This is a genomic window from Rhizobium bangladeshense (assembly GCF_017357245.1).
GTDB lineage: Bacteria > Pseudomonadota > Alphaproteobacteria > Rhizobiales > Rhizobiaceae > Rhizobium > Rhizobium bangladeshense.
This window is the reverse complement of sequence record NZ_CP071612.1, coordinates 2,038,906-2,094,984: the sequence shown is the minus strand read 5'-3', so window position 1 is coordinate 2,094,984 and position 56,079 is coordinate 2,038,906. Positions and strand designations below refer to the sequence as shown.

The following is a 56,079-nucleotide window of genomic DNA, read 5'->3' as shown; positions in this document are numbered from 1 at the left end:
CAACGTGTTTCTGCCGCTGGTGCTGACTCAGGGCGTCGTCCAGAGATGGGTGCGCGAAGGCAAGAAAGGCAAGGTGGTCTTCACATCCTCGATGGGCGGCCTCTTCACCCCGGCCAACTGGGGCACCTATGTCTCAACCAAGCACGCGTTGGAATCGATCGCCGAAGCGCTGCAGCAGGAACTCGCCCCGCATGGCATCAAGATCCAGACGATCAATCCGGGGGCCTACTACACCGGCTACAACGAGACGATGGCGGACAATCCGTTCCGCTGGCTGGATGACGGCAAGAACTTCACCAAGCGCGCAGATCTGCGAAAGGGTTTCAACGATTTTTTCGCGACGCCCGAAGGTAAGATGGACCCGAAGGAAATGATCGACCGGATGATCGAAGTCGTTCCAGCGGACACCGGCAGGTTCCGTAACGTCGTTCCAAAGGTCATCGAAGATATGCTGAAGGAGCATCAGCTGAGAGCTTGGGAAAACCAGATCTGAGCAGATTTCCGACGGCGAGCCCGCAAGCGGCACCCGGCGAGCGGGTGCGGACCCACCAACTCGACCTTCCGGAGAAAACCATGTCCAACACCGCAACGGCAACCGCCTGCCGGCCGCAATCGCTGACCAGGCGCATCTTCAACGCAGTCCTCGGCATCGCCGCCACCATCCTTGCCCTGGTCGGGCTCGAAGCCCGCGCCGCAGCGCAGTCTCTGACCGAGACCGAACGCCGCAACAAGGCAGCCGTCGAGGCTGGCTTCAGCGCCTGGGCGGCCGGCACAGGCAGCCCTTATGACCTCCTCGCCGACGACGCCCGCTGGACAATCGAGGGCTACTCGTTGGCATCGAAGACCTATCCCAGCCGCGAGGCCTTCTTGCGCGAGGTGATCCGCCCGTTTAATGCCCGAATGAAGGCGCCGCTGAAGCCGACGATCCGCAACGTTTATGCCGACGGCGACACTGTGATCGTCTTTTTCGACGCCCGCGGTATCGCCCGCGACGGAGAGCCATACGCAAACACCTATGCCTGGTTTCTCGACATGCGCGACGGCCGGATCGTCCGAGCCTCGGCTTTCTTTGATTCGGTGGTGTTCAACGCGTTCTGGACCCGCGTGACGCCGGCCGACTAGAGTCTTCCCGGTCAGAACCACACTTGCCGTTCCAGCGGCGCGGCGCGCATCCTGCACCATATCGCCCAGATGCTCGTCGCCTTCTCTGCCCTTCCAGGAGAGCTATACCAGGAACGGCAGCCCGACGGATTAGCCGCCCTCCTGCGGCTCCTCGGCGCCATGACCGATATCGCCACCGATATCACGGCGAATTACGCCATGGCGGTCTACCGGCAGGCGACCGCGCGCCCGATGCGTGGCTCAGGGGCGCGGCCGGCCAGCCGGTGCGTCTGTTCGAACCTCATCAAGGGGCCGTATTGGACACTGGTCGATCATGAGGTGGAGCAAGCCGCCGTGCCGCCGCGCCCGGGCTGCACATCCACAGGATCGGGCCGGCGCAGCGACGTCATTGATGAAGGCGGGTATTTCCGCGGCGCCTATGCGCCAGAGCCTGGCGACTAGGTGCCCATGCGTTCGGACGGCTATGTCGGCGCCATCGTCACCTCCGGTGAGGCCTCAGCGCTAGAGGCCTACCTAGTAACCGTCGGCCTTCGAGTGGCTTTCGAAGAACAACCGTCTTGACGGCCGCGGTCGCGCCGATCGCCGCAGGCACGTTTCAAAGCGCGTCGCGCTCGTATCGCGGCGTCCAGCCGCGCGCCATTCCGCGGCTCATCACACGTTCGGCCAGCGCCAGTTGCCGGCGCAGATGCTGGCAGTCATCCAGCAGCGAGCGGATCGCCGCCTTGGCGTCATCGTCATGCCAGGCGAGCACGGCTTCCACTTCCCAGGCGTCATCGGATCCTAGCTGACCGGCCTTGGGGTGATGGGGTTTCAAACTCTTTGCCGGCAGCATCAGTTCAGCGCCAGCGGCAGTTGGACAGGGCGCGGCAAGGGCGGCAGCGGCCGGCTGAGTTCCACCTTTTTCTGCCAGGCGGCGCGGCGCTGTTGATCCCGCTCGCGAGCCGCGCGGGAGGCTTCGACAAGGGCTAGGGCGTTGGCAATCACCTGTTCCGTATGTGTCATGACCATCTCCAATGTTCATGTTTTGTTCTAATCTAGACCTTTGGCCGGAGAAGTCAAGCGCGGGGACGAGCTTCGTGGAACCATGCGGGATCGGGGGGGCGCGGGCGCTGTTCAGTCGGCGGCTTCTATGACGGCGATGCCCGCCTCCTGCGCAGCCCTGATGAAGGCGGCCCGCACATGGTCGGGCGGCAGGTCACCGATAATCGCATCCAGGCATGCTTTGACGGCTTCCAAATATTCTTCGCCGTCATCGACCGGCCAGTCATGGAGAAGCGTGCGCGCAGCATCCCACACAGAGTTAATAACGGCATAATGCCCGAGCCCCATCGAGGCTAGGCCGACCGGTCGAAAATTTGCCGTCTGTCTCACTTTGCTTCAGCTTTTCCCAATTTCGGCGAGCTAATCGACAATATGCAATTTGCATGCCGTGGCAGCGACCTTCCATCTTGGCCAATCATGGCCGTGACAGACGTGTCTCTCCATGCAGGCTCCGGCGGGGGGCGCTTGAGAACGGGGGACCGTCTGAAGCTGCTTGAGGGGTTCCGGAACCGGTCATCAGTCATTAAGCGACCGATTATGGTAAATATCAGACTTAGCGCAGCAATCCTACTCATTAAACCTGCCATTTCGTTGCATATTCTGTCGAAAGCGCAGCAACGCGTTGCGTTTGCGAAAGCAACACTTTGTAATGATCCGTGATTGTTGTGCCGAAGGTGGACGGGAAGGCATCCAGATCGTACAATGCCATCTCTTGCACGCGACGGACTTGGGAGGACGCGCGATGCCAATCTTCATGGACCGGCATTATCTCAAGGGAACCTCGCCCGCCGAGGTCGCCCAGGCACATCGCATGGATATCGATATTCAGGATCAATACGGCGTCAAATTCCTTACTTATTGGTTCGACGAGCGGCGCGGGACCGCCTTCTGCCTCGTGGATGCGCCCGACCGGGAAACCGTCCAATGCGTGCATCGCGAGGCGCACGGTTTTGTCGCCAATGAGATTGTCGAGGTGGCTCTGTCGGCGGTCGAGGCCTTTCTCGGTCGCATAAATGATCCCGATCCGGCCCCCGGCCAGTCGTCGGCGCAAGTGGATCCCGGCCACCGGGCGATCCTATTCACCGATATCGTCGGCTCGACCGAGATGACGGCACGCCTCGGCGATCGCATGGCGACCGAACTGGTGCGAGCCCACGACGCGATCGTGCGCCGATGCATTGGCAAGAATTCCGGCCGGGAGATCAAACATACAGGCGACGGCATCATGGCCGCCTTCGCGGCAACAACCGCGGCCGTCGCATGCGCCCGGGCGATCCAGCAGGAATTCCAGCATTATAATGGCGGCAATGCCGAGCCCATCCATATCCGCATCGGGCTCGATTGCGGCGAGCCGGTCGAGGACAGCAACGACCTGTTCGGCTCGACCGTGCAACTCGCGGCCCGCCTCTGCGCAGCCGCCGCCAGCGACCAGATCCTCGTGTCGGAGAATATCTTCCGGGAATATGGCGCCAGCGACCTGTTCGCCCATGCGACCCGACGGCGCCTCAAAGGATTTTCGAAGCCCATGCTGGTGTTTCGATGCGACTGGGCCAATGCCGGCCCAGGCTAAAGCCGTCGCGATCGGGCGACACGCAGAGATCCGGTGAAATCCGCCGAGACTGTTGGCGCCTCCCGAGGCTTGCCCTACTCGTTGCGACCACAAACAGGCGATCACCTGCCAGCTGGCAGCCGAGCCCAGGCGCGCCCGCGCGCATGACGTCGCGGCGCCAGGCCCCCAGATCGCACAAACCAGCCTGGTCCTTCAAGCATTGCCGATGTTTTGATCGCCCATCCGCTCGAATTTCGGGCCCCCTCCGAGCATGCCCGACATCTTCAGAAAGCGCCGGAAATTCTCGCGCGCGGCGCTGAGGGGAAAATGCCCCTTCGCCGTATCCCTGCACGCCTTCAGCAGCGTGTCATATGCCAGACCTCGCTTGTCCTGCGGCCACTCATCGAGAAAATCAAAGATTTCGTCGAGACACGTGATCTCGGCGACGAAATGCTGACGATGAAGAAAAACCGGCTCGAACCGAGCTTCCGACATAGTAACCTCCCATTTATATTACTTTTTTATGGGATTATATTACTGAAAATCGCCGTTTTGTTCAAGGCAAAATCGGGAATCACTGACCTACGGACACTGCGGACTTACTTCCATAATCGCAGAATAGTCCCGCCAGGTTATCCTGAATTTCCCGTGCGGCGAAGAACGGTCGCTCAATATCGAAGCCACTTCCAATCGGATGCGCGCTATCGATCCGGCGGCCTCGCATCTGCTTGTGCCGGCGTGATAGATTGCCAAAACCAACCTCAGGAGAAGCTCAGATGGTCCGATTCCTCACATTGATTACGACCGGCGCGATGATCGGCGTGTCCACGGTCACGGCTTCCTGCACCTCGTCCGCAAGGCAGGATCGGGAGGATTATCAATATCAGCTGGATACTTCCAGGAACCCCGCCTGCGCAGGAGGATTCAGACCCGGCAATGCTCGCTCCTGCAGCTATTGAAAAGCCAATTTGCGCAAACGAGAGGCGGCGCACCGGAAGCCGGCATTGCCGGGCGGTCGACCACCTGCATAGCCAGAGAACGAAACACTACGAATTCTACCTTATAGAGATTCCTTGATTTCCACTCTTTGCCGCTGAACACCATCACTGCGATTATCGATAAAGCCGACCAGCTTGCGAAGCATTGGGCTGACCGAACTATGCCGCGATCGCTGCATGGCAAGCGGCTCGGTATCGTCGTCGATGACACGGGATGGCGGTATACCGCTGCCTTCGATGTTGGTGTGAGGGCCATGGGCGGCATGTCCGTGCTACCAATCCTCGGCTGCACGACGAGGTTCCCCACTCCCCCAATTGTGTCGTTTTCGCATCACTTTCCTTGCGGTTGTAAATTCCCTCTTGGCAATGGCGAATTGCTTCGCTACAAAACGCTCACCGCATCAGATCCAACATTAGGGAGGCGTTGAATGACAGCATCAATCATCGAAACCTCCCCATATGGTATGTCCCGACGCTAGGTCATATCTCTTCGCGACCCGCCTTACGAGTGCGCGACATGCGGTTTTCTCTTCCTTCATAGCCCGATTGATCTGACAGCATTACTTCGTCTTCCGCGCGGGCTGTGCCTTTTTAACTCTCGATTTTGAGGACCGGTTTCCGCTAGGGCCGGACTGGCTAAAATGACTCGCAAGAAGCTCGATTTCCGCGCCGATGCCTATCGTCACGTGCTCGGCTTTGTTTTTCATCATTGGAGCCACCGGCCAGCGCTGGTGGGCGTTATCATTGTATTGGTTGCCGCCAGCACTCTGGCCGAGGTCATGGTTCCGGTGTTTTCCGGCCGGATCGTCGATGCCATTGCAGACGGCAATGCCGTCGATGATGCGCTCAGCGCCTTCGTCGTCGTCGTGGTGCTCGGCCTCACCAGCGTCGTGCTGCGCTGGTTCATCTTCAACGCCATCATCCGGCTAACGCTGCGCATCATGGCCGATGTGGTCAATAACGGTTTCCACAAGGTGCAGCGTTTCTCGACCGACTGGCACGCCAACAGCTTTGCCGGTTCGACGGTGCGCAAGATCACTCGCGGCATGTGGGCGCTCGACTTGCTCAACGACGTGCTATTGGTCGCTCTGCTGCCGTCCATCGTCATGCTTCTCGGCGCCAGCATCGTGCTCGGCAGCTACTGGCCGATCATGGGCCTGATCGTCAGTGCTGGGTCGCTGTTTTATATCGGCGTGACTGTAGCACTTTCCATGGGCTTCGTGTCGCCAGCGGCAAGACTTGCCAATGCCTGGGACACCAAGCTCGGCGGTGCGCTGGCGGATGCAATCAGCTGCAATTCGGTGGTCAAGGCCTTCGGCGCGGAAAACCGCGAAGAGGCCCGTTTGGGCCACGTGCTGGCCAAATGGGACAGCCGCACACGCAGAACATGGAAGCGCGGCACGTCGAGCGGCACGATCCAGGGCTTCATGATGGTGTCCATGCAGGCCGGCATTTTGGGAACGGGCCTGATCATGTGGCGTCAGGGGCTGGCGAGCCCCGGCGACATCACCTTCGTGCTGGCGATGTTCTTCGTTCTGCAAGGCTATCTGCGCAATGTCGGCCAGGACATCCGCAACCTGCAGCGGGCCGTCAACGACATGGAGGAACTGGTGCTGCTCGACAAGATGCCGCTCGGCATCGAGGACAAGCCGAACGCCAAGCCGATCGCGATCGGCGCGGGCGAGATCGTCTTCGATGGCGTCACCTTCCAGTATGGCGCCCATCCCAATCCGCTTTATGAGGACTTTTCAGTCACCATCATGCCGGGCGAGCGCGTCGGCCTTGTGGGTCATTCGGGCTCGGGCAAGACCACTTTCGTCAAGCTCATCCAGCGGCTCTATGACGTGAACTCGGGGTCGATCCGTATCGACGGGGAGGACATCGCCGAGATCAGGCAATCAAGCCTGCGCGGCCAGATCGCCATCGTGCAGCAGGAGCCGATCCTGTTCCACCGGACGCTGGCGGAAAACATCGCCTATGGCAGACCGAACGCCTCACGGCGCGAGATCGAGCAGGCGGCAAAACAGGCCAATGCGCACGACTTCATCATGAACCTGCCGAAGGGCTACGAGACGATGGTCGGTGAACGCGGCGTCAAGCTGTCGGGCGGCGAGCGCCAGCGTGTCGCCATCGCCCGCGCCTTCCTCGCTGATGCACCCATCCTGATCCTGGACGAGGCGACGTCGAGCCTCGACAGCGAGAGCGAAGTGCAGATCCAGCAGGCGATGGAACGCCTGATGGACGGCCGCACCACGCTGGTGATTGCCCATCGGCTGTCCACGGTGCGGGCGCTGGATCGGCTGCTGGTCTTCGACAAGGGCAAGATCGTCGAAGAGGGCGACCACCAGGCGCTAATCCGGCTCAACAACGGCATCTATCGCCGGCTGTTCGAACGGCAGGCACTGGAACTGACCAAGGGCCTGGTGGCCTAAACCGCAATGCCGGGGCCGACGCCCCGGCATTCAGACGGCTGACAAGGTTCACCCTCTCTTTGCGTCAGGCTCGGGCTTGTCCCCGGATGACGGCAATGGCGCTGCTGTCGAGCTTTTCCGGGCTGAGGCCGCCGGTGAGGCGTCGACGGCGCGATCCTGTCCTCCTACGGCAACCTTGGCGCCCTACTACTCGGCAGTCCGGTATATCTCGGCCAGGTCGAACAAGTCCCAGTTCCCGCCAGTCAAAACAGCACAGACATTTTCATCCGGCCTGACTTCTATCGAGCCGGCGAGTAAGGCTCCGATACCGATCGATGCGGCCGGTTCAGCGATGAGCTTCGCATCCTTAGCCAGGCTGCGCATGCCTGCGATGATATGGTCGTCATCAACAAGCACGATCTCGTCCACGTATTTTTCGATAATCGGATAGGGGTTCTGACCTGGTACACTTATTCGCAAGCCGTCGGCGATGGTATTTCGCAATGGGAACGATGTGCGTTCCTTATTGATCCGGCTGTGAAAATACTTCGGCGTCAGGGCCGGCTCGGCGCCGACGATGCGCACCGAAGGTTTCGTTTCCTTTATAGCGGTGGCGATCCCCGAGATAAGCCCCCCGCCACCGATGGGCACGATGACCGTATCCACATTGTCCAGATCCTCCAGTATCTCACATCCGATCGTGCCTTGCCCGGCCATGACAACGGGATCCTCAAACCCGTGAATGGTCGCGTAGTTGTTTTCCTCGGCGATTTCGTAGACCTTTTTCCATCTGGCGGCGGTATCACCGTCAAATAGAATGACTTCCGCGCCGAGCGCCCGCGTGTTGGCGATCTTGATTTTCGGCGTGGTGACCGGGAGCACCAGGATCACTTTCACGCCGAGCATCCTCGCAGCGTAGGAAAGCCCTTGGGCGTGGTTGCCGGACGAACTGGCGATGACGCCGTTTGCAATCTCTTCTCGCGGAAGCGAAAGCGCCTTGTTGAGAGCGCCGCGGATTTTGAACGCGCCAGTGATCTGCAGCGTCTCAGGCTTGAGATAGAGCTGGCAGCCAACAGCTTTCTCTATTTTCTCCGCACGCAGCAGCGGCGTGTGCCTGATGTGGGGCTTCAGCCTTTCCCGGGCTTCGCCAATGTCCTGAATGGTTGGGTAGTTGCGCATGATGCTCCTCGCCTCTCCGCGGTCAGGCCGACATTCTTCCGAACATGGCGCAAAGCGCTGATCGATGGTTGATTTGTGAGGCAAGGTCTTGGCTTTGCCTGCAAGGCGACCGGTAGAGCGCATGATCCCCATGTCAGGATCTGAAGAATTCGAAGAACGTTCCGACGCCCTTCTCTATTGCGTTCCGGTAAATCCTGCTTGCCGTAACATTGTCTTGGATAGCCATTCCCGTGGAGTCGAAAATGGTGACCTCGTCATCATCTTCTCTGCCCGGCTTTCTACCCAGCAAGATCTCCCCGATCTCTCCATGAATGTCGTCTTTGGCGATGATATTTCTGTTCAACGGATGCCAGGTCTCACCCTTCTCGGCGCACTGCGCCATTGAATCGACGACCACCTTGGCGTTCCTGAATATCTCAGGATCGAGTTCCTGTTTACCCCGCTGATCGGTGCCGATAGCAACGATGTGCGTGCCGGCCTTGATCCAATCCGCTTCCACAAGCGACCCTTTCCCACGAGTGGTCGTAACCAGGATATCGGCGTGCTCAACGGCTTCCCTTTTGGAATTCGCCGTGACGACGGAAATGCCGAACTCGCTCTCGATATCCTCCTTGTATCTGGCAAGCGTATCCGGATGGCTGTCCCAGGCATGGATCTTTTCAATCGTCATGATCTCACTGATCGCCCGGATCTGCATTCTCGCCTGGTTTCCAGTCCCGATTGAAGCGACTGTCCTGGCGTTTTGCCGCGCCAATGCTTTCACGGAGACAGCTCCGGCAGCTCCGGTTCGGAGGCCGGTGATCAGGCTCCCGTCCATGACGCAGGTCAGCGCGCAGCTTCTCGCATCGAACAGGAGGATCGTACCCATGCCGCTGGGCACCCCATGAGCCGTCGGGTTATCGACGAAACCTCCGGAAGATGCCTTCATGGAGATCACTTCACTGGCCTTGTTGTAGCCAAGCTTGAAGTCCATTTCCCCGCGAGGTGACGGGAGATGTATTCCGATATAATCGGGCTGCACCACCTGATCGCTGTTGAAGGCTTTGTAGGCGTCTTCGACTGCACCGATGACCTCGCGCATGCGGATCAGACTGCCGACGTCCTCTTTGTTAAGCAGCAGCGTTTGCATGAATGGCCTCTTTGTTCTCAAGCTTCAGCCACGGGCCTTTGGCTCCCCAAACCCGCCAGACAGGATCCGAAACGCTGCATGTTCGAACGTCGAGCGGCATATCCAACCAAGACAGCCGCTCTTGCTCATGCAAGTCTCCCGAGATCATTGTCTCGATCTGTTCAATCATCATTGCATCGGCGAGACGGCAGAAGATGTGGGATTTTGGGGAAAGTCAGATGTTCCGGCGGTCTCCGCCCCCAACTGCAAAACCACTCGCTGGCGGCCCGTGCTGGAATGATCCCGCTGTCATGTCGGCGGCCATGATCAGCACCCAATAAGAGACGAGGTGCGGCAATGCAAAGCCGCGTGTCGATCTTTGCCGCAACGCCAATGCGCGAACGCACTTCCGGCTGCATCCCTGCGTTAAGCGGAAATGCATCACGACAGGGCGAAGATCCTGACTTCCCTGCCGATGCCCTGAAGCTCCGCCATCCGCGAGGCCGATGTGATGCCGCTGTCGCGCAGGATCTCCGAGACATTGATATCTTCGACGATCGCCTCGGTCGTCATGATCACATTAGGGTCGGCAAGGCTTTGGACGCGGGAGGCGATATTGACCGTCTGGCCGAAGTAGTCCTGCCTGTCGTTCAAGTTGACGGCGAGGCACGGTCCCTCGTGGATGCCGATCTTCAGGAGGAGGTCGTCGCTGCCGTGTTCGGCATTCAGCCGGCGCATCGCCTCCCGCATCCTCAGCGCCGCCGCCACCGCCCGGTCCGGGCTCGGAAAAGTCGCCATCACGGCATCGCCGATCGTCTTGACGACAGCTCCGGCTTCGGTTGCAACGATCTCGTGAAGAACGCGGAAATGCGCCCGCACCAGATCGAACGCGGCAAGATCCCCGACACGTTCGTAAAGCGCCGTCGAGCCCCTGAGATCGGTGAAGAGGAACGTTAGGCTGGTGATCTTGAGGCGCTGGTCGACGTCGAGCGTATCGGTCCTGTAGATGTCGCGGAAGCTCTGGTTCGTCAGCAACCGCTTGGCTGTCAGAAATGCCCGCCTGCGACCCAGGAGGTGGTGCAGGTCATCCCCCGCCACGCAGACATTCGGCACCACCCGGCGATCGGTATGGTTCTCGAGAGTGAGCCGCAGCAAGCCGGGGCGCATCGTCACGGTTTCGTTCAGCGCATGTCCCCGGCTGATGACCATCGAGAGATTCTGGCGTTCATCAGTGTGTTCCCCCTGCACGTCGATGAACTGGGCCGAATGCGTCACCGCGTCGAAGATGATGACGAATTGCGCCGGCAACTGCAGCGACACGAACGCCTTCTCCCCCGGCGCGAGCTCGATCATCTCCAGCAGGATGCGGTCGAACTTCGCTTCCAGATCCTCCGGCAAGTCGACGCCGGAGCTGAAGAAAATCTGCCGGTAGTATTCGAGCGGAGGCAGCCGGTCGGGCTCGTGGGCGGCGATCCTGCGCACGCGCGGACTGACGGTGAAGGTGACCTCGACCATCTCGTCGAGGGTCGGTTCGTATCCGGCCGCACAGAGGGCACAATGATAGGTGTCCTGATTGACCCCCTTGAGGGTTGCCCCGCTGTCAAGGACGCCGCCGCATCCCGGGCAAAGCACATTCCAGGTCATCTCGAATGCGCCGATCCGGGCCGCATGCAGGAAGGCGGCGATGGTTTTTTCTTCATCGAGATGATGCTTATCGGCGAAGGCGAGCGCATTGATGCGGTTGAGATCGTGATCGGCGCCATGCCTGACGACGTTTTCGATGCACTCGACCGTCTGCGGGTCAGCCGCCTGTCGCAGGCTGGCAAAAAGAACGTCCATTTCGCTCATCGGACCAGTCTCTGTGCCGGCAACCCGGCTTATGACGTCGGTAGACGGATGATAACACGGGTCGTTCCCAATAGAAATCAACGGGTTTGGAGGTGCCACTCGTCTCCCGTTCGCTCGGGATCACCGCAACCGGAAATCTGGTATTCGGATCATCCGTTACTGCGTTGCATCACCACTGCGAAAATCGGTGGAAACCGCAAACAAAAAGTGAACATCACCCCCTCGACTTCCGCTACAACCAGTCGTTTCGGCCTCATGAGGCAGATCGCAAAGGAGAAACGATGGATCGTCTCGTCGGCGCGGATGAACAGTGTCGATCGGCAGGGCGGGCTGAGGAAGCCGGTCTTGCACGGGACATTACCGCGATCAAAATCGGCGATTGTCTCCTCGGTTACAAATCCGTGCAGCGCCGCATGCGGGGCGGCCGCTGGAACCATTTTCGCGGCCGGATGCGCGAGATCGAAAAATTGATCCGGCATCGTCATGGCGAGATCGTGCCGGAGGCGGATGACGCCCTGATCTATGTCGAGGTGATCGCCAGCCTCGCTTTTGTCGAATTCGGGGAAGGGTTTGTCGAGGTGGTACTCGGCTGGGCGGCGCGATGGTTGCCCTGGGCCGGGAAGGCCGCCATAGAGGAAGTCATTTACGAGAGGACAAAGCTGCGCTTTTCTCCCCTGTCCGCAGACGCGCTCGCCCACGCCCTGCATCTGAGTTATGCCGAACGCAGCACGCTCGGTATTCGCACCATCGGCGCCTTCGACGTGCCGAAGGCGAAAAGAGAAAAGCTGCAGAAGGCAAAGAGACGCCAGCGCGACCGATGCCGGAAAGAGGAGCAGCGGCGGGGCGCCGGCGCAATTTCCAGAGCCGACTATCTCGCCAACGCCTTCAGCCAGACCCGACCCTGGGAGGCGTTCGGCATCAGCCGCCGGACGTGGGAGCGCCGCGGCAAACCGATGCCGGACGGCGCGCCGATTTCGCTGGCCGCCTAGCTCAGCGGCTTTTTCGCCTGTCAGCGGGGCGGCCCGAACCAGGTGCTCATCGCTGCGTCCAGGCCATTCCGGTGCCCCTCGCCCAACCAGGCCACATATCCGTCCGGCCGGATCAACACCGCACTCGGCGCTGCGACCGCCCCCAGCGCCGGCAACTCCCATGGCCCGTCATAGCTCGCATGGACCAGAGGCACGCGATCTGACCATGGCCCGGTGTCGACGCTACCGCGCGACCCAAGGTTCAACAACACCGGTCTTGCATCTTTCAGCAGCGCAAAGACACGCAAGGGGCCGTCCGTCGTGACCAGGTCGAGGTCGGGCATGCGGCGGCCGAGCAGCGGGTGCCCCTCGCCGAGGTCGTAACGAATGGCAAGTCCGGACATCTCGGCGGCGATCGTCTTGCGCGCCTCCTCCAGGCCAAGCAGTTCCAACACGACGTCTCTGAGGGCTTCGGTGCGATCATCGGTCCGTTGCAACGCGACCTGCGCCATCGTCGTGCGCAGCACACGGGCGGCGACCGGATGGCGCTCGGCATGATAGGTGTCGAGCAGGGCCTCGGGCGATATGCCCTTCACCACCTGGGCCAGCTTCCAGCCGAGATTGACGGCATCCTGCACACCGGTATTGAGCCCCTGCCCGCCGACCGGAGAATGCACATGGGCGGCGTCACCTGCCAGCAGAACCCTGCCCTTGCGGTAGATCTCCGCCTGCCGCGACATGTCGGTGAACCTGGAGATCCACTTCGGGCCGTGGATTCCATAATCGGTTCCGCAGGCGGCAATGAGCGCTTGCCTGAGATCATCAAGCGTCGGCTCGCCTGTGCCGCCGGCCGTCTTTTCCGGGACCATGACGTTGATCGGACCTTCACTGGCGAAAATCACCTTGCCGTCGCGGATTTCATATTCCTCGCGGCCGAAGGCATGCATGCCGAGCGCTGTGCGATGGACACCGAGCGGCGGCTCCTCCTTCATCTCTGCCTCGGCGAGAATATTGCTGGTCGTCGCATCCGATCCCGGAAAGGCGATGCCGGCCATCTTGCGAACCAGACTGCGGCCGCCGTCGCAGCCGACGAGATAGCCCGCGCGCAGCGACGACCCATCGGAAAGTTCGAGGGTGACGCCGGTCTCATCCTGCACGAAACTGGTCAGTTCGCGGCCGCGGAGGACCGTCACCGGCAGCTCACCGACCCAGCCGGCCAGGATGCGCTCGATATGCTTCTGCCGCAGGGCCAACCCGTAATTGTGCCGCGTCGGGAAGTCGCTGATGTCAAGCCGCGTGACCGCAAATCCGGTGACCTGGGCGATTTGCCCCTCCGCCAGGAACCGATCGACGATGCCGCGCTGGTCGAGAACCTCGAGCGTGCGCGAACTCAGACCGCCGGCACGCGAACCGACGATCTCCTGGTTCTCGCGCCGTTCGACGATCGCGACATCGATGCCCGCCAAGGCGAGTTCACCCGCCAGCATCAGCCCCGTCGGCCCTCCCCCTGATATGACGACCGCATGGTCTCTCATCCGCGAACTCCTCTGTTCACACTGCCCGAGCGCAAAATCCGCCATAGCGGGCCGACCTGGTCCAGCTGACTCTCGTCTATTTCGTGATACCTGCTTGGGTGCCGACTTCACCCAGTCGCAAGTTGTTCCCCCTATAAATATAGCTCTCTACTGGTGGGAAGGACTTGCGACAGAATTTCTGCCTTGCTTTCCAAAGCCCTGTTGGTCGCCGCTTGCGCAGTATCTGGCGGTGGAGCGGGGGCGCTTCAACACGACCCGACCGGGTGGGCGCCGGATCCGGCAGAATGCTTTCCCTTCCACCATTCGTTCTCGAACGGCGACCTCGCCCTCACTGCGGAGCCGGCGCCTTCTGCGGGATGCTCTCAGCCGCTGGTGGTTCCGATGGATCGGTAGGATGGCCGTAGATCGTGTAAACGGCGCCCGCCAGTATGCCGAGGACGAGAAGGGCGAGCACATACGACATCATTCCGCGGATGGCCGTTTTCGGTGTTCTGTCCATCAGGGGGACCTCCAAGGTAACTCAGGGTCAAAGTCGATGCGGGCGCTTTTGGTTCCGAAAATGAAAGTCTGGGGCTGCCCGTCGGCATCTGCACGGAAGGCGATGAATCTGATTTTCGGCGCTTGGAAATCCATCCAATCCGAGGGAAGATCATTCGCTCTAACCTTGGGGTTCTCATGGAAGATCACGAGCCGTTTTTGCGCGAGGCGATTGCGCTCTCGAAATCCGCAGTCGCAAACGGCGACGAACCGTTTGGCTCGGTCCTGGTCAAGGACGGCGAAGTCATCCTGCGCGCCGAAAATAGCGTCTTCACCGGCCACGATATGACAAACCACGCCGAGATGAACCTGGTCAAACTGGCGGCGCAGCACTACGACCCAGCTTTTCTCGCCGACTGCACACTCTACACCAGCACTGAGCCCTGTGCGATGTGCTCCGGGGCGATCTACTGGTCGGGGATCGGACGTATGGTGTTTGCGTGCTCCGAAACGCGGCTCGGCGAGATTGCTGGGATTGGGTTGAACGTACCCAGCCGGGCCGTGTTGCAGACCGGCGCGCGTACCGTCACTGTGGTTGGCCCGACGGAACTCGAAGACGAAGCCGCCAAAGTCCACCAGGAATTCTGGCCGAAGCATCTGGGCAGGGTTTAGGCTCGGGGCTCATTGATTTGCCCCGGAAGTTGACGGCGGCTGCGATGCAGTTGGCCGAGAAGAAGATGTGGGCGCATCTGTCGAGGCGTGTGGCGAGGCACCTCAGTCCTTGAGCTTTGTGAAGGCTCGCTCAGCAAAAAACACATCACCGATCGCAGCCATTTGCTGGAAGCGTCGGGGGTGGTGGGCAGGATGCGCGAACTCAGCGGAGAACGGGAGCGACGAAAGATCACCGCCAGATCGAGAGCTACCCCGCCATAGTGCCGCCATAGAATTCGGCCCAATCATGATTGTATGACAAGCGGATGCGAAGAATGAGATTGCTGCTTCTCCTTGCGGCGGCCCTGTTTGTGATAGCGGTGCATGCCCAAGCCCAAGTTTACGCGCCGTATGATGGATACGACGAATACGATGGCTACGGCTATGATGACCCTTACAGCCCCTATCCCCCTCCTCCCTTCTACGAGCCAGACCCTGGTTATCGTGAACCCTTTCAAGAACGTCGGGAGCCATCGACGCGAATTGGAAGAGGAACCATCGTCATCGCCACGCGTGAGCACACTCTTATCTACACGACGTCAGAGGGTGAGCAGTTTGCCTACCCCATCGCCGTCGGCCGCGAAGGCAAACAATGGTACGGCACAACGCGCGTCGTGTCGAAACGCATGCATCCCGAATGGCGGCCAACAGCCAGCATGCGCCAGAAGAACCCAAGGCTCCCGGCAGTGGTGAAACCCGGGCCAGCAAATCCGCTTGGAACCCGCGCAATCTACCTTGCCGGCGGACTGCTCCGCATCCACGGCACCAACGACCCCTCCTCCATCGGCACCAATGCATCAAGCGGATGCTTCCGGATGTACCGCGAGGATGTCGAGGAGCTTTACGATATGGTCCAGCCGGGGACCCGGGTTATCGTTCAGCGGTGATGGAGCCTTCCCGAATCATCCCAGAGTAGTGCCCTGGCGACCTCCGCGGGTATGTTTTCCGCTAGCCCGAGTGCGCAGACAGGTCCACGCAACATCCCCAGCTTCGCTGACGTAGTCAACCGGCGCGAGCACCACCTGCGCCCACACGAGCAGCGCGCCGGCCGGTCTTCCTTCAAGCACGCAGCCGTTCATCGGAGGTTAATGCTTATTAACCCAGAATCGCAGCCTGAAAGGATGCGCCGATGAAGATGCTTTTTTCCTCACTTGCAGCCATGGTCTTGTCTGCATCTTTCGCCCTGCCGCTAAACGCCACGCCGATGGTCGTGCCGAAATCGGTAGCAATGCACGCCGCCGACGTCGATCTAGTCCATTACCGTCGTCATGGGAATGGACATGCGTACGGCCACTGGAAGAAACACCGGTACGCTCACCGCGACTGCCGGTATTACGGCTCGTGCTATCGTCCGCGGTACTACGGCAGTCGCGACTATTACGGCTATCGCGACCATTACCCCTATCGTCGTCGGTCAGGTGTGACAGTGTATTTCGATTTTTAACCGGCAGTGCCGCGAACACCAACCTTGGCCCCCAACAAGAGCGCCCGCCGGCCTCTCCTTGCCGGTTGGCGTTCCATGTGCCGTGTGACAATCGTGTGCCGTAAGTTTGCGCTATGATTCGCAAAATCAAGGTAATTGGCGGTAAAGTTTTACGCCAATTACCTCATCTAAACCGTTGATCGTTGACGATTTTATGGTGAGAGCGTCGGGGTTCGAACCCGAGACCTACTGATTAAAAGTCAGTTGCTCTACCGGCTGAGCTACGCTCTCCCTCTCCGCGGGCGTGAGACACCCCGGCTGGAAGTGGGCGGAACATAGGCAGGTGACCCATTGCGGTCAACCGAAAAATTTGGCTTTTTCCGATGATCGGCAGATTTCTTCCGGCGGACATTCACATTGCGCAGGCGCAAATCGCGCCCACGCAAAAAGGTGATTGGCAATCCGCGGCGTGCGACGCTAGGAACAGGGCGCAGGTTGCAGCCGGAGAGAATGCGTGTCGATTGCCGATATTTCCCTGTGGAGTGCGTTGTTAGCAGGGGCGCTATCCTTTCTTTCGCCCTGCGTGCTCCCCCTCGTCCCGCCCTATCTCTGCTATATGGCCGGTATATCGGTCGAACAGTTCCGCGTCGGCGGCGCGGTTGCGGTCTCGCCCGATACCAGGCGCGGCGTGCTCTTCTCGGCACTGCTCTTCACGCTCGGCTTTGCCACCGTCTTCGTGGCGCTCGGCGCCGGTGCGTCGAGCATCGGCATGGCGCTTCGCCAGCATCTCGATCTGCTCTCCAAGATCGGCGGGCTTGTTATCATCGTCATGGGGCTGAATTTCCTCGGCCTCTTCCGAATCGGGCTGCTCGCCCGCGAGGCGCGCTTCCAGGCCGGCGGCAAGCCGGCGACGTTGACGGGCGCCTATGTCATGGGCCTTGCCTTCGCCTTCGGCTGGACGCCCTGCATCGGGCCGGTGCTCGGCGCCATCCTCGGGGTCGCCGCCTCGCGCGAGACGGTCGGCTCCGGCGCCGGGCTGCTCGCCATCTATTCGCTGGGTCTTGCTATTCCCTTCTGGATCGCCGCCGGCTTTTCCGGCGCCTTCATGCGCTTCCTGTCGCGCTTCCGCCGCCATCTCGGCACGGTGGAGAAGGTGATGGGCGTCTTCCTCATCCTGACCGGCCTCGCCTTCCTGTTCGGCTGGGTCAGCGATGTGGCGATCTGGTTCCAGCAGACCTTTCCGATCCTGATGCAAATCGGCTAGAAGAGATTCTTCCCCGCCAGCCATCCCACAAAAACCGGACTTTCCCTTGGCCGACATCATCAGCCTGCTGCTGCCGTTCTTCGGCCTGATCCTGATCGGTTATGCCGCCGCCAAGGCGACGAAGCAGCCGGCCGAGGCGCTCGGCTGGCTGAATACCTTCATCATCTATGCCGCCCTGCCCGCGCTGTTCTTCAAGCTCGTCTCGCGCACGCCGATCGAAGAGCTGACGCGGGTCGATTTCATCGTCACCGATATCGCGGCGACCTATGCGGTCTTCATCCTTCTCTTTGTCATCGGCCGTTTCGTGCGCGGCAATCCGCTTGATGAATGCACCATCCAGTCCTTTGCCGGCGCCTACGGCAATATCGGCTATATGGGGCCGGGCCTGGCGCTGCTGGCGCTCGGCGAAGGTGCTGCCGTGCCGGTGGCGCTGATCATCTGCTTCGAAAATGCGCTGCATTTCATCGTGGCGCCGGCGCTGATGGCGGCAGCCGGCGACGACAAGCGCTCGCCCGGCCGACTCGCCGCCGATATTGCCCGCAAGGTGGGCCTCCATCCCTTCATCCTGTCGACGGCGGCAGGCTTTGCGGTTGCCGCCTTCCACATCGATCAGCCGCTGGCGTTCCAGCGCCTCGTCGACTACCTTGCACAGGCGGCCGCTCCCTGCGCCCTCTTTGCCATGGGCGTGACGCTGGCTCTGAGGCCGCTCAAGCGGATTCCGGCCGAGATCTCCTATATCGTGCCGGCGAAGCTGATCCTGCATCCGATCGCGGTGTTCCTGGCGCTGACTGTTATCGGCGGTTTCGAGCCTGTCTGGATCCAGGCGGCCGTGCTGCTCGCCTGCCTGCCGACGGCAACCAATGTCTTCGTCATCGGCCAGCAATATGGCGTCTGGCAGGAACGCGCCTCGGCGACGATCCTGATCACGACGGTGCTTTCGGTGGCGAGCGTTTCGCTCTGGCTGATCGCGATCCGCTCAGGCCTTCTTCCGCTTCAGCTTTTCCTTTAAGGAATCCGGAATATCGCGGAAGCCCCGGCCGGGCTCGATGCCCTCGCGCATGACGAGGTTGCGCAGTGGCGGAATGGCCGAGAGGATATGCAGGCCGGCGGCGCGCAGCATCTGAACGGGGAGGAAATCGGAAAGCAGCGAGCGGTTGAGAAGATCGACACTCGCCGTGCGCGTTATGATATCGGCGCGGCGGCGGCGGTCGAAGCTTTCGCCGGCATCGGCCGGCACCGGCAGTTCCACCCTGTCGCAGAGGATGTCGGTGAGCACCATGATATCGCGCAGGCTGAGGTTCAGCCCCTGCGCCCCGATCGGCGGGAAGACGTGGGCGGCTTCGCCGATCAGTGCGATGCGCCCCTTGCCGAACCGATGAGCCATCATGCCGGAGAGCGGCCAGACCTGGACGCTTTCTTCGATGGTTGTCTTGCCGAGCATGGAGTGCATCTGCGCTTCGACAAGTGAGCCCAGTTCGGCCGGCGGCAACTCCAGGCGCGCGGCCGCCTCGGCGGGATCCTGCACCCAGACGAGGCTGGAGCGGCTTCCCGGCAACGGCACCTGAGTGAAGGGGCCGTGTTTGGTGTGGAATTCGCTTGAGATGTTCTGATGCGGCAGCGAATGGGCGAAGTTCAGCACCATGGCCGATTGCGGATAGGACCAGGTGCGCACGCCGATATCAGCCGCCTCGCGTAGCTTCGAGCCGCGGCCGTCTGCGCCGACGGCAAAGTCGGCCGTCAGCACCTCGCCGCCGGCAAGCGCGATCGACACTCTCTCGGCAGAGATGTCGATCGATTCGGCCATGTCCGTGAAGCGGGTGATATTGCCCTCGCCGGCCGCGGCCGCTTCGAGAATCTCGGTCAGCGCCGTGTTGGGGAAATTATAGCCGAAGGCATCGAGGCCAACCTCGGCGGCGCGGAAGGTGGTGGTCGGCGCGCGCAGCAGCCGATCGGTTCCGTCAATGATGCGCATGCTGGTGAGAGGAGCGGCGGCAGGGCGCAGCTTTTCCCAGAGCGTCAGGCGATCGAGGAAGCGGATCGATTGATCCATCAGCGCCGTGGTGCGCCGGTCCTCCTTTGCAGCAGCGGGAGCCACCAGCGCCACGCTGCGGCCGCCGCGGCCAAGAGCAATTGCGGCGATCGTGCCGGCGAGACCGCCGCCGATCACCGCCACTTCGAATGTCTTCATGCTATCATTCCGCCATCGTAAGAGGCGGACCGGCCGCTTATGCGGCCGGCTTCGCCTGACGGCGCCAACTATAGCCCTTGCCGGCTTCGGCGTCACGCACCGCCGGCTGATAATGATGGGGAATGGCCGGAAGACGGTTTTCGGCAAGCCGCTTCAGCGCCGTGGCGTTGGTCACTGCAAAGCTGTCGATGCCGACGCGCAGCATCAGCGGGATCTGGTCGATCAGCACGTCGCCGACGGCGCGCAGCTCATTGGTGTAACCCAGGCGCTGACGCAGCAGCGAGGCATGGCTGAAGGCGCGGCCGTCGTTAAAAGCCGGAAAGGCGACCGCCACGATTTCCAGGCGATAGAGATAGGGCTCAAGCCGGCGCACGTCGTCGGCCGGCTTGATCAGCACGCCGAGGCCGACATCATTGCTCTCATCGGCCTTGGCGATCAGCTCATCGACACTGAGCAGCGGCTTCTGCTCGCCGGTCGCCTTCACCTCGTCGGTTTCGATCACCCACGGATCGTTCTCGACAAAACCGGATTCTCTCCAAATCTTCGTCATCACACCCCTCCTTAGGCCGCTTCGGCGGCCGAGCCGTAGAGCGCATCTTTGAAAGGCTGCGGCCCGACGCGGCGATAGGCCGCCAGGAAGGTTTCGGATGGATCAAGCCGCAGCCCGAGATAGGTGTCGACGATCGTCTCGATCGCATCCGTCACCCGGTCCGGCTCAAAGCCGCGGCCGATGATCTCGCCGATAGAGGTATGTTCGTCGCCCGAACCGCCAAGTGTGATCTGGTAGAGTTCGGCGCCCTTCTTCTCCACACCGAGCAGGCCGATATGGCCGACATGGTGGTGGCCGCAGGCATTGATGCAGCCGGAGATCTTGATCTTCAGCTCGCCAATCTCGGCCTGGCGTTCGGGACTGCCGAAGCGGCGGGAGATTTCCTGCGCCACGGGGATGGAGCGCGCATTGGCGAGCGCGCAATAATCCAGCCCCGGACAGGCGATGATATCGGTGATCAGGCCGGCATTGGCTTCGGCCAGATTGATGGCGACGAGGCCGCGATACACGGCTTCGAGATCGGCCAGCGCCACATGCGGCAGAATGAGGTTCTGCTCGTGGCTGACGCGGATTTCGTCGAAGGCATATTCCTCGGCAAGATCGGCGATGGCATCCATCTGCGCATCGGTGGCGTCGCCCGGAATGCCGCCGATCGGCTTCAGCGAGATCGTCACCATGCCGTAATCGGGGTTCTTGTGCGGCTGCACATTCTGCTGAACCCAGCGGGCGAAAGCCGGATCGGCCTTCTTCCAGCGGGCGAGGTTTTCCCAGCCCTCGGCTCGCTCGGGAAGATCCGGTGGCGCGAAATAAGCGGCGATCGCCTCGACATCCTGTTCCGGCAACTTGAGCTCGCTATCCCTGAGTGCGGCGAATTCGGCCTCCACCTGACGCGCCAGCTCCTCGGCACCCGTCTCATGCACGAGGATCTTGATGCGGGCCTTGTACTTGTTGTCGCGCCGGCCGTGCAGATTGTAAACACGCACGATCGCCGTGGTGTAGGAGAGCAGGTCTTCCTCCGGCAGGAAGTCGCGGATCAACTTGGCGATCATCGGCGTGCGGCCCTGGCCACCACCGACATAGACGGCAAAGCCGATTTCACCCTTGTCATTCTTCTTCAGGTGCAGGCCGATATCATGGACCTGGATGGCGGCGCGGTCGCGCTCCGCGCCGGTGACGGCGATCTTGAACTTGCGCGGCAGGAAAGAGAATTCCGGGTGGACGGACGACCACTGGCGCAGAATTTCCGCATAGGGCCTGGGGTCAGCGATCTCGTCGGCGGCGGCACCGGCGAAGTGGTCTGCCGTGACGTTTCTGATGCAGTTGCCCGAGGTTTGCAGCGCGTGCATTTCGACGCTCGCCAGGTCGGCCAGTGCATCGGGGATTTCCGACAGCTTCGGCCAGTTGAACTGCAGGTTCTGGCGCGTGGTGAAGTGGCCATACCCGCGGTCATAAGTGCGGGCGATATGGGCGAGCATGCGCAGCTGGCGGGCGCTCAGCGTGCCGTAGGGAATGGCGATGCGCAGCATATAGGCATGAAGCTGCAGGTAGACGCCGTTCATCAGGCGCAGCGGCTTGAACGCATCCTCGGCAAGCTCGCCGGAAAGGCGGCGCTGAACCTGGTCGCGGAACTGCTCGACGCGCTCGCTGACAAAGGCATGATCAAATTCGTCGTAACGGTACATCGTCTTCCTCAGACTGCAATAAATTCGGGATCGGCAGGAGCATAGCCCGGCGCATATTCCATGGTCGGCCCTTGCGCGCGGATGCGCTCGCGAAGGCGAAGCGGCCAGAGAATGCCATTGGTTTCCTGGACGTCGACGACGGCCACGTCAACGACCTCATTGTCGGCATAGGATTTTTTGCCAATGGCTTCCAAGGCTTCGACGGCTTCGTTGTGACGAGCAACAAGCGCCTCCTGCAGCGAGGTCGACCATTTGCCGTTGGCATCCAGCCAGACGGCAATGCCGTCCGTCAGCCGGTTGGCGGTCAGGACCTTGTCTACCATATTCAGCTCCTTGCAAATTCCTCGAGCCGGGCGTTCTCGCGCACCAGCGGCTCGGACAGTTCGAAATTGGCGCCGGCGACCGCATCGCCGATAATGACCATGACAGGCCCGGTGAGCTCGTTGCGATGCTGCAGGTCGGGCAGGTCGGCGAGCGTGCCATGCAGCAGGCGGCGATCAGTGCGGCTGGCATTCTCGATAACGGCAACCGTGGTCTCGGAGGGAATGCCGGCCTGCATCAGCCGCTCGGCGACCGAGGCGGCGACCGTGCGGCCCATATAAACGGCTATCGTCGCGCCGGAGACTGCGAGGCTTGCCCAATCGGGCAGCACGTCGCCGGTGAGATCGTGGCCGGTGGTGAAGACGAGCGAGGAAGCGAGGCCGCGCAGCGTCAGCGGCAGCTCGAAATCGGCAGCGGCGGCGAAGGCCGAGGTGATGCCGGGCACGACCTCATAGGTGACGCCGGCGGCGCGCAACGCGGCCATCTCTTCCCCCGCCCGGCCGTAGACCAGCGGATCACCGGATTTCAGACGGACGACGCGCTTGCCCTGACGGCCGAGTTCGATGAGCAGCTCGTTGATCTCTTCCTGCGACTTCGAATGACAGCCTTTGCGCTTGCCGACGGAAAGCCGCTCGGCGTCGCGGCGGCCCATATCGACGATCGCCTGCGGCACGAGCGCGTCATAAACGATGACATCGGCTTCCATCATTACGCGCTGGGCGCGCAGCGTCAGCAGATCCTCAGCCCCAGGACCTGCGCCGACCAGCCAGACATGGCCGGCAACCTTGTCCATCGAAGCGAGCAGCCGGTCGGCGGCGTTGTGGGCCTGCGGCAGGTTGCCATTGGCGACCGCGTCGGCAACCGGGCCGGAGAAGAAGCGGTGCCAGAAGACCCGGCGGGAAACGCCACGCGGAACAATCTGTTCGACTGATTTGCGATAATTGGTCGCCAGCGCGGCCAGACGCCCGAGCGAAGGAGAAAGAAGCTGGTCGATCTGGGCGCGGATCATCTGCGCCAGAATCGGTCCCGCACCTTCAGTGCCGATCGCAACGGCGACGGGAGCGCGGTTGACGAGCGCCGGCGTGAAGAAATCGCAGTAATCCGGCTGATCGACGGCGTTAGCCGGAATTCTTACAGCCCGGGCAGCATCGACGATCCGGCGATCTTCAGCTTCATTGCCGGTGGCGGCAAAGACAAGGGCCGCTCCCTCTACCTGGCCGGCAGAGAAGCCGGTGCGCACCGTCTCGATGCGGTTGGCGATCAGGAAGGCATGATAATCGGCTTCCGGCCGCTCGGCATAGGCAACGACCTGCGCCCGGGTGTTGAGCAGCAGCCGCACCTTGGCGAAGGCCTCGTCGCCATTGCCGAAGACAGCCGTCTTCTGGCCTTCCACGCGAAAGAAGGCTGGAAATACCGAAAGCTGCTCAGTCTTGGGAGACATCATCAATCCACTTCGAAGTTGCCAGAATATGCCCGTGATCGACAAGCGATTGAAGGAACAGAAATTCGAAAGCCTCGGCAAGCGCGTATTCTTTTGCTCGCGCCTCCGGCGATTTGAGAAAAGTCAACCGTGCTGACGAGACCCACCTGTTCCCACTCTCTTTGTTGCGGTGCAGTGTAAAGCCTGTGACAAACGGCGTCCACCGGCGTTTGTCGCATTTCACTCGCGCCGCCAAGACGATAGACTGGAAGAAAAACCGGAGACACCAATGCCCGACAAGACCATCGCTGCCCGCCTGCTCTCGGTCATCGAAGACGATATCCTGCCGCTGACCGAACGCGGCGTGTCCTCGGGCAACAAGGTGTTCGGCGCGGCGATCCTGCGCAAATCCGATCTGTCACTCGTTGTCGCCGAGACCAATAACGAGCTCGATAATCCGCTGTGGCATGGCGAGGTGCATACGCTGAAGCGGTTCTACGAGCTTGGTGGCAAGCCGGCGACCAAGGAGCTGATCTTCCTTTCGACGCACGAACCCTGCACCATGTGCATGTCGGCGATCACCTGGGCTGGGTTCGACAATTTCTACTATTTTTTCAGTCATGAGGATTCCCGCGATGCCTTCGCCATTCCGCATGATCTCAAGATCCTGAAGGAGGTCTTCGGGCTTGAACCCGGCGGCTATCGCAGGCAGAACGCCTTCTGGAACAGTTTTGCCATCGCCGATCTGATCGAAACCGAGGAGATTTCCCGGAAGACGGCGCTGGAGGCGCAGACCGCCCGCATCAAGGCGCGCTACGACGCGCTGTCTTCCACCTACCAGTCGTCGAAGAGCGCCAACGACATTCCGCTGAACTAAGGCCGCTCAATTACGGCCGCCGAACCGAGGCACCATGGAACCTTCCAAAGACATTTCGCGGCTGATCGAGATCATGGCGGCGCTGCGCCATCCAGAAACCGGCTGCCCCTGGGACATCGAGCAGAATTTCCAGACGATCAAGCCCTATACGATCGAAGAGGCCTATGAGGTCTCGGACGCGATCGAGCGCGGCGATATGGACGATCTCTGCGACGAGTTGGGCGACCTGCTGCTGCAGGTGGTCTTCCATGCCCGCATGGCCGAGGAGGCCGGCGAATTTTCCTTCGGCGACGTGGTCAACGCCATCACCACCAAGATGATCCGCCGCCACCCGCATGTCTTTGCCCGCTCGGAAGCCGATACCCCGGACGCGGTGAAGAGGCAGTGGGACGAGATCAAGCAGGCGGAGAAACGCGAGCGGGCCGAGCGGCGGGCTAAGCGGGGGATCACCGAGGATTTCAGGAGCGGGTTCCTGGGCTCGGTGCAGCGTAGCTTTCCGGCGCTGACCGAAGCGCTGAAGCTGCAGGAACGCGCCGCCAAGGTCGGCTTCGACTGGTCGGCGCCCGAGCCGATCCTCGACAAGATCGAGGAGGAGATCGGCGAATTGCGGGCCGCACTCCGAGAGGGAGACCACGCGAAGGTCAGCGACGAACTCGGCGACCTGATCTTCGCGGTCGTCAATATCGGCCGCCATGTGAAGGCCGATCCGGAGCAGGCGCTGCGCGGAACGAATACGAAATTCCGGCGCCGCTTCAATCATATAGAGGAGGTTCTTGAAGCGGAAGGCGAGACGCTGGAGGATGCGACGCTGGAGCGGATGGAGGAAATCTGGCAGGCGGCCAAGGCGATTGAAAGAGCGCTCGTGGCTAGGTAGGTCAGGCCGGGTTTGGCGAGAAGCTATCCCCACTCTCCGTCATCCTCGGCCTTGAACCGAGGATGACGGAGGGTGGGGCTAAAATCGCCTGCCATCGGCGACTTAGTACCAAACGCGCGCCTACCGCTCCCAATCCTCTTTCGCCGGCTTCGGGCCGTTGCCGATGCGGCGCTCGAGTTCGGTGGCTTCGGTTTCCGACAGCCGCAGGTCGAGGGTGATCGAGCCGTCCTCATTGTCCTCGCGGCCGTCGACGATCGCGTGGTCGTAGAGCCAGGGCAGCAGCGCCAGCTTGTCGACGGGAAGCCGGATCGTCGTTTCGGTCATCACGCCGGAGAGCCTGCGGCTGATCTCATCCATCAGCGTGTCGACGCCCTCGCCGCTGACGGCCGAAACCGCGACGACGTTGCTGGCGCCGGCCGCCCTCTGCACCATCGTGTCGTGCACCTCAGGCTCCAGCCGGTCGATCTTGTTCCAGACCTCGATCAGCCGCTTCTCCGCTTCGGCCTCATCGATACCGAGGTCGCCGAGAATGCGCATCACGTCGGAGCTTTGAGCCTGGTTGTCGGGATCGGACATGTCGCGGACATGCAGGATGAGATCGGCTTCCAGCACCTCCTCCAAAGTGGCGCGGAAAGCGGCGACGAGATGGGTCGGCAGGTCTGAGATGAAGCCGACCGTGTCGGACAGGATGACGGTACGTCCGTGCGGAAGCTTCATACGGCGAAGCGTCGGATCGAGCGTGGCAAAGAGCATGTCTTCGGCCAGCACGCCCGCGCCGGTGATTCGGTTGAACAGCGTCGATTTTCCGGCATTGGTGTAGCCGACGAGTGCGACGATCGGGTGCGGCACCTTGCGGCGCTTGGCCCGATGGAGCTGGCGAGTGCGCACGACCTGCTCCAGTTCGCGTTCGAGCTTGATGATGCGGTCCTGTAGGAGCCGCCGGTCGGCTTCGATCTGGGTTTCGCCGGGGCCGCCCATGAAACCGCCGCCGCCGCGCTGGCGTTCAAGGTGGGTCCAGCTTCGGACCAGCCGGCCCTTCTGATAATTCAGATGCGCCAGATCGACCTGCAGCGTCCCCTCCTTGGTGGAGGCGCGGCGCCCGAAGATTTCGAGGATGAGGCCCGTCCGGTCGATGACCTTGGCGTTCCATTCCTTTTCAAGATTGCGCTGCTGAACCGGTGTCAGCGGATGGTCGACGATGACGAGACCCGAATCGCGCTCGTCGAGCAGCGCCTTGATCTCCTCGATCTTGCCCGTGCCGAGCAGCGTCGCCGGCCTCGGATCATTGACCGGAACGATCGAACCGTTGACCACATCAAGGTCAATCGCCTGGGCAAGGCCGGTGGCCTCTTCCAGCCGGCTTTCCGGCGTGCGGGTGGAAGCCGATTCGGTCTGGCCGCCGCGACCGCGCGACTTCAGAACCGGCACGACAACGGTCGCGCGCATATCGTCCCTGTGCTTGGCGGCCTCAGGGATTATCGAATCGTTCTTGGTATCGCGTGTCGAAATGACGGCTGATCCTGTTAGGACGCGGCTTCTTCACTCTCGAACATCTGCATCGGCTGACCCGGCATGATCGTCGAGATCGCATGCTTATACACGAGCTGCGAGTGTCCGTCACGACGAAGAAGAACACAGAAATTGTCAAAGGAGGTAACAACGCCCGTGAGTTTCACGCCGTTGATCAGAAAGATTGTCAGGGAAATCTTTTGCTTGCGAACAGTATTGAGAAATAAGTCCTGCAGATTCTGAGAACGTTCCGCCATCGCGCCGCTTCTTTCTTTATTGCCGACCTAACGTGGCCGGTAGAATATCAATCAACCTCTCCATGCAAGACACGGCAGCACCCTCATTCCGCCAGTCCAGCAAATCTTGGTATCAAATCGCAATCTTTTCCGCAACGTCGAAAAAGGCCTCGCGGATTTTCCGCGAGACGCTGCCGGGATGGCCATTGGCAATAGGCAGACCATCGACGGAAATGACCGGAAAACAGATACTTGTGGCTGCCGTGAGGAAGACCTCGCGGGCTGCGAGCATCTCGGAAACGGAGAAGTTCCGCTCGGCGATCTTCAAGCCCAGCCTGGCAGCGACATCCATCAGCGTGGTGCGAGTAATGCCGCGCAGGATTCCGTGTTCGGCTGGGCGCGTCACCAGCGTTCCATTCGAATCGACAATCCAAACATTGGTCGCCGCCCCTTCCTTTACCATGCCGTCGCCATCGACATAGATCGCCTCCTGGGCACCGGCTTCCTTGGCCTGCTGGCGGGCCATGGCATTCGGCAGCAGACCGACAGACTTGATGTCGACGCGATCCCAGCGGTTGTCGGTGACGGTGATCGCCTTGATGCCGTTGGCATTCTTGGCGGCGATGATCTTTGGATCGGTGCTTTTGGCGGTTATCACAAGCGAGGGAGGCGTGCCCTCGGCCGGGAAGACATGGTCCCGGCGGGCGACGCCGCGCGTCACCTGCAAATAGAAAAGCCCGTTGCGGACGCGGTTGCGGCGCAGTGTTTGGCGGATGACCTGCGTCAGCGCCGCCCGGCTCATCGGCGAGGCGATCCTGAGCTCGCCGAGCGAACGGTCGAGACGGTTCAGGTGGCGCGTGAGATCGACGATATAACCGTGACGGACCTCGCAGACCTCATAGACCCCATCGGCGAACTGGTAGCCGCGGTCCTCGATATGCACGCTGGCATCCCTATGCTTGACATAGCGGCCGTTCACATAGGCAATTCTCGGCATGGGAAACCTGGTCTTCGGGATGTGGGAGAGACGCGGCGCGGCGGGCGGACCGCGCCGATAAATCAGACGCCTAGCGACTTCAGCTTGCGGTGCAGCGCCGAACGCTCCATGCCGACGAACTCGGCGGTGCGCGAGATATTGCCGCCGAAGCGGTTGATCTGGGCGATCAGATAATCCTTCTCGAACATCTCGCGGGCTTCGCGCAGCGGCAACGTCATGATGTGATAATCGTTCTTGGCCGAAACCTTGGGCAGCATGTCGCCGAGATCGGTCGGCAGCATGTCGGCGCTGATCGGCGTATCCGGGCCGTCGGTGCGGGCAAGGATCATCAGCCGTTCGATATTGTTGCGCAGCTGGCGGATATTGCCGGGCCAGTCATGCGCCTGCAGCACCGCCATGGCGTCGTCGCCGATGCGGCGCGGACGGATGCCGGCCTGCTCGGAAATCTGGCGCATCAGCTGATCGACGAGGAAGGGAATATCCTCGCGCCGCTCGGCCAGCTGCGGCACGCGTACCGGCACGACGGCCAGGCGATGATAGAGATCCTCGCGGAACCAGCCTTCGGCGATGCGGCTCTCGAGATTATAGGCCGTCGAGGAAATGATGCGGACATCGACCTTGACGCGCTTGGATCCGCCGACCCGCTCGAACTGCTGATCGACCAGCACGCGCAAGATCTTGTTCTGCGTCTCACGCGGCATCTCGCCGACCTCGTCAAGATAAAGGATGCCGCGATGGGCTTCCTCGAGTGCGCCGATCTTGCGAGCCTGGCCGGGCGTGCCCTCGGTGCCGAAGAGCGCCACTTCCATGCGATCGGGCGTGATGTTGGCGGCGTTCAGCGCGACGAAGGGGCCATTGGCGCGCGCAGACTTCTTGTGGATCATCCGGGCCACCAGCTCCTTGCCGGAGCCGGACGCGCCGAGAATCATAATGCGGCTGTTGGTCGGCGATACCTTCTCGATCGTCTGGCGCAGCTGCGAGACGGCAACCGAAGTGCCGATGAGTTCCAAGGCGTCGCCGGTGCGCCGCTTCAATTCGGAGACCTCTCGCTTGAGCTTGGAATTTTCGAGGGCGCGTTCGGCGATCAGGATCAACCGGTCGGCCTTGAAGGGCTTCTCGATGAAATCGAATGCGCCGCGCTTGATCGCCGAGACGGCAGTCTCGATATTGCCGTGACCGGAGATCATCACCACGGGCAGATCGGGATGGCGAGTCTTGATCTCGTCGAGCAGCGACAGGCCATCGAGCTTGCTGCCCTGCATCCAGATATCGAGGAAGATCAGCCGCGGCACGCGATCGGATATCGCCGCCAGCGCGCTGTCGCTGTCATGAGCCGTGCGCGTCTCGTGTCCCTCGTCCGAGAGAATGCCGGAAACGATCTCGCGAATATCGTGCTCGTCATCGACGACGAGAATATCAGAGGCCATAAACGCTTTCCTTGTCATTTGCTGCGGGGGCAGCGGGCGTCGGATCCAGGCGTGGCAGATGCACGCGGATCATGGCCCCTCTCCCCCGGTCGAAATCGGCGGGCGCGTCATGCAGCTCCAGCTGCCCGCCATGTTCCTCGATTATCTTCTTGACGATGGCCAGACCAAGGCCCGTGCCCTTCTCGCGCATCGTCATGTAGGGCTCCAGAATGCTGTGGCGGTTCTCCACCGGCAGACCGCGGCCATTGTCGATCACGTCGACTGTGAATCGATCGCGGCCGGCATCGAGCGCGGCACGGACAAGCACCTTGCGTTCATCCCGTTCGTCGCTCGGAACAGCTTCGAGCGACTCCACCGCATTCTTGATGAGATTACCGAAGGCCTGGCCGAGCATGCGACTGTCGAACAGGCCCTCCAGCGGCTGATCGCCGAACTCCTGCTGGAAGGTGACGTGATGATTGCCCATTTCGCGCAGGAAGATCGCATCGCGCAGGATATCGCGCAGGTCGCTCGCCTCCTTGGTCGGTTTCGGCATGCGGGCGAAGGCGGAGAATTCGTCGACCATGCGGCCGATATCGCCGACCTGGCGGATTATCGTATCCGTGCACTGGTCGAAGACGGTGCGGTCGTCCTGGTTGATCTGCTTGCCGTAGCGGCGCTGGATGCGCTCAGCGGACAGCTGGATCGGCGTCAGCGGATTCTTGATCTCGTGGGCGATGCGCCTTGCCACGTCACCCCAGGCGGTGGAGCGCTGGGCGATGACGAGATCGGTGATATCGTCGAGCGTGATCACGTAGGATTCGCTCATGTCGCGCACTTCCTCGCGAGTGACCTGCACGCTCAGCGTCCTCACCGTGCCGCCGCGCACAAGCGCGATCTGCTTGCGGAAATCGCCGCGATGACGCACCGCCGCCTCGGTCAGAACCTGGTCGATCTCGGGCGCGATGTCGGCCAGCTGCTTGCCGAGCATCTCGTCGGCCGATAGCGACATCAGCGTTTCGGCAGAACTGTTGACGATGGCGATGCGGCGGTCCTGCTCGACGCCGATGACGGCGGCGGTAACACCTGACAGCACGGCTTCAATGAAGCGCCGGCGGTCGTCGACTTCGTCCTTGGCCTCGAGGATCTCGTCGCGCTGGGTGCGGATCTCCGAGATCATCTTGTTGAAGGTGCGCGACAGATTGGCGACGTCGCCGTCGACGGCATGCACCGGCACGACGATGTCCATATTGCCCGATGCAACGCTGTCGGCCGCCGTGATCAGCAGGCGGATCGGCCGGACGATGCGGTCGGCGACTGCAATCGCGGTCCAGATCGCCGCAAGCAGCACGATCAGCGCGAAGCCGATGTAGAGCACGGCGAAGGCGATCTGCAACGAAAAGCGGTTGGCCTCCATCGAGCGGTATTCGGTGGCGTTTTCCTCCATCATGCGCATGGCGCCCATAACCTTGGGATCGACGGCGCGCACGGTATAGAGGAAGGTGCCCTGGATGGCATCGAGCTTGATGATGGCGCCGACGAGGTTGGTGACGCCGGGCGGAATGAGCGTCGGCTGGCCGGCCGCCGCCTTTTCCAACGCATCCTGCGGAATGGCCGGCAACGGTTTTTCCGTGGTGATATCGGCCTGGACGACCACCGAACCGTCGCTTTCGACAAGGAAGGCGCCAAGCAGACCGCGGCCCCTCGCCTGGCGCGTCATCAGCTCGGCAAAGCCCGTCCTGTCGAGACTGTAGAGGGCGCGGTTGCGCTCCAGGTCGTTGGCCATGGAGACCGTCTGCCCCTGCAGGTAGCTGGCGTTCTCCATCATATAGGCCTGGCCGATATTGCGCGACGAGCTGACGATCGACTGGGTGCGCAGCGCAAACCAGCGGTCGAGGCCGGCATTCAGCGTGATGCTGGCGAAGATGGCGACGAGAATCGCCGGCGTGATCGCGACGATCGAGAAGAGCACGACGATGCGGATGTGCAGGCGTGCGGCCGCCCTGCCCCGTGTGCGCGCCTTGAGCAGCCTTGCCACCTCGCGGGCGATGAGCGCCAGCAGCGTCAGGACGAAGAAGGAATTGACGATCACCGAGGTGATGACGACATGCGAGGTCGGCGCGATCGGCGTCAGGCCGAGCAGCACGAAGAGCGTCACGGTGGCGCAGAGAAGCGCGCCGCCTGCGAGCACGAGGCCGGGCACGGCGAAAAGGGCGCGGCGATCGGTCACCGTCGTCACCGCCTCGCCCGCCGCCGGCGCTATCCCATCCTGCGTCATTCGGCCTCTCTTCAGACGGCACGCCGCCGTCCCGCCATCCGATCGAAACCAAAGAACGCCGGCTCAGGAGAGCCAGCGTCGGAACGACTCGATCGGGAGCGAAATGTCTAAAACCCTTGCGTGACCTCTAAGCAACGCATTGTGGCGAAAATGCAACGCGCCTCGCCACGTTGTCAAGCCAAGCGGCACCCGCAGCCTCACAGTTTTGGCGACTGTTTAGAAGCGGCGGGGGCCTTCGGGTTTGTTGCCGGCAATCAGGTCGATCCGCTCCAACACATCAGCCGTCAGCTTGTGCCTGTGTGAGAGGGCCGCGAGATTATCCTGCAGTTGGCTGTCGCGCGAGGCGCCGAGAATGACGGTGGAGACGTGCGGATTGGCGAGGCACCACAACAGCGCGAGATGGGTGATCGACAAGCCGATCTCGTCCGCGAGTTTTGCGAGTTCGCCCACTTGCCTGAGCTGGGCGCGGCCGGAATCGCTCGACCATTTTTCCTTCAACCATTCGTAGCCGGGCAGGTTCATGCGGCTGTCGGCGGGCACGCCGTTATTGTATTTGCCGGTGAGGACGCCCGAGGCGAGCGGCGACCAGATTGTGGTGCCAAGGCCGATCAGGTCGTAGAGCGGGAGATAATCAGCCTCGACCTTCTGGCGTTCGAAGATGTTGTACTGCGGCTGCTCCATGGTGGGCGGCGTGATGCGCAGGTCCCGGGCAACCGCATAGGCCTCGGTCAACTGCTGTGCGGACCATTCGGACGTTCCCCAATAGAGCACCTTCCCCTGGGCGACGAGATCATGCATGGCCCGGACGGTTTCCTCGATCGGCGTGTCGATATCCGGGCGGTGACAGAAATAAAGGTCAAGGTAATCGACCTGAAGCCGCTTCAGCGCCGCATGGCAGGCGTCGGTCACGTGCTTGCGCGAGAGGCCGCGTTGCGTTGGTTTCTGGCCTCCCCAAAAAACCTTGCTCGAGACGATGAAGCTGTCGCGGCTCCAGCCAAGCGATTTGAGAGCCTCGCCCATGACGATCTCGGATTTACCGCTTTCATAGCCTTCGGCATTGTCGAAGAAGTTCACCCCGTTGTCATAGGCCAGCCGCATGAGATCGACGGCGTCACCGCCGTTCACCTGCTTTCCGAAAGTAACCCATGAGCCGAAGGAGAACTCGCTCACCTTCAGACCCGATTTTCCCAAACGACGATATTCCATCACGCAGCTCCCGGAGATTATGAACATGTGTCGACCGCAACCGATGTCGGCCTCGCGCGATCGACCGGCGATCGATGCGCGTAATCTATGGCACCAGCAACGATATGCGAGCCCAAGCCCGACAAATCGAACCGCCATGAAACATCATGTCGCAGCGCCGGTCAGCCCGGTGGCAAAGAAAAGGGCGCTCCACGACCTTGGTCGGAGCGCCCATGGCATGCTGGCGACGACAGTTGCGGCGGAAGTCGACAGCAGCAAAGGCAGATGACGAGATTCGGAACGGATAGGCAACATCCAAGCACAATCTGGGACGCATTCGCCCACTGACCGACCCTCTCTTCCACCGGTTATCCACAGCCTATCCACAGGCGCGGTGACCACGACCGCAGCAACTTCAATGACATTTGCCCGGCGTCAAACAATAGCCCGCAAATACTATGTGACTGTCAAATGACACTGCGTTTTTGTTTGCCGGCGCAGATACAAACCGAAGTCTGGCTCGGATAGATTGATTTCTGTTCCCGACCGAAGCGGCGGATACTGGGAGGAGGTGGCGGTGGGCGAACGAGGAGCCCACCGCCTTTTTCAGGCAGTGCGGGAGCTTCTATAAACCGAGACGCCGAGTTCCCTGATCTTCTTGCGCAGGGTGTTGCGGTTGAGGCCGAGAAGATCGGCCGCCTTGATCTGATTGCCGCGCGTCGCGGTCAGGGCGGCGAGAATCAGCGGATATTCCATTTCGGTCAGCACACGGTCATAGAGGCCCGGCGGCGGCAGGTTTTCGCCGAAGCTTGCGAAATAGCTGCGCATGTTCTCCTCGACCGCCTGAGCGATCGTCATCGAGCCGTTGCGGATCGGCCCCTTGTCGATCGGGCTGTCGGGCACATCCGAGCGCAGCTCGGCATCGATGATCTCGCGGGTGATGACATCCTGCGGATAGAGCGCCATCAGGCGGCGGATCAGGTTTTCCAGCTCGCGAACATTGCCCGGCCAGGCATAGGCCTTCATCAGTTCCAGCGCTTCCTGATCGAAGCGCTTGGAGCCGAGGCCTTCCTTTTCCGCCTGCTGGATGAAATGGCGCACCAGATCGGGAATGTCCTCGGCGCGGTCGCGTAGCGGCGGCAGACGCAGCGGCACCACGTTGAGGCGATAGTAGAGATCCTCGCGGAAAAGGCCCTGGTTGATCGCCTGTTTCAGATCCTTGTTGGTGGCGGCGACGATACGCACGTCGGTTCGGATCGGCGTGCGTCCGCCGACCGTGGTGTATTCGCCCTGCTGCAGCACGCGCAGAAGCCGCGTCTGGGCGTCCATCGGCATGTCGCCGATCTCGTCGAGGAAGAGCGTGCCGCCTTCGGCCTGCTCGAAGCGGCCGGTCGAGCGGGTCTGCGCGCCGGTGAAGGCACCCTTCTCGTGGCCGAAGAGTTCCGATTCGATCAGGTCGCGCGGGATCGCCGCCATATTGATCGCGACGAAGGGGCCATTGCGGCGCTTGCCGTAATCGTGCAGGGCGCGGGCGACGAGCTCCTTTCCGGTGCCGGATTCGCCGGTGATCATCAGCGTCAGGTCGGTCTGCATCAGGCGGGCGAGCACACGGTAGATTTCCTGCATCGCCGCCGAGCGGCCGACGAGCGGCATGCCGTCCTGCATGTCCTCTTCAAGCTTGGCGGGCTTGCGCTTCGGCTCGGCCAGCGCCCGACCTATGATGCCGATCAGCTCGGTCAGGTCGAAGGGCTTCGGCAGATAGTCGTAGGCGCCCTTCTCCGAGGCCTTGATGGCGGTCATGAAGGTGTTCTGCGCGCTCATGACGAGGACTGGAAGATCGGGACGGGCCTTCTTGATCCGCGGCAGGAGGTCGAAGGCGTTTTCATCGGGCATCACCACGTCGGTGACGACAAGATCGCCCTCGCCCGCCGAAATCCAGCGCCAGAGGGTTGCGGCGTTGGAGGTGATGCGAACGTCATAACCGGCGCGGCTCAAAGCCTGGTTGAGCACAGTGCGGATGGCCGCATCATCATCTGCAACGAGGATCGTGGCTGTCATCGAGAAGGTCCTGTCGAGCTTGCGGAAGAAGCATCCTCGAGCGAGGCGTCCTTCGACGCCGGCATGAGAACGCGGAAAGTCGTGCGGCTGTTCTGGCTGTCGCATTCGATGATGCCGCCGTGATCGCCGATGATCTTGGCGACCAATGCCAGGCCAAGGCCGCTGCCATTCGTCTTGGTGGTGATGAAGGGATCGAAGAGATGCGGCAACAGGTCGGCCGGCACGCCGGGGCCATTGTCGTGGACGCAGAATTCCAGTGGCAGCGAGATCTTTTCACGCGTGCCGGCGACCGACAGACGGATGCCGGGGCGATAGGCCGTCGTCAGCATGATCTCGCCGTCCGGCCGATCCCCGACGGCTTCGGCGGCGTTCTTCACCAGGTTGAGGAACACCTGAACGAGCTGATCGCGATTGGCGTAGACCGCCGGCAGCGACGGGTCGTAACTCTCGGTGATGCGGATATTGCGGGCAAATCCCGCCTTGGCGACCGCCTTCACGTGATCGAGCACGGAATGGATATTGACCGGCATGCGGTCAACTGGACGCTCGTCGGAAAAGACCTCCATGCGGTCGACCAGGGAGACAATGCGATCCGTCTCGTCGCAGATCAGCCGCGTCAGCGCGCGGTCGTCATCGATGACGGATTGTTCGAGCAGCTGGGCAGCACCGCGGATGCCGGAGAGCGGATTCTTGATCTCATGCGCCAGCATTGAGGCGAGACCGGTCACCGAGCGGGCGGCGGCCCGGTGCGTCAACTGCCGGTCGATCTTGTCGGCCATCGAACGTTCCTGAAAGACGATCACGACGGCGCCGGGCTCGCTGAGCACGGGTGCGACGTAGAGATCGACGAGCTTGTCCTGGCCGAGGCGCGGCGAACTCAGGTCGACGCGGTATTCGTTGACCGGCGCCTTGCGCTCGCGCACCTGGTCGATCAGGGCGAGCAGCGGACTGCCGAAGGGAATGAAGGTCGAGATCCGGTATCGTGCCAGATGTGAGGCGCTGGCGCCGAAAAAGGCCTCCGCCTCCCAATTGGCGAAGGCGATAAAGCCGGATTCGTCGACCATGACGACGGGGTTCTGGATGGCGTTCAGCACGGCCATGGCGACGGTTCCGCCGGCGTGGTCGGGCGGCGATATCATATCCTTCGTCATGCCGCCTCCCGGCTGTCGAGCGCACCTGCGGCCAGCGCGTCATTAAGGCGCGCCGCTACCTCGCGCGGGTCACGCGAGGTCATGATGTCTGCCTTCTCGCCACCGGCAACCGCGGGAGCAAACCGCTCGAGATACCAGCCGAGATGCTTGCGGGCATGGCGGATCGCCACCGCCTCGCCGTAGAAATCGAGCATCATCCGGTAATGTTCGACGGCGATATGGGGAATATCTTCGCGTCGCGGTTCCGCCGCTCCGGCGAGCACACCGGCATGCCACGGCCTGCCCTGGCAGCCCCGGCCGATCATGACGGCATCGGCGCCGGAGCGGCGTAGAATCTCCTGCGCATCCCCGGCGGTTTCGACATCGCCATTAGCGATCAGCGGAATGGAGATCACCCCGCGAACGGCGCGGATCGCATCCCAATCGGCGCGGCCTTCGTAAAACTGCATGCGGGTGCGCCCATGAATGGTGACGAGCTGAATGCCGGCCGCCTCGGCGCGGCGCGCGATGTCGGGCGCGTTGATCGAATTCTCGTCCCAGCCGAGGCGCATCTTCAGCGTCACCGGGATCTCCACGGCCTTAACCGTCGCCTCGATGAGGCCGAGCGCGTGGTCGGGATCGCGCATCAGCGCCGAGCCGGAATACCCGCCGATCACCTTCTTTGCCGGGCAGCCCATGTTGATGTCGATGATATCGGCGCCATGATCGGCAGCGATCTTCGCCGCTTCCGCCATCCAGTGCGCCTCGCGCCCGGCGAGCTGCACCATATGCGGCCGGAAACCGGCAGCCTTCAGCCGCGCCCAGGATTCGGCCGTATCATTGACCAGTTCGCGGCTCGCCACCATCTCGGTGACGACAAGACCGGCGCCGAAGCGCCAGGCAAGCTCACGGAAGGGCATATCCGTGACGCCGGACATCGGCGCCAGCACAACGCGGTTCCGCACGGACACGGGCCCGATTCGGAAAGGCGCTGCGAGATTCTTGCAAATCAAATGATTATCTTTCAGGCACACCATAGAACTGCATTATTTTTAGCCACAGATCGACGCCTTTGCCAAGGGGGCTCGGGCCGGAATCGATATTTTTTGGGCAGATGCTGGAAAAGGCCAAAGCAAGAGGTTAGAGCACTCCGGTCAATTCCGCATGATTTAGGGGATTTATGCCGCAAATGCCGTCCAAGCAACCGATATCGGCTGGAATTGTCATCGTTGCCGCCGGCCGCGGCGAGCGCGCAGGATCCACCACGGAAGGCCCCAAGCAATATCGCATGATCGGCGGCAAGCCCGTTATCGTCCACACGCTTGAAAACTTCATGACATGGGAAGCTGCAGCTGAGATCGTGATCGTCATTCATCCCGATGACGAGGCGCTGTTTGCGAGAGCGTTTCGCCACATCATCTCGGCGATCCCGATCGAAACGGTGCATGGCGGTGCGACCAGGCAGCAGTCGGTGCTTGCCGGCCTCAGATACCTCAAGGACAAGAATGTCAGCCATGTGCTGATCCACGATGCGGTCCGCCCATTCTTCGACCATGGGCTTCTCGACCGCATTGCCGAGCGCCTTGCCGACGGCGCGCAGGCAGTGCTGCCGGCCATGCCGGTCACCGACACCTTGAAACGCGCCGACAGCGCCGGCACCGTGTTGGCGACGGTCTCGCGCGAGCACCTCTATGCGGCGCAGACGCCGCAATCCTTCGCCTTCGCAGCGATCCTCGACGCGCACGAGAAGGCAGCGGCGAGCGGGCGAAGCGATTTTACCGACGACGCCTCGATCGCCGAATGGTCGGGCATTCCGGTGACGATTGTCGAGGGCACAGGCGATAACGTCAAGCTGACCGTCAAGCGCGATATCGCCATGGCCGACGACAAGCTGTCGGCCTCGCTGCTTCCCGACGTGCGCACCGGCAACGGTTATGACGTACACCAGCTCGAACCGGGCGACGGCGTGACACTCTGCGGCGTGTTCATTACGCATGATCAGAAGCTCAAAGGCCATTCGGATGCCGACGTCGCGCTGCATGCGCTGACCGACGCGCTGCTTGCCACCTGCGGCGCCGGCGATATCGGCGATCACTTCCCGCCGTCCGATCCGCAATGGAAGGGAGCGGCTTCGAAGATCTTCATCGAGCATGCCGCCCGGATCGTGCGCGAGCGCGGCGGCACGATCATGAATGCCGACGTCTCGCTGATCGCCGAGGCACCGAAGATCGGCCCGCATCGCGAGGCCATGCGGGCAAGACTGTCCGAATATCTCGGCATCGATCTCGAACGCTGCTCGGTCAAGGCGACGACCAATGAGAAGATCGGCTTCGTCGGCCGGCGCGAAGGCATAGCGGCGATCGCCACGGCGACCGTCGTCTATCGGGGAACGAAGCGATGAGTCTTTTTCCCGAGGATATCAATTCGGCAGCCGCAGCGATCATCCGCGACTTCACCGCTGCCGGGCTGATGATCTCAACAGCCGAATCCTGCACCGGCGGGCTGATCGCCGGGGCGTTGACCGAAATTTCGGGTTCGTCCGCCGTCGTTGACCGCGGCTTCGTCACCTACACGAACACAGCCAAGATCGAGATGCTCGGAGTGCAGGAGCAAACGCTGCTCGGCTTCGGGGCGGTTTCCGAAGAGACCGCCCGGCAGATGGCGCATGGCGCCCTCTTCCGTTCACGCGCCGCGATCGCCATCGCTGTCACCGGCATTGCAGGCCCCGGTGGCGGGTCGGCGGAAAAACCAGTCGGGCTCGTGCATCTCGCCGCCAAATCGCGGACCGGCGCACTCGTCCACCGAAAGATGCTTTACGGCGATATCGGCCGCAGCGCGGTGCGGCTGGCAACGGTGCGGACGGCGCTGGAGATGGTGCATTCTCTCCTCGCCAGTTGATCCCGGCTGCGATCGTCTATTGCACCGTGACGTAAATCCTGTTCGCCCTTGTCTCGAAGGCTTCAGTGAACATACGGAAGGCGCGGTCGAACATAGAGCCCATCAGCGCGCCCAATATGCGGCTCTTGAACTCATAATCGATGAAAAAATTGATCGTGCAGCCGCCAGCCGGCGTTTCGCCGAAATGCCATCGATTTTCGAGATATTTGAACGGGCCATCGATATATTTGACCTCGATAACGCGCTCGGCCCGGTTCAAAAGCACCTGGGTCGTGAAGGTCTCGCGGATCGCCTTATAACCCACGGTCATGTCGGCCACGAGCAGGATCTTGCCGTCGCGCTCCCTGCGGCTCTTGACGGAAAGCGCCTCGCAGAGCGGCAGGAATTCCGGATAGCGCTCGACATCGGCAACGAGATCGAACATCTGGTCGGGCGTGTGCGGGACGGAACGGTGCGTTTCGAATTGCGGCATAGGCGGCACTTAAGCGGGCCGGTCCAGAAGATCAAGGAGTTCGCGCATCCGGCGGCGGGATTTTAGCTGAAGAACCGGCACATCCGGGCCATGTTCGGGGATGCCGGCTGCATGATCCCGAAGTGCTGCCTCAATCAGTGGCACGCCGTCCCGCTCGAAATTCCACATATAGGCAAGCGCATCCAGCGAGAGGCGCTCAGGGCAGCCGGCAGGCAGTTCGGGACGGTTACGTCCGAAATATCGCAACGTTCTTGAGACGGCGCCGTAGAGGCATGAATATCTTGACGGGCGAAGCCAAATGACGAAATCAGCCCGCGGCAGGCGAAGATGGAAGGAGCTGAGGCCGGTTCCATCCATGATCCAGCGTTCTTCCGCCACGGCATCGCCGATTAGACGGTCAATCTCGCCGCGCGGCCTCTTTCTCCAACCCGGCAGCCAGTAGAAGTCGCGGTCCATGGAGATGTAGCGAAGGCCGAGCGCTTGCGAGAGCTTTTTTGCAAGCGTGCTCTTACCGCTGCCGGGGCAGCCGATCACCAAGATACGGTCGGCTTCGGCAAGCGTCGATTTTGATCCGGATATGACATTCATCGTCGCCTCAAACGCGACACCTCCGCCAAGGAGATCGCCGCGGGTTGCCCCTCATCCGCCTGCCGGCACCTCCTCTCCGTAAACGGGGCGAAGGGAATATGTCGCGACCTCCGCCCCTCGCCGGCCTCTCGCAGGGCACGTCCCCTCGCCCCGTTTTTTGCAGGGAGAGGGTTAGGGTGAGGGGCAGCCATCGGCGTGAATCGGGCAGCAGTGAGACGAGTCCGAGCAGCCGAAGCGTGGGTTAGCCGCTTTATCAGCAGTCTGACAAAACAAGCACTCCAACCTTATTCAGCAGCGATCAGCAGCTTCTTCTCGCGCGCCGCCTTCAGCCGGGCAAAATCATCGCCAGCATGGTGTGACGAGCGGGTCAGCGGGCTAGATGCAACCATCAGGAAGCCTTTGCTGTAGGCGACCGTCTCGTAGGACTTGAACTCCTCGGGCGTGACGAAGCTCTCGACCTTGTGGTGTTTGCGGGTCGGCTGCAGGTACTGGCCGATCGTCAGGAAGTCGACATCGGCCGTGCGCAGGTCGTCCATCAGTTGCAGCACTTCGTTGCGCTCCTCGCCGAGGCCCACCATGATGCCCGACTTGGTGAACATGGTGGGATCGAGCTCCTTCACCCGCTGCAGCAGGCGGATGGAGTGGAAATAGCGGGCGCCGGGGCGAACCGTCAGGTAGTTGCCGGCAACCGTTTCCATATTGTGGTTGAAGACGTCGGGCTTGGCGGCGACGACGCGCTCCAGCGCACCCGGCTTCTTCAGGAAGTCCGGCGTCAGGATCTCGATCGTCGTTGCCGGCGAGGCGGCACGGATCGCCCAGATCACCTTTTCGAAGTGCTCGGCGCCACCGTCTTCGAGATCGTCACGGTCGACGGAGGTGATGACGACGTGGCTGAGGCCCATCTCCCGGACCGCCTTGGCGACGTTTTCCGGCTCGGCCATATCGAGCGCGTTCGGCTTGCCGGTCGCGACATTGCAGAAGGCGCAGGCGCGGGTACAAATCTCGCCCATGATCATGAAGGTCGCGTGCTTCTTGTCCCAGCACTCGCCGATATTCGGGCAGCCTGCCTCCTCGCAGACGGTAACGAGCTTGTGCTCCTTCACGATGGCGCGCGTCTCGGCATAACCTTTGGAGGTCGGCGCCTTGACGCGGATCCAGTCCGGCTTGCGCATGACTTCAGTATCGGGACGATGCGCCTTCTCCGGATGACGTACGCGTTTGGCGTCGGGATTGATCGTGTCGAGAATAGTCACCATTGCAGTATCAGCTTTCCGCCGCCTTATGCGGCACAGTCTCCAAAGCGCGTCGCAATCAGCGCCGCACCAGTCGCGCAAGGAATATCAGCAGGCAGGCCCCGAGGAAACCCGTCACGAAATATCCCAGCCGTCCGCCGGCAAGCTGGACGTGAAATTGGGCGAGGATGGCGGTGGCGACGACCGAGCCGACGATGCCGAGGACGATATTCAGGAAAATTCCGTATCGCGCGTCCATCAGCTTACCGGCGAGCCAGCCTGCAAGCCCACCGATGATGATTGCCGAAATCCAGCCGACGCTTTCCATTCCCGCCCTGCCCTTGCTTGAGCCATTTATCCTATGCGACCGCCCTGGCAACCAGCACCACGATGATGGCGCCGACCGTGGCATGGATGATCTGCACCACCAGCGCATTTTCAATGCCCAGCGAGATGCCGAGCGCGCTGAACAGATAGCCGCCGACGAAGGCGCCGATGATGCCGCTCAACAGGCATCTGATCAACCCGCCGCCACCGACGACGAGACTGGCCAGGAAACCCGCAACCAGGCCGATCAGCAAAAACACCAGCAACGCCTGCGTCTCCATAGACATGATGATTTCCTTTCGCTTTTTCCACCCGACCGGAGCGGCTTCCCACTCATGCAAAAAAGGGCGCCCCCGGAAATTCTCACGCGTTCAGCACACGCCCATAAGCATCGAGTACCGCTTCCTTCATCGTCTCGGACACGGTCGGATGCGGGAAGATCGTATGCATCAGCTCTTCCTCGGTCGTTTCGAGGTTCATCGCGACGACGAAGCCCTGGATGAGTTCGGTGACTTCGGCGCCGACCATATGGGCGCCAAGCAGCTCGCCGGTCTTCTTGTCGAAGATCACCTTCACCATGCCCTGGTCTTCGCCGAGCGCGATCGCCTTGCCGTTCGCCGCGAAGGAGAAACGGCCGACGCGGATATCGCGGCCCAGCTCCTTGGCTTTAGCTTCGGTCAGGCCGACGGAGGCCACCTGCGGATCGCAGTAGGTGCAGCCGGGGACCTTGCCCTTGTCGGTGGGATGAACATTCGGCAGGCCGGCGATCTTCTCGACGCAGACGACGCCCTCATGCTCCGCCTTGTGCGCCAGCATCGGCGGGCCGGCGACGTCGCCGATCGCATAGATGGCCGCGACATTGGTCTTGCCGTAACCATCGGCGACGACGCAACCGCGGTCGGTCTTGACGCCGAGTGCCTCGAGGCCGAGGTTTTCGATATTGCCCTGAACGCCTACGGCCGAAATCATCCGGTCGGCGGTGATCTGCTGCACCTTGCCGTCTGCAGTCTCGACATGGGCGGTGATACTGCCCGCCCCTTTCTCGACTTTGGTCACCTTGGCGCTCGTGAAGATCTTGAGACCGCGCTTTTCCAGCTGCTTGCGGGCGATGGCGGTGATTTCGGCGTCCTCGACCGGCATGATGGTCGGCATGACTTCGACGACCGTGACGTCGACGCCCATCGAACGATAGAAGCTTGCGAATTCGATGCCGATCGCACCCGAGCCCATGACGATCAGCGACTTCGGCAGCACATCCGGCTTCAGCGCCTCGAAATAGGTCCAGATCAGCTTGCCGTCGGGCTCGATGCCCGGCAGCGCGCGCGGACGGGCGCCGGTCGCAAGGATGATGTGCTTGGCGGTATAGGTGCCCTCGCCGCTCTTGACGTTTTTCGGCAGCGGGTGCTGCGGTTCGACGACAGGCTTAGAAGACTTGCCGACGACGATCTCGCCGGGCTTCGAAAGCTTCGCCTCGCCCCAGATGATGTCGATCTTGTTCTTCTTCATCAGGAAGCCGACGCCGGCATTGAGGCGGGCAGAGACAGCACGCGAGCGGCCAACGACCGCCTTGGCGTCCGGCTTGACGGTGCCCTCGAGAATGAGGCCGTAATCCTTGAGATGGTTGGAGTGGTCGAGCACCTCGGCCGAACGCAGCAGCGCCTTGGTCGGTATGCAGCCCCAGTTCAGGCAGATGCCGCCCATATGCTCGCGCTCGACAATCGCCGTCTTGAGGCCGAGCTGGGCTGCACGGATGGCGGCGACATAGCCGCCGGGCCCGGAGCCGATGATGATGACGTCGTAGGATTCAGCCATGTGTTTCCTGCCTTTGTTACGCTGCGCTGCGGGTCATGAGCACCCACGCGTGCCTCTTGCTGTTTTCGAAGAGCGGCACGGCATCAGCGCGCGCAGCCTCCAAGAATCCGTTTCTTCCATAAAGCGACAAAGCCGCTTCGTTGTCGCTTGCGGTGATCAGACTGACGGGCCGCCGATCGGCCCTTTCGATCTGATCCTCCAGCAGCCTCTGTCCGACGCCGATGCCGCGCAGGTGGCTGTAAACGCCGAGACTGCCGATGAACCAGCTTCCCACAACCGTCTTCTGCAAGGCGAGCATCGGCTCGGTCGCCGGAATGGTCGCCTCGATATCGCTTATGTCTTCATCCAGCGCGTGGCCGATCGCCACACCTGCGACCTCGCCATAGGCCTCAGCGACCACCGCGTCCCGCCAGCCTCCGACGGCCTCCTCCTCACTCATCTTCAGCCTGCCCCGCTCCAGCGGCGTGTCGCTCACGCCCTTCGCCACGTCGGCGAACCAGAGCCAGGAGGCAAAGCCATGCGAGGCAATATCCGCCAGAATTGCCAGCTCCGAGGCATCCCGCCGCGAGGCCTGCCGGAGGGCGACGAAGGCGGTCATTCTCAGATCCCCAGCATCATCCGCACGATTGATTCCAGCCCGCGTCCGAGTGCACGCGTATTTTCCGCATCGAGGTGAATTCCGTCGATCGGCGTAGTCTTGGCGACGGAATTGCCGTCGAAAAAGCCACAACCGAGTTCGTCGGCAAGATCGCGATAAAGCGTTGCTAGCTTTGCCGATTCCTCGATGCCGCCGGGAAAGGATGCGGCGAAGGGCACATTGCCCGTCGCGCAGATCGCCGGCGGCGCCACGATCAGGATCTCCGGCCCATCGAATTCGAACGGCCAGGCGTGATTGCGGATCAGCCGCACGAGCCGGCTGATGCCCTGGCAGGCGGCAAAGGCAGAACCGGCCACGACCGGCTTCATGTCGTTGGTGCCGAGCAGAAGGATGACGAGGTCGAGCGGCGCATGCGTCTGCAGGATCGTCGGCAGGATGCGTGCGCCGTTACGATCGCAATCGGCAAGGTGGTCGTCGAAAGCGGTCGTGCGACCGTTCAACCCCTCGGCGATGACACGCACCTCGCTGCCGAGCGCCGCCTGAAGCACGCTCGGCCAGCGGTTCTTGTACTCATGACGGCCGATCGTCTCGGCGTCATAACCCCAGGTCAGCGAATCACCATAGCAAAGAACGGTCTTGGTCATTTCCGCCTCCGCTTCGCTGTCAGACAAGCATGCCCATCGGGTTTTCGATGTAGCCCTTGAAGGCCTGGAGCAGTTCGGCGCCGAGGGCGCCATCGACGCAGCGATGGTCGGTCGAGAGCGTGACCGTCATGACCGACGCAATGGCCATTTCGCCGTTCTTGACGACGACCCGCTGCTCCCCAGCACCAACCGCGAGGATCGTCGCATGCGGCGGGTTGACGACGGCGGCGAAGTTCTTCACGCCCATCATGCCCATGTTCGAGACCGAACTCGTGCCGCCCTGATACTCCTCGGGCTTCAGCTTGCGGTCCTTGGCCCGCTTGCCGAGGTCGCGCATCTCGTTGGAGATGACCGACAGCGTCTTCTGCTCGGCCTTGCGGATAATCGGTGTGATCAGGCCGCCGGGGATCGAAACGGCCACGCCGACATCGGCGTGCTTGTGCTTGACCATGTTGTTGTCGGTCCACGACACATTGGCGTCCGGAACGTCGCGCAGCGCCAGCGCCATGGCCTTGATGACCATATCATTGACCGAGAGCTTATAGGCCGGAGCGCCGTCCTTGCGGGGCGCTGCGTCGTTGAGCTGGGCGCGCAGCGCCATGAGAGCGTCGAGCTCGCAATCAACGCTGACGTAGAAATGCGGAATCGTCTGCTTGGATTCGACCAGGCGCCGAGCGATCGTCTTGCGCATGCCGTCATGCGGCACGAGTTCGTAGGAGCCCGGCTCGAACAGCTTAAGCACGGCATCCTCGGAGGCGCCTTTCGGCGCGGCAGCAGCCGGAGCCGGTGCAGCAGCCTGCGGAGCCGGAGCAGCGGCAGGCGCGGGAGCGGGCTTGGCGCCGCCGGCAAGGGTGGCTTCGATATCGCTCTTGATCACGCGGCCATGCGGACCGGAACCGGCGACGGCCGAAAGGTCGATGCCGGCTTCCTTGGCCAGACGGCGCGCGAGCGGTGAAGAGAAGGTACGGTTGCCACCAGCCGAAACGGCCGCGGGTGCAGCGGCAGGTGCCGGCGCCGGAGCGGCCTCGGTCTTCGCCGGCGCAGCTTCGACTTTCGGCGCAGCTGCGCCCTCTGCCTTGGCGGGAGCGGCGGAACCCGCGCCGCTTGCGGCAGCCGAAACATCTTCGCCATCGGCGGCAAGAACGGCGATCAGGGCATTGACCTTGACGCCTTCGGTGCCGGCGGGAACGACGAGCTTGGCAACGGTGCCTTCATCGACAGCTTCGACTTCCATCGTCGCCTTGTCGGTCTCGATCTCGGCGATCACATCGCCAGACTTGACCTTGTCGCCTTCCTTGACCAGCCACTTGGCCAGATTGCCTTCCTCCATCGTCGGAGAGAGGGCGGGCATCGTGATATTGATCGGCATCGAGATACCCTCCCTTATTTGTAGCAGACAGCCTTCACCGCATCGACAACTTCGCCGACATTCGGAAGTGCCAACTTTTCGAGATTGGCGGCGTAAGGCATCGGCACGTCCTTGCCCGCAATCGTCAGGATCGGCGCATCGAGATAGTCGAAGGCCTGCTGCATGACGCGGGTGGCGATTTCGGTGCCGACCGAGGATTGCGGATAACCTTCCTCGACAGTGACGAGGCGGCCGGTTTTCTTCACCGATTCGATAACCGTGGGAAGGTCCATCGGGCGGATTGTGCGAAGGTCGATCAATTCGACGTCGATGCCGAGCTGTTCGAGTTCGGCGACCGCCTTCGTTGCATAGGTCATGCCGATACCGAAGGAGACGACTGTGGCATCCTTGCCCTGACGATGGATGCGCGCCTTGCCGATCGGGAGCACGAAATTATCGAGCTTCGGCACATCGAAGTGCTGGCCGTAGAGAATTTCGTTCTCGAGGAAGATGATCGGGTTCGGATCGCGAATTGCCGCCTTCAGCAGGCCCTTCGCGTCCGCTGCGGTGTAAGGCATGATGACCTTCAGACCGGGAATGGCGCTGTACCAGGCGGCATAGTCCTGGCTGTGTTGGGCGGCGACGCGGGCGGCGGCACCGTTCGGGCCGCGGAAGACGATCGGCGCACCCATCTGGCCGCCGGACATGTAAAGCGTCTTGGCGGCCGAGTTGATGATCTGATCGATCGCCTGCATGGCGAAGTTGAAAGTCATGAATTCGACGATCGGGCGAAGGCCGGCCATTGCCGCACCGACACCGACGCCGGCGAAGCCATGCTCGGTAATTGGCGTATCGACAACCCGGCGGGGGCCGAATTCCTGCAGCAGGCCCTGCGTGACCTTGTAGGCGCCCTGATATTCCGCGACTTCCTCGCCCATCACGAAGACGTCTTCATTGGCGCGCATTTCTTCGGCCATGGCGTCGCGAAGCGCTTCGCGCACGGTCATCGACACCATTTCGGTACCGGCAGGAATTTCGGGATCGTTCGGAATGACGGCCTTCGGCTCGGCGGGAAGCGGCGCTGAGGCCGAGCCGGTGTTGGTCGGCTTTTCTTCCTGGGGCACCTGGGGTGCGGCGGCGACTGCCGGTTTGGCGGCTGATATATCCGAGGCCGATTCGCCGTCCTGCAGCAGCACGGCAATCTTGGTGTTGACCTTGACGCCTTCGGTTCCGGCATCGACCAGCAGCTTGCCGATGATGCCTTCGTCGACGGCTTCGACTTCCATCGTCGCCTTATCGGTTTCGATTTCGGCAATGACGTCGCCTGAGGTGACCTTGTCACCCTCCTGCTTCAGCCATTTGGACAGAGTGCCTTCTTCCATCGTCGGAGAGAGGGCGGGCATGAGGATATCGATAGGCATGGGTTCCCTCCCCGATTAGAGCAGAATGTCGGTATAGAGCTCGGATGCATCCGGCTCAGGATCGGCCTGGGCGAAGTCGGCGCTGTCGGCAACGATGTCGCGGACATCCTTGTCGATCGCCTTCAGATCGTCTTCGGATGCCCAGCCCTTTTCGATGAGGCGCGCCTTCACCTGCTCGATCGGATCCTGCTCGGAGCGCATCTTCTGCACTTCTTCCTTGGTGCGATACTTCGCCGGATCGGACATGGAGTGGCCGCGATAACGGTAGGTCAGCATCTCGAGGATGATCGGGCCCTTGCCGGAGCGGCAATGTTCGAGCGCCTCGTCGGCCGCAGCTTTGACGGCGCGAACGTCCATGCCGTCAACCTGCATACCGGGGATGCCGAAGCCCGAGCCGCGCAGCGAGTAATTCGACTGCGCCGTGGCGCGCGCCGTCGACGTGCCCATGGCGTAGCGGTTGTTTTCGACGACATAGATGATCGGCAGCTTCCAGAGAGCGGCCATGTTGAAACTCTCGTAAACCTGGCCCTGGTTGGCGGCGCCGTCGCCGAAATAGGCGATGGCGACATTGTCATTGCCGCGATAGCGGTTTGCGAAGGCGAGACCGGTTCCGAGTGAAACCTGGGCGCCGACGATGCCGTGGCCGCCGTAGAAATGTTTCTCTTTCGAGAACATGTGCATCGAGCCGCCCTTCCCGTGGGAATAGCCGCTGCGGCGCCCGGTCAGTTCCGCCATCACGCCGCGCGCTTCCATGCCGGTAGCAAGCATATGGCCGTGGTCTCGATAGGCGGTGATGACCTGATCGCCTTCCTTCTGTGCCATCTGCATGCCGACGACAACGGCTTCCTGACCGATGTAGAGATGGCAAAAGCCGCCGATGAAGCCCATACCATAAAGCTGACCCGCCTTCTCCTCGAAGCGGCGGATCAGTAGCATCTCGCGATAGGCCTTGAGTTCCTCATCCCGATCGAAGTCGGCTATAGGGCCTCCGTTCGATGCTTTGGCTGCTGGTTTTGCTGCAGTTTTGCGGCTGGAAACGGTCGCGGTCTTTCGCGGCGCCATTCAACCCTCCCTATGGGTTTGTCGTTTCTCGGTGGCGCGTACCATAGGGAAGAAACATGACCACAGCAATGCCATAATTGCATGGCTCGTATTCGCCGCTAAGCCATTGGCAACAAAGACGAAATATCGATTAACTCAATTCTGGTTAATTTGAATAATGATTGAATATGACGATCTCGTCCGCACGCGACATATTCAGCTGATAACGCGCCTTTTCGTCCAACATATCCTTGTCGAGCGAGCCGTCACTGAGCAGGGCGACTTGGCTTTCCAGATGTTCGCGCTTCGCCTTCAACACCGCAAGCTCTTTTTCGCGTGCGATGCGCTGGCGCTCGAACGTCTCCGTCGCCCGCAGGCCGTAATCGCCATGGATGCAATGATAGCCGAAATAGGAGAGGAAGGCGACCGTCATGGCCGGAACGACGAAGCGGCCGATCTTTCTCTTCTTATGATGCTTTGTCCACATACACGTATGCTCTTGAACGCATTACCAATTCTTCGAGCATACCGCGCAGAGATTAACCGTTCGTTGACTCTAAATTCGAGCAACAAAAAACCCGCGCCATGAAGCGCGGGTCGGGGAGCTGAAAGTCAGAAGCGATCAGCCTTTGATGATCGAGCGGCCGGCATACTGGGCCTGAGGGCCGAGGCCTTCCTCGATGCGGATCAGCTGGTTGTACTTGGCAAGACGGTCGGAACGCGACAGCGAGCCGGTCTTGATCTGACCGCAGTTTGTCGCAACCGCGAGATCGGCGATCGTCGAATCTTCCGTTTCGCCGGAGCGGTGCGACATGACGGCGGTATAGGCCGCCTTGTGCGCCGTGTTGACCGCGTCGAGCGTTTCCGTGAGCGAACCAATCTGGTTGACCTTAACGAGGATCGAGTTGGCGACACCCATGCGAATTCCGTCGCGAAGGCGGGCCGAGTTGGTGACGAAGAGGTCGTCGCCAACGAGCTGGGTCTTGTTGCCGATCAGATCGGTCAGCGTCTTCCAGCCATCCCAGTCGTCCTCGGCCATGCCGTCCTCGATCGAGATGATCGGATACTTGCCCGCGAGTTCGGCCAAATATTCGGCCATGGCGCCCGATTCGAGCGTGCGGCCTTCGCCCTCCAGAACATATTTGCCGTCCTTGAAGAACTCCGTCGAGGCGCAGTCGAGGCCGAGGCACATGTCGTCCCCCGGCTTATAGCCGGCTTTCTCGATCGACTTCATGATGAAGTCCAGGGCCTCGGGCGCGCTCTTCAAGCCCGGTGCAAAACCGCCTTCATCGCCGACATTGGTGTTGTGGCCTTGCGCGGCAAGTTCCTTGCGGAGCGTATGGAAGACTTCCGACCCCATGCGCACGGCTTCAGCGATCGTATCGGCGCCGACCGGCAGGATCATGAATTCCTGGAAATCGATCGGATTGTCGGCATGGGCGCCGCCATTGATGATGTTCATCATCGGCACCGGCAGCAGGCTGGCGGAAGCGCCGCCGACATAGCGATAAAGCGGCAGGCCTGATGCCTGGGCGGCAGCCTTGGCGACAGCGAGCGAGACGCCGAGGATGGCGTTGGCGCCGAGGCGCGACTTGTTCGGCGTGCCGTCGAGTTCGATCATGATGTTGTCGATCTGGATCTGGTTTTCGGCATCGATGCCGCCGATCGCGTCGAAGATCTCGGTGTTGGCGGCATCGACCGCCTTCTGAACGCCCTTGCCAAGGTAGCGCTTGCCGCCGTCGCGCAGCTCGACCGCCTCGTGCGCGCCGGTCGAGGCGCCCGAGGGAACGGCCGCGCGGCCCATGCTGCCGTCTTCGAGATAGACGTCGACTTCGACGGTGGGGTTGCCACGGCTATCGAGAATCTCGCGGGCGATGATATCGGTGATTGCAGTCATGGGTTCTTCCTGCTCGGTGGGTGATAGGTCGTTCGAAGCCTGTCATAATCGAAGGCGTGCAAATTACAATGCCGCAATTTCCTGCCTTCGAACGGTATTATGTCGTGGCCTAAACCACGATCATGTCAGCCTGTTGAACGTCAGGCCTTGGCGATTGCGTCGAAGGCAAGCAGCTTCTCAAGCAGGCGCGGCATGTCCCTGAGATAGACCATATTCGGGCCATCGGACGGTGCGTTGTCGGGGTCCTGATGGGTTTCGAGGAAGACGCCGGCAATTCCCGTCGCGACCGCCGCACGCGCCAGCGTTTCCACGAACTCCCGCTGGCCGCCCGAGGAATCGCCCTGCCCGCCCGGCTGGGCAACGGAATGCGTCGCATCGAAGACAACGGGAGCGCCCATCGCCGCCATAATCGGCAGCGAGCGCATGTCGGAGACCAAAGTATTGTAGCCGAAGGAAGCGCCGCGCTCGCACAGCAGCACGTTTGGATTGCCGCTGGCGTTGAGCTTCTTCAGGACGTTCTTCATGTCCCAGGGTGCGAGGAACTGGCCCTTCTTGACATTGACGGCGCGGCCGGTCCTGGCGGCGGCGATCAGAAGGTCGGTCTGGCGGCAGAGGAAAGCCGGGATCTGCAGGACATCGACGATCTTTGCCACCTCCGCGCATTGCTCGGCGGTGTGGACGTCGGTCAAGACGGGAAAGCCGAATTCCTTTTTCAGATCGGCAAAGACCTCCATGCCCTTCTCCAAGCCGATGCCGCGCTCGGCCGAGAGGGAGGTGCGGTTCGCCTTGTCGAAAGAGCTCTTGTAGACGAGGCCTATGCCGAGCTTGCCGCAAAGCTCTTTCAGCGTGCCGGCCACCATGAAGGCATGATCGCGGCTTTCCATCTGGCAGGGGCCGGCGATCAGCGACAGGCGGCCTGTATTGGAAAAGGTGACTTGACCATCGCCTTCGCCGATCTTGACTTCGGAATTCGTATCGGAGCTCATCGTGGTTCCTCGAAGGCAAAGAGCGTGCCCTGGCCGGGCGCGGGCTTCACCAGAATGCGGTTGTTCTTACGCGTATACGTCACCCCGTTAGCAGCCAAATGCGCTTCTGTCACGGCAAGATCGGCGACATTGAAGAGGATTGCCCGGCCGCGCAGTCCTCGCTCGGCGGGTGAGACCGCGGTCTCGAAATAGGCCTCCAGCCCCTCCGGCGTCACCAGGCTGATCCTCGCATTCGAGGCCGCGATATTGACGCCAAACCCGGTTTTCTCGGCTGCCGATTGCGCTGCGGCAAGGCCGACGAAGGCGGCGAAAGCCGCCGGCTCCGGTGCGCAGAGCGCCACCTCAGCAATGCCGGTGACGCCATTGTCATGCCTTTCCAGCGAACCGCGATCGGCCGGCAACGGGTTGACGCGCTCGACGGCAAAGAGAAGCAGATCGGGCGCGCGGAGATCGCCGGCAAAAGCCAGTCTGAAGCTCCCGATGCTCTCGGAACCATCCGGCATTTTCATAGTCCGACTAAACTCCAGCATCTTGCCGGCGCTCGATCCCTTGTCGATGAAACTCTTATGATCGAGCCCGCAATCCCCGGTGCCGAAGGCTATCGCCGAAAGCCCCTCCTCGCCGCAGCGGAAGCGAAAGGCCTGGTTGCGGGCGGTAAAGACGTTACCCTGCCGCGCCGATAGCTCGCTCTCCTCGACGCTCGCTACACCGAGCGGCTCCAGATAGGTCTTGTCGGCAAAGAATACGCAGGCATTCTCCGTGCCGAAGGGGTGGCGCGCATCGGCGGCAACGGTGAAGCCGAGTTTCCCGAGCCTCTCGCGCGCCAGGTCTATATTGACGACAGGCAACACGACATGATCCAGCGGGTGCGGCTTGGCGGAATGGTCTTTCATAATGTCCCTCTCCCTGAAATGGCATGAGATGTGCGACGGCACGCGGTCAATTCAAGGCTTGCGCGCCAAATCCGGCGAATGAAAATAAAAATCTCAACGAGTTGACGGGAAGTTTTACGGAAATTTAGCTACTTGCAGAACACATATGGAACATATAGTGTCTGTTCTGGATTTGTTTCAATCACGGGGTCTGACGTCGATGCTCACGCGCAAACAACAGGAGCTTCTCCTTTTCATTCATGAGCGCATGAAGGAATCCGGCGTTCCTCCCTCTTTCGACGAAATGAAGGATGCTCTGGACCTCGCCTCAAAATCAGGCATCCACCGCCTGATCACGGCGCTAGAGGAACGCGGCTTCATTCGCCGCCTACCGAACCGCGCCCGAGCGCTCGAAGTGATCAAGCTTCCAGAGGCCTATAGCCCCAGTCTTCAACCGCGCCGCGGTTTTTCGCCGAGCGTCATCGAGGGCAGCCTCGGCAAGCCCCAGCCGGTCGCCGCCCCTGCTGCGGCAAAGGCGGTCGCAGACAACGGCAACTCCGTCTCCGTGCCGGTCATGGGACGTATCGCCGCCGGCGTTCCGATTTCGGCGATCCAGAACAACACGCACGACATCGTCGTTCCCGCCGATATGCTTGGCTCCGGTGAGCACTACGCGCTGGAGGTCAAGGGCGATTCGATGATCGACGCCGGCATCTTCGACGGCGATACCGTGATCATCCGTAACGGCAGCACTGCAAGTCCCGGCGATATCGTCGTTGCCCTCGTCGACGACGAGGAAGCAACGCTGAAGCGTTTCCGCCGCAAGGGCGCATCGATCGCCCTGGAAGCCGCCAACCCGGCCTATGAGACCCGCATCTTCGGACCCGACCGCGTCAAGGTGCAGGGCAAGCTGGTCGGCCTCATCCGCCGCTATCACTGACGCTGGACGGGCCGGAATCGGTAAAACTGTTGCTGCGCCAATCATAGGCGCGGTGGCGCATCCATGGCCGCGATAATGCATCGAAGGCCGTCGCGACCTCGAGGCCGCTCTCAGTGAAACGCAATTCGACCGAACCGGTCCTGCGCAGCGTTTCGCCGGTAAACAGCGCCGCACCCGAGCGGCAGCTGGCGAAGCGCAGGCGTACAGACGTCACGACAATATCGCCGGCATCGCAAGCGGGGCCGAGATAGGCGGCATTTTCGATGACGGTCACGATATGACCGTTTGCAAGCTTGGCTATGCACCAGGCTTTCCTGAGGCAGGAAAAGCTTTCCGCCTCAGCGCCGGCCGCGGCCGCCTGCATCGCGATCTTCGCTTCGTTCTGCTGCTCGCGGGAAAGCCTGAGGCGCCTCTCCTTATCCTCCGGGATCGCAGGACTATCCAGCATCCTCGGCGGATTATGCACCGTCAGAACGAGCGCCCTCTGCCACTGATCGAAGATGAAATCCGGCGGCCTTTCGCGATTGGAGGCCATTGCTGCCGGCGTGACGACCGCGACGAGCGCGCCGTCTTCCGAAATCACCAGATCCGCCGGCCGGGATGCCGGCAGAACCACTACTGCAAGCGTCGAGACGGCGATGAGAGCGGTGCCGACCTGGCGCAGCCGCGTCCGCAGCAAGGTCATCAGCAGGAAACCTGCCACGGCCAGCGTGAAATACCAGCTGGGCAATCGACCGACGCCGATATTCCCGCCCCAACCGGATATCGTCTTTGCCACCACGATCACCAGATCGAGGCCGAATCCGACCACCTTCCAAGGCAATATATCAAGCCCGAAAGGCATGAGCAGCATCGCCAACAACCCGGCCGGCATGACGATGAAGGAGATGATCGGCATGGTCGCGAGGTTTGCCGGGAGACCATAGGCCGTCAGGCGATGAAAATGCTCGATCGAAAACAGCGCCGTGGAAAAGCCGCCGATCAGCGAAGTCAGGAAAACGCCGCTGAAAAAGCGTGCGACCGCAGCGGCCAGCAGCAGGGCCGGCATTTTCGGCAGGGCGCTTTCGCCGACGCGCCGTTCCTTCCACAGCTGATAAGCCGATACCAGCGCCAGCGTCGCGGCAAAGGACATTTGAAAACTCGGGCCCAGGACTTCGGAAGGTGAGATCGCAATGATAACAAGCGCGGAAAGAGCGACGTTGCGCAGGCTAATCGACGGCCGGTCGAAGAAGACAGCAATCAGCATAATGGCCATCATGATGAAGGCGCGCTCTGCCGAGACGGCGAAACCCGAGATCAGAAAATAGGCCGTGACGGCGATGAGCGCTCCGGCGGCGGCGAATTTCTTGGTCGGATAGGCCTGAGCGACACCGGGAAAGAGGCTGAGCAGCATCCTAAAGCCGACGAAGAAGATGCCGGCCGACAGAGCCATGTTGAGGCCTGATATAGCGATAATATGGGCAAGGCCTGACTGGCGCAGCGCGTCCGTCGTCTCGTTCGAAATCGCGCGCCGCTCGTCGGTCACGAGAGCGGCGGCAAATGCGCCTGTGTCGCCAGGCAGGATCGAGCGTATGCGATCGCCGATGCCGCTACGCAGCCTATAGAGCCACTCGAGCAGGGCATCGGAACTCCATCTCGCCTCCGGCGGCGCCGCCTGCGCTTCGAGCTTCGTCGGCGCGCCGTAGAAGAAGCCGTTCGCACCGACGCCATCGAAATAAGCCCCGAAGGAAAAATCGTTGAGCTCGGGCAGCGCCGGGCCTGCCGGCGGCGTCAGCCGTGCCCTGCCGGTGATGATATCACCGATCTCGAAAGGCACATCGGCGCCGCGGGCGATGACGGTTACCCGCCTCGGCGGCCGCTTCACCTCCGGCTCGGCGGTGCCTGTGAGGGCAAGAATATAGCGCCATCGCCCGCGATCGTCGCCTTCGCGCCGCTCGACGCGGCCTGTCACCGTCGTCGTCACCGATGAATCGAGCATGACGGTGGAGACCCGCCAGCTCTCGAACTGAGCGCAGAGCATGCCGCACACCATAAGCGCCAGCGTCAGAAGCATTGTCTGCAACACCGGCCGTGCGCAGCCCGCGACGAAAACCGCAACCGTCAACGTCAACAGGCCGAGCAGCGATGGAACGACCGGAATATCTGTCGCCGCCAGAAACCAGAAGGCGGAGCCGGCGCCGAGGAGAACCGGCGAGAATAAAAGCAGGCGGCCGTAGTCCACCTCCTCGCTCAGCATGCGAACGCCGGCACGCGATAATCGGGTGATTGCGGCCGTCAGCCGGTGTCGTAAAGGTACCGAGGACTGGGTCGTTGCCGGCCGCGTCCCAGCGGCAGGCGTATGAAAGGGCGTGGGATCGGCTGGGCCGACGCCCGCCTTCGGCCGCAATTCGGCTATCGTCATTTCCTGCATGCGCCGCCCGAGGTCATTCCGCCCAGCCCCCAGAATGCAACCTTAACGCAAATCCGGCAAGAATAATCGATTGAAATATGTGGGAAAATCGTAAGCGGCAAAAGGTCAGTCGAATCATCGGCTTCCGCTATGCGTGCGGCTCATCGCTGCAGTGCCTAAAAGGTGTTGCCGCAATGCACAAAATGCCGTCACGGTAACTTGGCATTAGCGTCCCGATCATATAGCTATCGGAAAGGACGCTTAACCCC

General features: G+C 61.6%; 55 protein-coding genes and 1 tRNA gene (1 of these 56 only partly in view). 16 read left to right on the top strand and 40 right to left on the bottom strand.

Translation table 11 applies throughout. From position 1 onward, the window contains the following. The 3 genes from J2J98_RS10250 to J2J98_RS10240 form a co-directional block, all read left to right on the top strand. A protein-coding gene (locus tag J2J98_RS10250) for an SDR family oxidoreductase (protein WP_207603016.1) crosses the window boundary here: on the top strand, window positions 1-493 show its 3' portion. The gene continues 311 nt to the left of window position 1, outside the view; 493 of the gene's 804 nt are visible here — the last part of the coding sequence; the start codon falls outside the window, past its left edge; its stop codon occupies window positions 491-493. An 80-nt stretch (window positions 494-573) separates the two neighbouring features. After that, window positions 574-1,122: a nuclear transport factor 2 family protein gene (locus tag J2J98_RS10245; RefSeq protein ID WP_064708991.1), complete on the top strand. Its 549-nt coding sequence runs from the start codon at window positions 574-576 to the stop codon at window positions 1,120-1,122. A gap of 69 nt (window positions 1,123-1,191) precedes the next feature. Then, complete coding sequence (locus J2J98_RS10240) at window positions 1,192-1,563, top strand: hypothetical protein (protein ID WP_207603015.1); 372 nt, start codon at window positions 1,192-1,194, stop codon at window positions 1,561-1,563. A gap of 154 nt (window positions 1,564-1,717) precedes the next feature. Here the strand turns inward: J2J98_RS10240 and J2J98_RS10235 are convergent, their stop codons facing one another. The 3 genes from J2J98_RS10235 to J2J98_RS10225 all read right to left on the bottom strand — a co-directional run bounded on the left by J2J98_RS10235 (window position 1,718) and on the right by J2J98_RS10225 (window position 2,493). Further along, complete coding sequence (locus tag J2J98_RS10235; protein WP_064712820.1) at window positions 1,718-1,954, bottom strand: hypothetical protein; 237 nt, start codon at window positions 1,952-1,954, stop codon at window positions 1,718-1,720. Next, the gene (locus tag J2J98_RS10230) at window positions 1,954-2,124 is read right to left on the bottom strand and encodes a hypothetical protein (RefSeq protein WP_164517744.1); all 171 of its coding nucleotides are present in this window, start codon (window positions 2,122-2,124) and stop codon (window positions 1,954-1,956) included. Before J2J98_RS10230 ends, J2J98_RS10235 begins: the two co-directional genes overlap by 1 nt. 111 nt (window positions 2,125-2,235) lie before the next feature. Beyond that, a complete protein-coding gene (locus J2J98_RS10225) occupies window positions 2,236-2,493 on the bottom strand; it encodes a DUF982 domain-containing protein (RefSeq protein WP_064708994.1) in 258 nt (85 codons plus the stop codon). A gap of 412 nt (window positions 2,494-2,905) precedes the next feature. On the opposite strand from J2J98_RS10225, the gene J2J98_RS10220 reads away from it, so the two are divergent. Further along, the gene (locus J2J98_RS10220; protein WP_207603014.1) at window positions 2,906-3,733 is read left to right on the top strand and encodes a nickel-binding protein; all 828 of its coding nucleotides are present in this window, start codon (window positions 2,906-2,908) and stop codon (window positions 3,731-3,733) included. A 192-nt stretch (window positions 3,734-3,925) separates the two neighbouring features. Here the strand turns inward: J2J98_RS10220 and J2J98_RS10215 are convergent, their stop codons facing one another. Then, on the bottom strand, window positions 3,926-4,207 hold the full coding sequence (locus J2J98_RS10215; RefSeq protein WP_064708996.1) for a DUF982 domain-containing protein: 282 nt from the start codon (window positions 4,205-4,207) through the stop codon (window positions 3,926-3,928). 1,144 nt (window positions 4,208-5,351) lie between these two features. Here J2J98_RS10215 and J2J98_RS10210 point away from each other — a divergent pair. After that, window positions 5,352-7,142, top strand: a complete 1,791-nt coding sequence (locus tag J2J98_RS10210) for an ABC transporter ATP-binding protein (RefSeq protein ID WP_207603013.1) — start codon at window positions 5,352-5,354, stop codon at window positions 7,140-7,142. 186 nt (window positions 7,143-7,328) lie between these two features. Here the strand turns inward: J2J98_RS10210 and J2J98_RS10205 are convergent, their stop codons facing one another. The 3 genes from J2J98_RS10205 to J2J98_RS10195 form a co-directional block, all read right to left on the bottom strand. Continuing rightward, window positions 7,329-8,300 (bottom strand): threonine/serine dehydratase family protein, encoded by a 972-nt coding sequence (locus tag J2J98_RS10205; RefSeq protein ID WP_207603012.1) that lies wholly within the window; start codon window positions 8,298-8,300, stop codon window positions 7,329-7,331. Window positions 8,301-8,433: 133 nt separating this feature from the next. Next, window positions 8,434-9,429, bottom strand: coding sequence for an ornithine cyclodeaminase family protein (locus J2J98_RS10200; protein WP_207603011.1), 996 nt, complete (start codon window positions 9,427-9,429; stop codon window positions 8,434-8,436). Window positions 9,430-9,849: 420 nt separating this feature from the next. After that, entirely contained in the window at window positions 9,850-11,256 is a 1,407-nt protein-coding gene (locus tag J2J98_RS10195; RefSeq protein ID WP_138394170.1) for an adenylate/guanylate cyclase domain-containing protein, read from the bottom strand. A 281-nt stretch (window positions 11,257-11,537) separates the two neighbouring features. Between J2J98_RS10195 and J2J98_RS10190 the strand changes: the two genes are divergently transcribed. Next, a complete protein-coding gene (locus tag J2J98_RS10190; protein ID WP_138394169.1) occupies window positions 11,538-12,245 on the top strand; it encodes a hypothetical protein in 708 nt (235 codons plus the stop codon). A gap of 20 nt (window positions 12,246-12,265) precedes the next feature. Here J2J98_RS10190 and J2J98_RS10185 read toward each other — a convergent pair whose 3' ends face one another. Next, a complete protein-coding gene (locus J2J98_RS10185) occupies window positions 12,266-13,759 on the bottom strand; it encodes an FAD-dependent monooxygenase (RefSeq protein WP_207603010.1) in 1,494 nt (497 codons plus the stop codon). Between the two features lie 328 nt (window positions 13,760-14,087). Further along, window positions 14,088-14,258 carry a hypothetical protein gene (locus J2J98_RS10180; RefSeq protein WP_167358969.1) on the bottom strand — a complete coding sequence of 57 codons (171 nt, stop codon included), beginning with the start codon at window positions 14,256-14,258 and terminating at the stop codon, window positions 14,088-14,090. A 176-nt stretch (window positions 14,259-14,434) separates the two neighbouring features. Between J2J98_RS10180 and J2J98_RS10175 the strand changes: the two genes are divergently transcribed. From J2J98_RS10175 to J2J98_RS10165, 3 genes are all read left to right on the top strand, one after another. Continuing rightward, on the top strand, window positions 14,435-14,908 hold the full coding sequence (locus J2J98_RS10175; protein ID WP_207603009.1) for a nucleoside deaminase: 474 nt from the start codon (window positions 14,435-14,437) through the stop codon (window positions 14,906-14,908). Window positions 14,909-15,222: 314 nt separating this feature from the next. Next, window positions 15,223-15,834 (top strand): L,D-transpeptidase, encoded by a 612-nt coding sequence (locus J2J98_RS10170; RefSeq protein ID WP_207603008.1) that lies wholly within the window; start codon window positions 15,223-15,225, stop codon window positions 15,832-15,834. 242 nt (window positions 15,835-16,076) lie between these two features. Beyond that, complete coding sequence (locus J2J98_RS10165) at window positions 16,077-16,391, top strand: hypothetical protein (RefSeq protein WP_082928133.1); 315 nt, start codon at window positions 16,077-16,079, stop codon at window positions 16,389-16,391. Between the two features lie 194 nt (window positions 16,392-16,585). Here the strand turns inward: J2J98_RS10165 and J2J98_RS10160 are convergent. Next, a tRNA-Lys gene (locus J2J98_RS10160) sits at window positions 16,586-16,661 on the bottom strand. Between the two features lie 223 nt (window positions 16,662-16,884). On the opposite strand from J2J98_RS10160, the gene J2J98_RS10155 reads away from it, so the two are divergent. Together J2J98_RS10155 and J2J98_RS10150 are read left to right on the top strand one after the other, a co-directional pair. Next, window positions 16,885-17,634, top strand: a complete 750-nt coding sequence (locus J2J98_RS10155; RefSeq protein ID WP_207603007.1) for a cytochrome c biogenesis CcdA family protein — start codon at window positions 16,885-16,887, stop codon at window positions 17,632-17,634. 46 nt (window positions 17,635-17,680) lie between these two features. Continuing rightward, window positions 17,681-18,643 carry an AEC family transporter gene (locus J2J98_RS10150; RefSeq protein WP_138394164.1) on the top strand — a complete coding sequence of 321 codons (963 nt, stop codon included), beginning with the start codon at window positions 17,681-17,683 and terminating at the stop codon, window positions 18,641-18,643. Here J2J98_RS10150 and J2J98_RS10145 read toward each other — a convergent pair. The 5 genes from J2J98_RS10145 to cysG are packed head-to-tail and all read right to left on the bottom strand — an operon-like array spanning window position 18,611 to window position 23,816. Beyond that, window positions 18,611-19,822, bottom strand: a complete 1,212-nt coding sequence (locus J2J98_RS10145; protein WP_207603006.1) for a UbiH/UbiF family hydroxylase — start codon at window positions 19,820-19,822, stop codon at window positions 18,611-18,613. The two genes, J2J98_RS10150 and J2J98_RS10145, sit on opposite strands and share 33 nt — an antisense overlap. A 37-nt stretch (window positions 19,823-19,859) precedes the next feature. Then, window positions 19,860-20,372 carry a DUF934 domain-containing protein gene (locus tag J2J98_RS10140; RefSeq protein WP_138394162.1) on the bottom strand — a complete coding sequence of 171 codons (513 nt, stop codon included), beginning with the start codon at window positions 20,370-20,372 and terminating at the stop codon, window positions 19,860-19,862. A gap of 11 nt (window positions 20,373-20,383) precedes the next feature. Beyond that, a complete protein-coding gene (locus J2J98_RS10135) occupies window positions 20,384-22,054 on the bottom strand; it encodes a nitrite/sulfite reductase (protein WP_064709010.1) in 1,671 nt (556 codons plus the stop codon). Between the two features lie 8 nt (window positions 22,055-22,062). Beyond that, window positions 22,063-22,377: a DUF2849 domain-containing protein gene (locus J2J98_RS10130; RefSeq protein WP_038688777.1), complete on the bottom strand. Its 315-nt coding sequence runs from the start codon at window positions 22,375-22,377 to the stop codon at window positions 22,063-22,065. A 2-nt stretch (window positions 22,378-22,379) separates the two neighbouring features. Beyond that, window positions 22,380-23,816 (bottom strand): siroheme synthase CysG, encoded by a 1,437-nt coding sequence (gene cysG / locus J2J98_RS10125; RefSeq protein ID WP_207603112.1) that lies wholly within the window; start codon window positions 23,814-23,816, stop codon window positions 22,380-22,382. 268 nt (window positions 23,817-24,084) lie between these two features. Here cysG and J2J98_RS10120 point away from each other — a divergent pair, with 268 nt between their 5' ends. After that, a complete protein-coding gene (locus J2J98_RS10120; RefSeq protein ID WP_207603005.1) occupies window positions 24,085-24,672 on the top strand; it encodes a deaminase in 588 nt (195 codons plus the stop codon). Window positions 24,673-24,706: 34 nt separating this feature from the next. Next, window positions 24,707-25,546 (top strand): nucleoside triphosphate pyrophosphohydrolase, encoded by an 840-nt coding sequence (mazG, locus tag J2J98_RS10115; protein ID WP_064712828.1) that lies wholly within the window; start codon window positions 24,707-24,709, stop codon window positions 25,544-25,546. A gap of 120 nt (window positions 25,547-25,666) precedes the next feature. Here the strand turns inward: mazG and hflX are convergent, their stop codons facing one another. From hflX to dusB, 9 genes are all read right to left on the bottom strand, one after another. Further along, window positions 25,667-26,992: a GTPase HflX gene (gene hflX / locus J2J98_RS10110; protein ID WP_207603004.1), complete on the bottom strand. Its 1,326-nt coding sequence runs from the start codon at window positions 26,990-26,992 to the stop codon at window positions 25,667-25,669. A gap of 77 nt (window positions 26,993-27,069) precedes the next feature. After that, window positions 27,070-27,312: an RNA chaperone Hfq gene (hfq, locus tag J2J98_RS10105; protein WP_003539403.1), complete on the bottom strand. Its 243-nt coding sequence runs from the start codon at window positions 27,310-27,312 to the stop codon at window positions 27,070-27,072. 112 nt (window positions 27,313-27,424) lie between these two features. Beyond that, a complete protein-coding gene (locus J2J98_RS10100) occupies window positions 27,425-28,288 on the bottom strand; it encodes a D-amino-acid transaminase (protein WP_207603003.1) in 864 nt (287 codons plus the stop codon). A 62-nt stretch (window positions 28,289-28,350) separates the two neighbouring features. Further along, window positions 28,351-29,715, bottom strand: coding sequence for a nitrogen assimilation response regulator NtrX (ntrX, locus tag J2J98_RS10095; protein ID WP_064709015.1), 1,365 nt, complete (start codon window positions 29,713-29,715; stop codon window positions 28,351-28,353). After that, window positions 29,705-31,972: a sensor histidine kinase NtrY-like gene (locus J2J98_RS10090; RefSeq protein ID WP_064709016.1), complete on the bottom strand. Its 2,268-nt coding sequence runs from the start codon at window positions 31,970-31,972 to the stop codon at window positions 29,705-29,707. The genes ntrX and J2J98_RS10090 overlap by 11 nt, the downstream gene beginning before the upstream one ends. Window positions 31,973-32,188: 216 nt before the next feature. Beyond that, a complete protein-coding gene (locus J2J98_RS10085; RefSeq protein WP_207603002.1) occupies window positions 32,189-33,178 on the bottom strand; it encodes a potassium channel beta subunit family protein in 990 nt (329 codons plus the stop codon). 585 nt (window positions 33,179-33,763) lie between these two features. Continuing rightward, entirely contained in the window at window positions 33,764-35,215 is a 1,452-nt protein-coding gene (gene ntrC / locus J2J98_RS10080; protein WP_064709018.1) for a nitrogen regulation protein NR(I), read from the bottom strand. Next, window positions 35,212-36,366 (bottom strand): two-component system sensor histidine kinase NtrB, encoded by a 1,155-nt coding sequence (locus J2J98_RS10075; RefSeq protein WP_064712830.1) that lies wholly within the window; start codon window positions 36,364-36,366, stop codon window positions 35,212-35,214. Before J2J98_RS10075 ends, ntrC begins: the two co-directional genes overlap by 4 nt. Further along, window positions 36,363-37,382: a tRNA dihydrouridine synthase DusB gene (gene dusB / locus J2J98_RS10070; protein ID WP_207603001.1), complete on the bottom strand. Its 1,020-nt coding sequence runs from the start codon at window positions 37,380-37,382 to the stop codon at window positions 36,363-36,365. Before dusB ends, J2J98_RS10075 begins: the two co-directional genes overlap by 4 nt. Before the next feature lie 143 nt (window positions 37,383-37,525). Here dusB and J2J98_RS10065 point away from each other — a divergent pair, with 143 nt between their 5' ends. After that, window positions 37,526-38,746, top strand: coding sequence for a bifunctional 2-C-methyl-D-erythritol 4-phosphate cytidylyltransferase/2-C-methyl-D-erythritol 2,4-cyclodiphosphate synthase (locus J2J98_RS10065; RefSeq protein ID WP_207603000.1), 1,221 nt, complete (start codon window positions 37,526-37,528; stop codon window positions 38,744-38,746). Then, complete coding sequence (locus J2J98_RS10060; protein ID WP_207602999.1) at window positions 38,743-39,243, top strand: CinA family protein; 501 nt, start codon at window positions 38,743-38,745, stop codon at window positions 39,241-39,243. The genes J2J98_RS10065 and J2J98_RS10060 overlap by 4 nt, the downstream gene beginning before the upstream one ends. A 16-nt stretch (window positions 39,244-39,259) precedes the next feature. Here the strand turns inward: J2J98_RS10060 and J2J98_RS10055 are convergent, their stop codons facing one another. The 15 genes from J2J98_RS10055 to J2J98_RS09985 form a co-directional block, all read right to left on the bottom strand. Further along, the gene (locus J2J98_RS10055) at window positions 39,260-39,715 is read right to left on the bottom strand and encodes a type II toxin-antitoxin system RatA family toxin (protein WP_138394154.1); all 456 of its coding nucleotides are present in this window, start codon (window positions 39,713-39,715) and stop codon (window positions 39,260-39,262) included. Window positions 39,716-39,724: 9 nt separating this feature from the next. Continuing rightward, window positions 39,725-40,303 (bottom strand): AAA family ATPase, encoded by a 579-nt coding sequence (locus J2J98_RS10050; protein ID WP_207602998.1) that lies wholly within the window; start codon window positions 40,301-40,303, stop codon window positions 39,725-39,727. 284 nt (window positions 40,304-40,587) lie between these two features. Further along, a complete protein-coding gene (gene lipA, locus J2J98_RS10045; RefSeq protein WP_138394152.1) occupies window positions 40,588-41,559 on the bottom strand; it encodes a lipoyl synthase in 972 nt (323 codons plus the stop codon). A gap of 55 nt (window positions 41,560-41,614) precedes the next feature. Next, a complete protein-coding gene (locus J2J98_RS10040; RefSeq protein WP_064709026.1) occupies window positions 41,615-41,863 on the bottom strand; it encodes a GlsB/YeaQ/YmgE family stress response membrane protein in 249 nt (82 codons plus the stop codon). 31 nt (window positions 41,864-41,894) lie between these two features. Then, window positions 41,895-42,149, bottom strand: a complete 255-nt coding sequence (locus J2J98_RS10035; RefSeq protein ID WP_011425215.1) for a GlsB/YeaQ/YmgE family stress response membrane protein — start codon at window positions 42,147-42,149, stop codon at window positions 41,895-41,897. A gap of 76 nt (window positions 42,150-42,225) precedes the next feature. After that, the gene (gene lpdA, locus J2J98_RS10030; RefSeq protein WP_207602997.1) at window positions 42,226-43,674 is read right to left on the bottom strand and encodes a dihydrolipoyl dehydrogenase; all 1,449 of its coding nucleotides are present in this window, start codon (window positions 43,672-43,674) and stop codon (window positions 42,226-42,228) included. Between the two features lie 16 nt (window positions 43,675-43,690). Continuing rightward, on the bottom strand, window positions 43,691-44,272 hold the full coding sequence (locus J2J98_RS10025; RefSeq protein ID WP_064709028.1) for a GNAT family N-acetyltransferase: 582 nt from the start codon (window positions 44,270-44,272) through the stop codon (window positions 43,691-43,693). A gap of 2 nt (window positions 44,273-44,274) precedes the next feature. Further along, on the bottom strand, window positions 44,275-44,916 hold the full coding sequence (locus tag J2J98_RS10020; protein ID WP_207602996.1) for an SGNH/GDSL hydrolase family protein: 642 nt from the start codon (window positions 44,914-44,916) through the stop codon (window positions 44,275-44,277). Window positions 44,917-44,935: 19 nt separating this feature from the next. Further along, the gene (locus J2J98_RS10015; RefSeq protein ID WP_207602995.1) at window positions 44,936-46,285 is read right to left on the bottom strand and encodes a pyruvate dehydrogenase complex dihydrolipoamide acetyltransferase; all 1,350 of its coding nucleotides are present in this window, start codon (window positions 46,283-46,285) and stop codon (window positions 44,936-44,938) included. Between the two features lie 14 nt (window positions 46,286-46,299). Then, on the bottom strand, window positions 46,300-47,685 hold the full coding sequence (locus J2J98_RS10010) for a pyruvate dehydrogenase complex E1 component subunit beta (protein WP_207602994.1): 1,386 nt from the start codon (window positions 47,683-47,685) through the stop codon (window positions 46,300-46,302). Between the two features lie 15 nt (window positions 47,686-47,700). Then, a complete protein-coding gene (pdhA, locus tag J2J98_RS10005; protein ID WP_064709032.1) occupies window positions 47,701-48,747 on the bottom strand; it encodes a pyruvate dehydrogenase (acetyl-transferring) E1 component subunit alpha in 1,047 nt (348 codons plus the stop codon). 145 nt (window positions 48,748-48,892) lie between these two features. Further along, complete coding sequence (locus J2J98_RS10000; RefSeq protein WP_064709033.1) at window positions 48,893-49,213, bottom strand: FtsB family cell division protein; 321 nt, start codon at window positions 49,211-49,213, stop codon at window positions 48,893-48,895. 135 nt (window positions 49,214-49,348) lie between these two features. After that, window positions 49,349-50,623 (bottom strand): phosphopyruvate hydratase, encoded by a 1,275-nt coding sequence (gene eno / locus J2J98_RS09995; RefSeq protein WP_064709034.1) that lies wholly within the window; start codon window positions 50,621-50,623, stop codon window positions 49,349-49,351. A 140-nt stretch (window positions 50,624-50,763) separates the two neighbouring features. Continuing rightward, entirely contained in the window at window positions 50,764-51,609 is an 846-nt protein-coding gene (gene kdsA, locus J2J98_RS09990) for a 3-deoxy-8-phosphooctulonate synthase (RefSeq protein ID WP_064712832.1), read from the bottom strand. Continuing rightward, a complete protein-coding gene (locus J2J98_RS09985) occupies window positions 51,606-52,502 on the bottom strand; it encodes a VOC family protein (RefSeq protein ID WP_207602993.1) in 897 nt (298 codons plus the stop codon). The genes kdsA and J2J98_RS09985 overlap by 4 nt, the downstream gene beginning before the upstream one ends. A 199-nt stretch (window positions 52,503-52,701) precedes the next feature. Here J2J98_RS09985 and lexA point away from each other — a divergent pair, with 199 nt between their 5' ends. After that, entirely contained in the window at window positions 52,702-53,421 is a 720-nt protein-coding gene (lexA, locus tag J2J98_RS09980) for a transcriptional repressor LexA (RefSeq protein WP_064709188.1), read from the top strand. On the opposite strand, the gene J2J98_RS09975 is transcribed toward lexA, so the two are convergent. Then, the gene (locus J2J98_RS09975) at window positions 53,402-55,831 is read right to left on the bottom strand and encodes a ComEC/Rec2 family competence protein (protein WP_207602992.1); all 2,430 of its coding nucleotides are present in this window, start codon (window positions 55,829-55,831) and stop codon (window positions 53,402-53,404) included. The genes lexA and J2J98_RS09975 overlap by 20 nt on opposite strands. Between the last annotated feature and the right edge of the window lie 248 nt (window positions 55,832-56,079).

Excerpts from the sequence above, each read along its gene's own strand:
- J2J98_RS10245 (WP_064708991.1), top strand. The coding sequence starts at position 574 with ATGTCCAACACCGCAACGGCAACCGCCTGCCGGCCGCAATCGCTGACC.
- J2J98_RS10240 (WP_207603015.1), top strand. The coding sequence starts at position 1,192 with ATGCTCGTCGCCTTCTCTGCCCTTCCAGGAGAGCTATACCAGGAACGG.
- J2J98_RS10235 (WP_064712820.1), bottom strand. The coding sequence starts at position 1,954 with ATGCTGCCGGCAAAGAGTTTGAAACCCCATCACCCCAAGGCCGGTCAG.
- J2J98_RS10230 (WP_164517744.1), bottom strand. The coding sequence starts at position 2,124 with ATGACACATACGGAACAGGTGATTGCCAACGCCCTAGCCCTTGTCGAA.
- J2J98_RS10220 (WP_207603014.1), top strand. The coding sequence starts at position 2,906 with ATGCCAATCTTCATGGACCGGCATTATCTCAAGGGAACCTCGCCCGCC.
- J2J98_RS10215 (WP_064708996.1), bottom strand. The coding sequence starts at position 4,207 with ATGTCGGAAGCTCGGTTCGAGCCGGTTTTTCTTCATCGTCAGCATTTC.
- J2J98_RS10210 (WP_207603013.1), top strand. The coding sequence starts at position 5,352 with ATGACTCGCAAGAAGCTCGATTTCCGCGCCGATGCCTATCGTCACGTG.
- J2J98_RS10205 (WP_207603012.1), bottom strand. The coding sequence starts at position 8,300 with ATGCGCAACTACCCAACCATTCAGGACATTGGCGAAGCCCGGGAAAGG.
- J2J98_RS10200 (WP_207603011.1), bottom strand. The coding sequence starts at position 9,429 with ATGCAAACGCTGCTGCTTAACAAAGAGGACGTCGGCAGTCTGATCCGC.
- J2J98_RS10195 (WP_138394170.1), bottom strand. The coding sequence starts at position 11,256 with ATGAGCGAAATGGACGTTCTTTTTGCCAGCCTGCGACAGGCGGCTGAC.
- J2J98_RS10190 (WP_138394169.1), top strand. The coding sequence starts at position 11,538 with ATGGATCGTCTCGTCGGCGCGGATGAACAGTGTCGATCGGCAGGGCGG.
- J2J98_RS10185 (WP_207603010.1), bottom strand. The coding sequence starts at position 13,759 with ATGAGAGACCATGCGGTCGTCATATCAGGGGGAGGGCCGACGGGGCTG.
- J2J98_RS10180 (WP_167358969.1), bottom strand. The coding sequence starts at position 14,258 with ATGGACAGAACACCGAAAACGGCCATCCGCGGAATGATGTCGTATGTG.
- J2J98_RS10175 (WP_207603009.1), top strand. The coding sequence starts at position 14,435 with ATGGAAGATCACGAGCCGTTTTTGCGCGAGGCGATTGCGCTCTCGAAA.
- J2J98_RS10170 (WP_207603008.1), top strand. The coding sequence starts at position 15,223 with ATGAGATTGCTGCTTCTCCTTGCGGCGGCCCTGTTTGTGATAGCGGTG.
- J2J98_RS10165 (WP_082928133.1), top strand. The coding sequence starts at position 16,077 with ATGAAGATGCTTTTTTCCTCACTTGCAGCCATGGTCTTGTCTGCATCT.
- J2J98_RS10145 (WP_207603006.1), bottom strand. The coding sequence starts at position 19,822 with ATGAAGACATTCGAAGTGGCGGTGATCGGCGGCGGTCTCGCCGGCACG.
- J2J98_RS10140 (WP_138394162.1), bottom strand. The coding sequence starts at position 20,372 with ATGACGAAGATTTGGAGAGAATCCGGTTTTGTCGAGAACGATCCGTGG.
- J2J98_RS10135 (WP_064709010.1), bottom strand. The coding sequence starts at position 22,054 with ATGTACCGTTACGACGAATTTGATCATGCCTTTGTCAGCGAGCGCGTC.
- J2J98_RS10130 (WP_038688777.1), bottom strand. The coding sequence starts at position 22,377 with ATGGTAGACAAGGTCCTGACCGCCAACCGGCTGACGGACGGCATTGCC.
- cysG (WP_207603112.1), bottom strand. The coding sequence starts at position 23,816 with ATGTCTCCCAAGACTGAGCAGCTTTCGGTATTTCCAGCCTTCTTTCGC.
- J2J98_RS10120 (WP_207603005.1), top strand. The coding sequence starts at position 24,085 with ATGCCCGACAAGACCATCGCTGCCCGCCTGCTCTCGGTCATCGAAGAC.
- mazG (WP_064712828.1), top strand. The coding sequence starts at position 24,707 with ATGGAACCTTCCAAAGACATTTCGCGGCTGATCGAGATCATGGCGGCG.
- hflX (WP_207603004.1), bottom strand. The coding sequence starts at position 26,992 with ATGCGCGCGACCGTTGTCGTGCCGGTTCTGAAGTCGCGCGGTCGCGGC.
- hfq (WP_003539403.1), bottom strand. The coding sequence starts at position 27,312 with ATGGCGGAACGTTCTCAGAATCTGCAGGACTTATTTCTCAATACTGTT.
- J2J98_RS10100 (WP_207603003.1), bottom strand. The coding sequence starts at position 28,288 with ATGCCGAGAATTGCCTATGTGAACGGCCGCTATGTCAAGCATAGGGAT.
- ntrX (WP_064709015.1), bottom strand. The coding sequence starts at position 29,715 with ATGGCCTCTGATATTCTCGTCGTCGATGACGAGCACGATATTCGCGAG.
- J2J98_RS10090 (WP_064709016.1), bottom strand. The coding sequence starts at position 31,972 with ATGACGCAGGATGGGATAGCGCCGGCGGCGGGCGAGGCGGTGACGACG.
- J2J98_RS10085 (WP_207603002.1), bottom strand. The coding sequence starts at position 33,178 with ATGGAATATCGTCGTTTGGGAAAATCGGGTCTGAAGGTGAGCGAGTTC.
- ntrC (WP_064709018.1), bottom strand. The coding sequence starts at position 35,215 with ATGACAGCCACGATCCTCGTTGCAGATGATGATGCGGCCATCCGCACT.
- J2J98_RS10075 (WP_064712830.1), bottom strand. The coding sequence starts at position 36,366 with ATGACGAAGGATATGATATCGCCGCCCGACCACGCCGGCGGAACCGTC.
- dusB (WP_207603001.1), bottom strand. The coding sequence starts at position 37,382 with ATGGTGTGCCTGAAAGATAATCATTTGATTTGCAAGAATCTCGCAGCG.
- J2J98_RS10065 (WP_207603000.1), top strand. The coding sequence starts at position 37,526 with ATGCCGCAAATGCCGTCCAAGCAACCGATATCGGCTGGAATTGTCATC.
- J2J98_RS10060 (WP_207602999.1), top strand. The coding sequence starts at position 38,743 with ATGAGTCTTTTTCCCGAGGATATCAATTCGGCAGCCGCAGCGATCATC.
- J2J98_RS10055 (WP_138394154.1), bottom strand. The coding sequence starts at position 39,715 with ATGCCGCAATTCGAAACGCACCGTTCCGTCCCGCACACGCCCGACCAG.
- J2J98_RS10050 (WP_207602998.1), bottom strand. The coding sequence starts at position 40,303 with ATGAATGTCATATCCGGATCAAAATCGACGCTTGCCGAAGCCGACCGT.
- lipA (WP_138394152.1), bottom strand. The coding sequence starts at position 41,559 with ATGGTGACTATTCTCGACACGATCAATCCCGACGCCAAACGCGTACGT.
- J2J98_RS10040 (WP_064709026.1), bottom strand. The coding sequence starts at position 41,863 with ATGGAAAGCGTCGGCTGGATTTCGGCAATCATCATCGGTGGGCTTGCA.
- J2J98_RS10035 (WP_011425215.1), bottom strand. The coding sequence starts at position 42,149 with ATGTCTATGGAGACGCAGGCGTTGCTGGTGTTTTTGCTGATCGGCCTG.
- lpdA (WP_207602997.1), bottom strand. The coding sequence starts at position 43,674 with ATGGCTGAATCCTACGACGTCATCATCATCGGCTCCGGGCCCGGCGGC.
- J2J98_RS10025 (WP_064709028.1), bottom strand. The coding sequence starts at position 44,272 with ATGACCGCCTTCGTCGCCCTCCGGCAGGCCTCGCGGCGGGATGCCTCG.
- J2J98_RS10020 (WP_207602996.1), bottom strand. The coding sequence starts at position 44,916 with ATGACCAAGACCGTTCTTTGCTATGGTGATTCGCTGACCTGGGGTTAT.
- J2J98_RS10015 (WP_207602995.1), bottom strand. The coding sequence starts at position 46,285 with ATGCCGATCAATATCACGATGCCCGCCCTCTCTCCGACGATGGAGGAA.
- J2J98_RS10010 (WP_207602994.1), bottom strand. The coding sequence starts at position 47,685 with ATGCCTATCGATATCCTCATGCCCGCCCTCTCTCCGACGATGGAAGAA.
- pdhA (WP_064709032.1), bottom strand. The coding sequence starts at position 48,747 with ATGGCGCCGCGAAAGACCGCGACCGTTTCCAGCCGCAAAACTGCAGCA.
- J2J98_RS10000 (WP_064709033.1), bottom strand. The coding sequence starts at position 49,213 with ATGTGGACAAAGCATCATAAGAAGAGAAAGATCGGCCGCTTCGTCGTT.
- eno (WP_064709034.1), bottom strand. The coding sequence starts at position 50,623 with ATGACTGCAATCACCGATATCATCGCCCGCGAGATTCTCGATAGCCGT.
- kdsA (WP_064712832.1), bottom strand. The coding sequence starts at position 51,609 with ATGAGCTCCGATACGAATTCCGAAGTCAAGATCGGCGAAGGCGATGGT.
- J2J98_RS09985 (WP_207602993.1), bottom strand. The coding sequence starts at position 52,502 with ATGAAAGACCATTCCGCCAAGCCGCACCCGCTGGATCATGTCGTGTTG.
- lexA (WP_064709188.1), top strand. The coding sequence starts at position 52,702 with ATGCTCACGCGCAAACAACAGGAGCTTCTCCTTTTCATTCATGAGCGC.
- J2J98_RS09975 (WP_207602992.1), bottom strand. The coding sequence starts at position 55,831 with ATGCAGGAAATGACGATAGCCGAATTGCGGCCGAAGGCGGGCGTCGGC.